Raw genomic sequence first — 50,495 nt, 5'->3', positions numbered from 1 at the left:
TCGATGTGGACGAGCTCGCCGGGGCGGGCCCGTTCGTAGCGGCGGACGGGTTCGCCGGTGGCACGGTCGAGTGCGGCCAGGGGTGGCATACCGTGGCGGGTCAGGATGCGGTGGGCGGTCGAGGCCGCGATGCCGCAGCGGGCGGCCAGGCGCAGGGGTCCGATCCGGTGCTCGCGTCGTAGCCGCAGGACGTGTTCCTCGACTGCGGCCGCGGTCCGCCGTGGCTGGCGGTGGGGGCGGCTGGAGCGGTCACTCATTCCGGCGATGCCGAGCTGCCGGTAGCGGGTGGCCCAGCGGGCGGTGGTGGTGTGGCTGACCTGGAAACGCTCCGCGGCCCGCCGCACGGGCCAGCCGTCGTCCACGACACAGCGGGCCAGCCGAAGTCGTCCGGTCTCGGTCAGCGGGGCATTACGGTGGACCACGAGGGCCTCCTCGGAACGATGTAGATGTCGCAATCCACACCGAACCCGGAGGCCCTCACCCATTTCAAGAACCCAGCACGCGTGTCACCAACGTCCCCGGACAACACACCTAGCCGCGCTTCGGCAGGGGAACCCGTGCGAGGTCCGCGGCGATCGTCAGCTCGCCCTCGAAGCCGGCCGCGCGGGCCTGGCGTCCGAACTCCCCGGGGTCCGAGTAGCGCTGCGAGAAGTGCGTCAGCACCAGGTGCCGCACGCCCGCGCCGCGTGCCACCCGGGCCGCCTGGCCGACGGTGAGGTGGCCGTGGTCGGTGGCGAGCGCCTCGTCCTCGTCGAGGAAGGTGGACTCGATCACCAGCATGTCGGCGCCCGCCGCGAGGGCGTCCACGCCGGGGCACAGCCGGGTGTCCATGACGAAGGCGAAGCTCTGTCCCCGCTTGAACTCGCTGACGTCGTCCAGCGTGACCCCGCCCAGCTGCCCCTCGCGCTGGATCCGGCCCACGTCTGGCCCCTTGATCCCGTGCTGCGCGAGCAGTCCGGGCACCATGCGGCGCCCGTCCGGCTCGGTGAGCCGGTAGCCGAAGGACTCCACCGGGTGCGAGAGCCGGCGGGCCTCCAGGAAGTACGAGGGCCCCTCGGCCAGCGGCCCGTCGGCCGCTACGGGCTCCTCGCGCAGCGCCACGGTCTCCCGGTAGGCGGTGGCGTACCGGAGCCGGTCGAAGAACTTCTGCCCGGAGGCCGGGTAGTGCGCGGTGACGGGGTGCGGGACCCGGTCCAGGTTGATGCGCTGGATCACCCCGGCGAGGCCGAGGCTGTGGTCGCCGTGGAAGTGAGTGACGCAGATCCGGTTGATGTCGTGGGCCGCCACCCCGGCGCGCAGCATCTGGCGCTGGGTGCCCTCGCCCGGGTCGAAGAGGATGCCCTCGCCGTCCCAGCGCAGGAGGTAGCCGTTGTGGTTGCGGTGACGGGTGGGCACCTGGCTGGCGGTGCCCAGCACCACGAACTCTCGTACGGACACGGTGCTATCCGGGGGGCCACTGGAGGCCGCGGCCGCCGAGGACGTGCGCGTGCGCGTGGAAGACGGTCTGGCCGGCGCCGGCACCGGTGTTGAACACCACACGGTAGCCGTGGTCGTCGAGCTTCTCCTCGGCCGCGATCTGCCCGGCCTCGCGCAGCAGGTCCGCGGCGACGGCCGGTTCGGCGGCGGCGAGGGAGGCGGCGTCGGGGTAGTGCACCTTGGGGATCACGAGGACGTGCGTGGGTGCCTGCGGGTTGATGTCCCGGAAGGCGAACGTCGTCTCGGTCTCCCGGACCACGGTCGCCGGGATGTTCCCCGCGACGATCTTGCAGAACAGGCAGTCCGCCTGGGGTTCCCCGGCCATTGCTTCGCCTTCCGAGACAGCGGCACGGGCGGACGGGCCGCCGCGCCGACGATGATCAGCCCCGGCATCGTATCCGGCGCGGCCCGCGCCCTCGAGTGCGTTTCGGCAGGACCGGGACCCGGTGCCGCCGGGGGCCCGGACTCAGGACCAGCGGCCCGTGCGCGCCAGCAGGACCGCCGTCGCCGCGGTGCCGGCGGTGGAGGTGCGCAGGACCGAGGAGCCCAGGCGGAAGGGGTGGGCGCCGGCCTCCGCGAAGACGGCCAGCTCCTCGGGCGACACCCCGCCCTCCGGTCCGACGACCAGGACGAGGGAGCCGCCGGCCGGGAGCTCGGCGGTGGCCAGGGCCTCCGAGGGGGTGTTCCGGTCCTCGTGGAGGACCATCGCGAGGTCCGCCCCGGCCAGCAGCGCCGCGACCTGCTTGGTGGACATGGCCTCGGCCACCTCCGGGAAGCGGACCCGGCGGGACTGCTTGCCCGCTTCCCGGGCCGTGGCCCGCCACTTGGCCAGGGACTTGGCTCCGCGCTCGCCGCGCCACTGGGTGATGCAGCGCGAGGCCTGCCAGGGGACGATCGCGTCCACGCCGGTCTCGGTCATCGTCTCGACGGCGAGCTCACCGCGGTCCCCCTTGGGGAGGGCCTGGACGACGGTGATCCGTACGGCCGGTTCCGGCTCCTCCTCGATCGAGTTCAGGTCCATGACGACCAGGCGGTCCTTGCCCTCGGCGGCCTTGACCACGCCCTCCGTCCAGTGGCCGCGCCCGTCGGTGAGGATCACGTCCTCACCGGGGTTCAGCCGCTTCACGGACACCGCGTGCCGGCCCTCCGGGCCGTCGAGCACGAACTCCGGCCCCGCGGGGACCTTTTCGACCACGAACACGGGGGCGGTCATGACGTACTCCTGTTGTTCATCGACTTCAACGCACTCTGTGCCTCGGCCAGTTCGGCCGCCAGCACCTCCATCAGCTGCCCCGCGGGCAGCGCCCGCGCCAGCCGGTGTCCCTGGCCCGCCCACAGGGCCATGCCCTGCGGGTCCCCGGCCGCGGCGGCCGCCTTGCGCAGTCCGCTGGTCATGTGGTGGATCTGCGGGTACGCGGCCGGGGCGTACGGCCCGTGCTCCCGCATGAACCGGTTCACCAGGCCCCGGGCCGGCCGCCCCGAGAACGCCCTGGTCAGCTCGGTGTGGGGGAACAGGGGGTCCGTGAGGGCCTCCTTGTGCAGCGGGTGCGCGCCCGATTCGGGGCAGGGCAGGAACGCGGTGCCGAGCTGCGCCGCCTCCGCGCCCGCCGCCAGCAGCGCCGCGATCTGCGAGCCCCGCATCAGCCCGCCCGCCGCGATGATCGGCAGCGCCACGGCCTCCCGTACCTGCGCCACCAGCGCGAGCAGGCCCACGCCCGCCGTGCCGTCGGCCTGCGGGTCGTCGCGGTGGGTGCCCTGGTGGCCGCCGGCCTCCACGCCCTGGACGCAGAGCGCGTCGGCGCCCGCGGCCTGCACGGCGCGGGCCTCGTCGACCGAGGTGACGGTGACCACGGAGTGCGTACCGGCCTTGCGCAGGGCGGCGAGCACCACGGGCGCGGGGCAGCCGAAGGTGAACGAGACCACGGGGACCGGGTCTTCGAGGAGGATCGCGAGCTTGGCGTCGTAGCCGTCGTCGCTGGTGCCGATGATGTCCTCGTCGGCCAGGGACAGCTCGTACCAGCTGGCCTCGCCCGCCAGCTGCCCGCGGTACGCCTCCACGGCCGCCGGGTCCACGTACGCGGTCTGCGGCATGAAGAGGTTCACGCCGAACGGGCGGCGGGTGAGCGCGCGCAGCTGCTTGATCTCCTGGTACATGCCGTCGGCGGTCTTGTAGCCGCCGGCCAGGAAGCCCAGGCCGCCCGCCTCGCACACGGCGGCGGCCAGCGGCGGGCAGGAGGCGCCGCCCGCCATGGGAGCCTGCACGATCGGGTAGGGGGAGAGACCGTACGGTGCGGAGGACATGGACTGCATCGTGCCATGTCCCGCTCACCGGGCCGAATCACCGCATTCGCCTGGCATAGTCCGCTTCCGCGGCGGCGTCCGGATCCATGCGGCGAGCCCGGTCCGGGGCGTCCCCGGACCGGGCTCGTACGTCTGCCGACGGGCCGGTCAGCGGCCGTTGAAGGCGTCCTTCAGGCGGCTGAAGAGGCCCTGCTGACCCGGCGCGAACTGGCCCATGGGACGCTCCTCGCCGCGCAGCTTGGCGAGCTGGCGCAGCAGCTCCTCCTGCTGGGCGTCCAGCTTGCCGGGGGTGGTGACCTCGACGTGGACGATCAGGTCGCCGCGGCCGCCGCCGCGCAGGTGCGTGACGCCGCGCCCGTGCAGCGGGATCGACTGGCCGGAGCCGGTGCCGGGGCGGATGTCGATCTCCTCCATGCCGTCCAGGGTCTCCAGAGGGCATTTGGTGCCCAGGGCCGCGGCCGTCATGGGGATGGTCACCGTGCAGTGCAGGTCGTCCCCGCGCCGCTGGAAGGTCGGGTGCGGCAGCTCGTGGATCTCCACGTACAGGTCGCCGGCGGGGCCGCCGCCGGGGCCGACCTCGCCCTCGCCCGCGAGCTGGATCCGGGTGCCGTTCTCGACGCCGGCGGGGATCTTGACCGTCAGGCTGCGGCGGGAGCGGACCCGGCCGTCGCCCGCGCACTCGGGGCACGGGGTCGGGACCACGGTGCCGAAGCCCTGGCACTGGGGGCAGGGGCGCGAGGTCATGACCTGGCCCAGGAAGGACCGGGTGACCTGCGACACCTCACCGCGACCACGGCACATGTCACACGTCTGCGCCGAGGTGCCGGGGGCGGCGCCCTCGCCGGAGCAGGTGGTGCACACGACGGCCGTGTCGACCTGGATGTCCTTGGTCGTGCCGAAGGCGGCCTCGTCCAGCTCCAGGTCGAGGCGGATCATGGCGTCCTGGCCGCGGCGGGTCCGCGAGCGCGGTCCGCGCTGCGAGGCCTGGCCGAAGAAGGCGTCCATGATGTCGGAGAAGTTGCCGAAGCCGCCCGCACCGAAGCCGCCCGCGCCCGCGCCGCCGCCCGAGGAGGACAGCGGGTCGCCGCCGAGGTCGTAGACCTGCTTCTTCTGCGGGTCCGAGAGCACCTCGTAGGCCGCGTTGATCTCCTTGAAGCGCTCCTGCGTCTTCGGGTCCGGATTCACGTCCGGGTGGAGTTCACGCGCGAGGCGGCGGAAGGCCTTCTTGATCTCGTCCTGCGATGCGTCGCGGCGCACGCCGAGAACGGCGTAGTAGTCCGTGGCCACTTACGACTCCGCCAGGATCTGTCCGACGTAACGTGCCACTGCGCGTACCGCTCCCATCGTTCCGGGGTAGTCCATGCGGGTCGGTCCGACCACGCCGAGTTTGGCGACTGTCTCGCCGCCCGAACCGTAGCCGACGGAGACGACGGACGTGGAGTTCAGTCCCTCGTAGGCATTCTCATGCCCGATCCGTACGGCCATTCCCGACTCGTTGGCCTCGCCCAGCAGCTTGAGGAGCACGACCTGCTCCTCCAGCGCTTCGAGCACCGGCCTGATCGTCAGGGGAAAATCATGGCCGAAGCGCGTGAGATTGGCGGTCCCGCCGATCATCAGACGCTCCTCGGCCTCTTCGACCAGCGTCTCCAGCAGCGTGGAGAGCACGGTCGACACCGTGCCGCGGTCCTCCGGTTCGAAGGACTCCGGCAGATCCTGCACGAGCTGCGGCACGTCGGTGAACCGGCGGCCGACGACCCGGCTGTTGAGCCGCGCCCGCAGATCGGCCAGCGAGGTCTCGCCGAACGGCGCCTGGCAGTCGACCAGACGCTGCTCCACCCGCCCGGTGTCGGTGATCAGCACGAGCATCAGCCGGGCCGGGGCCAGCGACAGCAGCTCCACGTGCCGCACCGTCGAACGGGTCAGGCTCGGGTACTGGACCACGGCGACCTGCCGGGTGAGCTGCGCGAGCAGCCGTACGGTGCGGCCGACGACGTCGTCGAGGTCGACGGCGCCGTCGAGGAAGTTCTGGATCGCCCGGCGCTCGGGCGTCGACAGGGGTTTGACCCCCGCCAGTCTGTCGACGAAGAGCCGGTAGCCCTTGTCGGTGGGGATCCGGCCCGCGCTGGTGTGGGGCTGGGCGATGTACCCCTCCTCCTCCAGCACGGCCATGTCGTTGCGCACGGTGGCGGGCGAGACGCCGAGCCGGTGCCGCTCGGTGAGCGCCTTGGAGCCGACCGGCTCCTCCGTCCCGACGTAGTCCTGGACGATGGCGCGCAGCACCTCGAGTCTGCGTTCGCTGAGCATCGCGCACACCTCCAGCTGGTCGTCGTCGCTCGACGTGGTCGGTTTCATCTGCTGCGTTGGCACTCCGGGCGTTCGAGTGCCAGAGATCCCCCGGCCAGTGTACGGCCGGGTGGTCAGCCCCTGGCAAGGGCGGCCCGCCAGGGTAGCGTCGCGGCATGGACGTGCATTGGGAAGAGGCGGGCTGGGAGCGGCTGACCGGACGGACCGGACGGCGACGGCTCCCGGTGTGGGACTGCACGGTGGGACTGGTGGTGGGGGACGAGGCGGTGCTCCTGATCGACCCGGGCTCGTGCGTACGGGAGGGCGCCCTGGTGCGGGCCGAGGCGGAGCGGCTGACCGGCCGGCGCGTGACGCATATCGCATTCACGCACGGTCATTTCGATCACGTACTGGGCGCGGGCGCGTTCGCCGGGGCCGAGGTGTTCGGGGCGGTCGGGCTGGACGCGGAGCTGTCGGCGGGCCGCGAGGAGCTGCGCGCCGACGCGGTCCGGCAGGGGCTGGCGGAGACCGAGGCGGCCGAGGCCGTGGACCTGCTGGTGGTGCCCCGGCATGCGGTGTCGGGCGAATGGACGCTGGAGCTGGGCGGGGTGCAGGCGCTGCTGGCCAACGTCGGGCCCGGGCACACCCCGTACGACCTCGCGGTGTGCGTACCGGGCGAGCGCGAGACGGTCTTCTGCGGGGACCTCGTCGAGGAGTCGGGGCAGCCGCAGGCGGGCAGCGACGCGGTGCCGACGCAGTGGCCGGCGGCGCTGGACCGGCTGCTGTCGCTGGGCGGGGACGACGCGCTGTACGTGCCGGGTCACGGAGCGGTGGTCACGGCGGGCTTCGTGCGTGAGCAACGCGACACACTGGCACGGCGGTTCGGCGTGTCGGGCCCGTGAGGGCGCGCGCTCTCCTACGCTCGGCCGGATGCGCGAGTACTCCCCCGACCTGACCCCGCAGTGGAAGCGCCCCAAGCCGGTGCCCGAGGTGCCCGCGGACACCGATCTGGTGGTCGAGGTGGCGGGTACGGACTTCTGCGGGGCGGTGGTGGCCTGCGAGGCGGGCACCGTGACCCTGGAGGACCGCTTCGGCAAGCGGCGGGTGTTCCCGCTGGAGCCGCGGGGGTTCCTGCTGGAGGGCGCCGTGGTGACCCTGACCCGGCCCTCACGGGCCCCCGCGGCCCCCTTGCGCACGGCCTCGGGCTCGGTGGCGGTCCCGGGGGCGCGTGCGCGCGTGGCGCGGGCCGGGCGGATCTACGTGGAGGGCCGGCACGACGCGGAGCTCGTGGAGCGGGTCTGGGGCGACGACCTGCGGATCGAGGGCGTGGTGGTGGAGTACCTGGAGGGCGTCGACGACCTCCCCGCGGTGGTCGCGGACTTCGGCCCGGCCCGCGACGCCCGCCTGGGCGTCCTGGTGGACCACCTGGTCCCGGGGTCGAAGGAGTCCCGGATCGCGGCGTCGGTGACCTCGCCGGACGTCCTGGTCGTCGGCCACCCGTACGTGGACGTCTGGCAGGCGGTGAAGCCGTCCGCCCTGGGCATCCCCGCGTGGCCGCAGATCCCGCGGGGCCAGGACTGGAAGACGGGCGTCTGCAGGGCGCTGGGCTGGCCGGAGAACACCGGCGCCGCCTGGCAGCACATCCTCTCCCGCGTGCGGTCCTACAAGGACCTGGAGCCGGTCCTGCTGGGCCGCGTGGAGGAACTGATCGACTTCGTCACGGAGCCGGTCTGAACGAAGGCGGCGTGCCGGCCGGGCCAGGCCGCCGACCCGACTGGGAACGGCGCGGGCCGGGCCGCGACCGCCCGCCCGCGCGGCGATGCACTCCGCGCGGTGATCAGTCCACCAGGTCCCGGACCACCGCGTCCGCCAGCAGCCGCCCGCGCAGGGTCAGAACCGCGCGGCCGGCCTCGTACGGGGCGGGGGCCAGCAGGCCGTCGGACAGGGCCCGGCGGGAGGCCGCCAGGCCGGCCGGGGCCAGCAGGGACAGCGGGACGCCGTCCACCAGGCGCAGCTCCAGCAGGATCCGCTCCACCCGGCGGTCCTCCTCGGACAGGAGCTCGCGCCCCGCGCCCGGGGAGCGGCCCTCGGCGAGGGCGGCGGCGTAGGCGCCGGGGTGCTTCACGTTCCACCAGCGGACCCCGCCCACGTGGCTGTGGGCTCCGGGACCGGCGCCCCACCAGTCCGCGCCGCGCCAGTACAGCTCGTTGTGCAGGCAGCGGCCGGCCTGCGAGGTGGCCCAGTTCGAGACCTCGTACCAGGAGTACCCGGCCGCGGCCATCACCTCGTCGGCGATCAGGTACCGGTCGGCGTGCACGTCGTCGTCGGTCATCGGGACCTCGCCGCGGCGGATCCGCCGGGCCAGCTGGGTGCCCTCCTCCACGATCAGCGCGTACGCGCTGATGTGGTCCGGGCCGGCCCCGAGGGCGGCGGCCAGGGAGGCCCGCCAGTCCTCGTCGGTCTCGCCGGGCGTGCCGTAGATCAGGTCCAGGTTGACGTGCTCGAAGCCCGCCGCCCGCGCCTCCGCGACGCAGGCCTCCGGCCGCCCGGGGGTGTGCGTGCGGTCGAGCACCTTCAGGACGTGCTGCCTGGCGCTCTGCATGCCGAAGGAGATCCGGTTGAAGCCCCCGGCCCGCAGCTCCGCCAGGTAGGCGGGGTCCACGGACTCCGGGTTGGCCTCCGTGGTCACCTCGGCGTCCTCGGCCAGCCCGAACTCGTCGCGGATCGCCGCGAGCATCCGTACGAGGTCCGCGGCGGGCAGCAGGGTCGGCGTGCCGCCGCCCACGAACACCGTCCGTACGGCCCGGGGATCGTCGCCGAGCACCTTGCGGGCGAGGCGGACCTCGTCGATCAGGGTGTCGGCGTAGTTCTCCCGGGAGGCGAGCACGCCGCCGGTACCGCGCAGCTCGGTCGCGGTGTACGTGTTGAAGTCGCAGTACCCGCACCGCGTGGCGCAGTACGGGACGTGCAGGTAGAACCCGAGCGGCCGGTCCCCGGCGCCCGTCAGGGCGTGCGACGGCAGCGAGCCGTCTTCGGGCATGGGTTCACCGTCGGGCAGTGCGGAAGGCATGCCCCCATTGTCCCGCACCGCGGCCGGGGGTCCGGCCGCTCACCGCCGCCCCCCGGGCCCCTCGTACCGCTTTCCGCCGCGCTACGCCTCGCGCGAGCCCTCGTACATCTCGTCGATCAGGTGCTTGAACTCACGCTCGACGGCCGGGCGCTTCAGCTTGAGGCTGGGCGTGAGGTCGCCGTGCTCCACGTCGAGGTCGCGGGGCAGGATCCGGAACTTCTTGATGGTCTGCCAGCGCTGGAGGCCCTCGTTCAGGGTCTGGACGTACGTCTCGATCAGCCGGTTCGTCTCGGCCGCCGCCAGGACCTCGCCGTACGTCTTGCCCTCCAGCCCGTTCTCGGCGGCCCAGACCATGATCGACGGCTCGTCGAGCGCGACCAGGGCGGCGCAGAAGTTCCGGTCGGCGCCGTGGACGACGATGCTCGACACGTACGGGCAGATCGCCTTGAACCGGCCCTCGATCTCGGCCGGCGCGACGTACTTGCCGTTCGAGGTCTTGATCAGGTCCTTCTTGCGGTCGGTGATGCGCAGGTAGCCGTCGGGCGACAGCTCGCCGATGTCGCCCGTGTGCAGCCAGCCGTCCTCCTCCAGCACCTCGGCGGTCTTCTCGGGCTGGAGGTGGTAGCCCTGCATGATGCCGGGGCCGCGCAGCAGGATCTCGCCGTCGTCGGCGATGCGGACCTCGGTGCCGGGGAGCGGCTTGCCGACGGTGCCGGTGCGGTAGGCCTCGCCGGGGTTGACGAAGGAGGCCGCGCTGGACTCCGTGAGGCCGTAGCCCTCCAGGATGTTGATGCCGGCGCCGGCGAAGAAGTAGCCGATCTCGGGGGCCAGGGCGGAGGCGCCGGAGACGGCGGCGCGCAGCCGGCCGCCGAAGGCGTCGCGCAGCTTGGAGTAGACGAGCGCGTCGGCGATCTTGTGCTTGGTGGCGAGGGCGAAGGGGACCGCGGGGCTGCCGGTGCGCCGATAGTTGTCCTGGGTGGTCTTGGCGTACTCGCGGGCCACGCCGACCGACCACTGGAAGATCTTGTACTTGGCGCCGCCGCCGGCCCGGGCCTTGGCCGCGACCCCGTTGTAGACCTTCTCGAAGATGCGGGGGACGGCCGCCATGTAGGTGGGCTGGACGACCGGCAGGTTCTCGATGATCTTGTCGATGCGGCCGTCGACGGCGGTGACGTGGCCGACCTCGATCTGGCCGGACGTCAGGACCTTGCCGAAGACGTGCGCCAGCGGCAGCCACAGGTACTGGACGTCGGTGCTGGAGATCATGCCGGTGGCGACGGTGGCCTTGGCCATGTACGACCAGTTGTCGTGCGGCAGGCGTACGCCCTTGGGGCGGCCGGTGGTGCCCGAGGTGTAGATGAGCGTGGCGAGCTGGTCGGCCGTGATGGCGCCGATCCGCTCCTTGACCGCCTCGGGGTGCCGGGCGAGGTAGGCCGTGCCGCGCGCCTCCAGGTCGGCGAGGGAGAGCACCCAGCCTTCCGGATCGCCGGGGGCCGGTACCGCGTCGGCGGCCTCCACGACCACCACGTGGGCGAGCTCGGGCAGCTCGGCGCGGCGCTCGCGGGCCTTGGCGAGCTGCGAGGCGTCCTCGGCGATCAGTACGCGGCTGGCGGAGTCGGAGAGGATGAACGCCGACTCCTCGGCGTTGGTGCTCGGGTAGATCGTGGTGACGGCGCCGCCGGCGCACATGACGCCGAGGTCCGCGAGGATCCACTCGACGCGGGTGTTGGAGGCGAGGGCGACCCGGTCCTCGGGCCGCAGGCCCAGCTCCAGCAGGCCGGCGGCGATGCCGAAGACCCGCTCGGCCGCCTGGCCCCAGCTCAGCGACTTCCAGTCGTCGGGGCCGCTGCCGGCGGCCGCGGGCACCGGGAACCGGTACGCCTCGGCGTTCGGCGTGGCGGCGACACGCTCCAGGAAGAGGGCCGCCACGGTGGGCGGGCGGTTCTCGATCAAGGTCTGTGTGTCGCTCACGGACGTCCTCCGGACCACGCGGCAGGGCCTGTCATTCAGGGGCTTGTAACTGGCGAGTAACCATCGAGCAGTGATCAGACTAGGTGTCCTCCGGCCGGGGCGTAAGGGCCCGCGAGCGGCCGATTCATAACGAAACAGGCCCCCGCGCGTCAGCGTGGGGGCCCGTTGCCTGGGGCAATGCTCTGCGGCGCTCGCCGCGGACTACTTCTTCTTGCCCGCGGACTCGTCGCTGGAGAGGACGGCGATGAAGGCCTCCTGGGGCACCTCCACCGAGCCGACCATCTTCATGCGCTTCTTGCCCTCCTTCTGCTTCTCCAGCAGCTTCCGCTTACGGGAGATGTCACCGCCGTAGCACTTGGCGAGGACGTCCTTGCGGATGGCGCGGATGGTCTCGCGGGCGATGACGCGCGAGCCGACGGCCGCCTGGATCGGGACCTCGAAGGCCTGCCGCGGGATGAGCTCGCGCAGCTTGGCGACGAGCCGCACGCCGTACGCGTACGCCGCGTCCTTGTGGGTGACGGCGGAGAAGGCGTCGACCTTGTCGCCGTGCAGCAGGATGTCGACCTTGACCAGGCTGCCGGACTGCTCGCCGGTGGGCTCGTAGTCGAGGGAGGCGTAACCGCGGGTCTTGGACTTCAGCTGGTCGAAGAAGTCGAAGACGATCTCCGCGAGGGGCAGGGTGTAGCGGATCTCGACGCGGTCCTCGGAGAGGTAGTCCATGCCGAGCAGCGTGCCGCGGCGGGTCTGGCAGAGCTCCATGATCGCGCCGATGAACTCGGTGGGCGCGAGGACGGTGGCCCGGACGACCGGCTCGAACACGTCCGAGATCTTGCCCTCGGGGAACTCGCTCGGGTTGGTGACCTGGACCTCCTTGCCGTCCTCCATGACGACGCGGTAGACCACGTTCGGCGCGGTGGCGATCAGGTCGAGGCCGAACTCGCGCTCCAGGCGCTCGCGGACCACGTCCAGGTGCAGCAGGCCGAGGAAGCCGACGCGGAAGCCGAAGCCGAGCGCCGCCGAGGTCTCCGGCTCGTAGACGAGCGCGGCGTCGTTGAGCTGGAGCTTGTCCAGGGCCTCGCGCAGGTCGGGGTACTCGGAGCCGTCGAGCGGGTAGAGGCCCGAGAAGACCATCGGCTTCGGGTCCTTGTAGCCGCCCAGGGCCTCGGTCGCGCCGTTGTGCAGGCTGGTGATCGTGTCACCGACCTTGGACTGGCGGACGTCCTTCACGCCGGTGATGATGTAGCCCACCTCGCCGACGCCGATGCCGTCGGCCGGGGTCATCTCCGGGGAGGAGACACCGATCTCCAGCAGCTCGTGGGTGGCGCCGGTGGACATCATCCGGATGCGCTCGCGCTTGTTGAGCTGGCCGTCGACCACACGGACGTACGTGACGACGCCGCGGTACGAGTCGTAGACCGAGTCGAAGATCATCGCGCGGGCGGGCGCGTCCTTGACGCCGACCGGGGCCGGGACGGTGGCGACGACCTTGTCGAGCAGGGCGTCGACGCCGAGACCGGTCTTCGCGGAGACGCGCAGGACGTCCTCGGGCTGGCAGCCGACCAGGTTCGCGAGCTCCTCGGCGAACTTCTCCGGCTGGGCGGCCGGCAGGTCGATCTTGTTCAGGACCGGGACGATCGCGAGGTCGTTCTCCATCGCCAGGTACAGGTTGGCGAGGGTCTGGGCCTCGATGCCCTGTGCGGCGTCGACCAGGAGGATCGTGCCCTCACAGGCGGCGAGGGAGCGCGAGACCTCGTACGTGAAGTCGACGTGCCCGGGGGTGTCGATCATGTTGAGGATGTGCGTGTTGCCCACGCCCTCGCCCGTGGTGGGCGCCCAGGGCAGACGCACCGCCTGGGACTTGATCGTGATGCCGCGCTCACGCTCGATGTCCATGCGGTCGAGGTACTGGGCGCGCATCTGCCGCTGGTCGACGACGCCGGTGAGCTGGAGCATCCGGTCGGCGAGCGTCGACTTGCCGTGGTCGATGTGCGCGATGATGCAGAAATTGCGGATCAGCGCCGGGTCGGTACGGCTCGGCTCGGGCACGTGGCTGGGGATCGCGGGCACGCAGTGTCCTGATTCTCGGGTCGCAGTCGGAAGCGTTTCCGGCTCTCGTCGGATCTGTACGCAGGTTCCCATGGTCCCATGGACGGAGCGATGCGCTCGGTTTGGGCCGGTCGGAGCGTGCCTGGTAGCCTGGGCAGCTGTGTCTCGTATGCCCTCTCAGCTGTCGAGGCACAATCCGAAGATCAAACTCTGAACCTGAAAAGGCTCTTTCGTGGCGAACATCAAGTCCCAGATCAAGCGGAACAAGACGAACGAGAAGGCGCGCCTGCGCAACAAGGCCGTCAAGTCTTCGCTCAAGACCGCGATCCGCAAGGCCCGCGAGGCCGTGGCCGCGGGTGACGTCGAGAAGGCCACCGTGGCTTCTCGCGCCGCCGCGCGTGCGCTCGACAAGGCTGTCTCGAAGGGTGTCATCCACAAGAACGCCGCCGCCAACAAGAAGTCGGCGCTGGCCACCAAGGTTGCCACCCTCCAGGGCTGAGCTCTGATGTGATCGCCGGAACGGATCCAGCGGGCCCTCTCTCCCGCTCCTGACCGGCACCCCGCGCCGCACACGAAGCGTTCGCCACGCGGGTGCGGCGCAACAAGAAGTAACGAAGGCCCCGAGAGCCACCCTCCCCCAGGGCGGCCCCCGGGGCCTTCGCCTTTCCCGGGACGCTCAGCGGCGCTGGGGGCGGGCGGCCCGGGCCACCGCCACGACCGCCTTTTCCAGGGCGTACCCCGGATCGTCGCCGCCGCCCTTGACGCCGGCGTCGGCCGCGGCCACGGCGCGCAGGGCGTCCGCGACCCCGTCCGCCGACCAGCCGCGCATCTGCTGGCGGACCCGGTCGATCTTCCAGGGCGGCATGCCGAGGTCCCGGGCGAGGTCGCCGGGGCGGGCGCCGCGCGGCGCCGAGGCCAGCTTGCCGATGGCCCGCACCGCCTGCGCCAGCGCACTGGTGATCAGCACCGGCGCCACCCCCGTGGACAGGGACCAGCGCAGGGCTTCGAGGGCCTCCGCCGCCCGGCCCTCGACCGCCCGGTCGGCGACCGTGAAGCTGGAGGCCTCGGCCCGGCCCGTGTAGTACCGCCCGACCACGGCTTCGTCGATCGTTCCCTCGACGTCGGCGCACAGCTGCGCCGCCGCGCTCGCCAGCTCCCGCAGATCGCTGCCGATGGCGTCGACCAGCGTCTGGCAGGCCTCCGGCGTCGCCGACCGGCCCAGCGTGCGGAACTCGCCCCGCACGAACGCCAGCCGGTCCGCCGCCTTCGTCATCTTCGGGCAGGCGATCTCCCGGGCCCCGGCCTTGCGGGCCGCGTCCAGCAGCCCCTTGCCCTTGACCCCGCCGGCGTGGAGGAGCACGAGGATGATCTCCTCGAACGGCGCCGCGAGGTACGCCTTGACCTCCTTGACCGTGTCGGCGGAGAGGTCCTGCGCATTGCGCACGACCAGCACCTTGCGCTCGGAGAAGAGCGAGGGACTGGTCAGCTCGGCGAGCGTGCCGGGCTGGAGCTGCTCCGGGGCGAGGTCGCGCACGTCGGTATCAGCGTCGGCGGCCCGGGCGGCCGCCACCACCTCCCGAACGACGCGGTCGAGCAGCAGGTCCTCCTGCCCCACCGCGAGGGTGAGCGGGGCGAGCGGATCGTCGGTGGAGTTCTTCCTGGTGGCCATCGCGTCCAGCATCCCATGTCGCACCGACAGCCCCCCGCGCCACCGCCTCCCCCGCCGCATCCCGGAGAATGACCGGGTGAACGTGCGACATGTACTGGTCCTGCCCGACCGCGACGCCGCCGAGGAGGTGGCCCAGGAGGCCGCGGACCGCTTCGGCCTCCCCGAGGAGCCCCAGCTGTTCCGCGACGCCCTCGCCGGCGAGGACGACGCCGAGGACGCCCAGTGGCTGGTGGTCGTCGAGGACCCGCAGGAGCAGCTCGACACCACGGCGCTGGACGCCCTCGCCGCCGAGTACGAGGGCTGGCTGGAAGCCCCGTAACGCTCCCGGCCCCCCGTGGCCTCTGCGGCCTCTGCGGCCCCTGCCTAGGCCTTGTGCACGATCTGTACGTCCAGCACCACTTCCACGCTCGAACCGATCGCCGCTATCCCCTGGGCCAGCACGGACTGCCAGTTGACGCCGAAGTCCTCGCGGTGCAGTTCGGCGGTGGCCCGGCAGGCCGCGCGGGGTTCGCCCTCCAGCCCGGTGCCCAGGCCCAGGTACTCGGTGTCCAGCGTCACCGAGCGGCTGGTCCCGTGCAGGGTCAGGGCTCCCGCGACGGCCCAGCGGCTGCCGCTGCGGTGGATGAACCGCTCGCTGTAGAACTCGACCGTCGGGTGCCGGGCCGCGTCCAGGAAGTCGGCGGAGCGCAGGTGGTCGTCCCGCATCCGCACGCCGGTGTCGATGCTCGCCGCGTCGATGATCACGTGCATGGAGGAGTCCTCCATGCGGTCGGCTATCCGCACCCCGCCGGCGAAGGTGTTGAACCGGCCGCGGATCCTGGCGAAGCCGATGTGCCGGGCCGTGAAGGCGATCGACGAATGCGTCGGGTCGAGCTCCCAGTGGCCGGGCGCCGGCAGCAGCGGCGGCTCCACGGCGTCGAGGACGATCTCCCCCGTGCCGGGCTGACCCGGGTCCCCGATCAGCGTCGCCCCGTGGAACGGCGCGTAGCCCTCGGCGGTGACGGAGAGCCGGTACTCGCCCTCCGGCACGGCCGCGGTGAACCCTCCGTACGGGTCGGTCTCGCCGCTGACGACGCGCCGGCCGATCGGGTCGGTCACCTCGAACTTCGCCTGCCTGACCGGCTGGTGGACGGTGTCGAGGACCCGGCAGCTGAGCAGCCGCGCCGTATGGGGCAGCGTCAGTGTGGCGGACGTGTGCGAACCGGCGCTTCCGGCCGTCTCCATCCCTCTTCGGCGACCGAACATGGTTGAGGCACCCCCGTGCTCTGTGGACTTGTACCGCTCTGGCGAAGACGCATTCGATCATGCTGTCGGGTTGCGGGCAAACGGAAAGGCGGTGTCCGGTATGCCCGTGTCGGCTCCGTCGCCGGCGCGAGGGGAACGCGCGCAGCCCCGGGCCGCTCCCGGCCACCGCGATCGAACCGTCGGTATCGGTGCGCAGCACGGTCGCCCCCATGGCCCGCAGCCGCGCGAGCGTACCCGGCGCGGGGTGCCCGTACCGGTTGCCCTCGCCGACCGGGACGAGCGCGAGCCGGGGCCGGACACGGGCCTGGAGCCCGGGGTCCTGGCGGGCGGAGCCGTGGTGGGCGACCTTGAGGACGTCGACCGGCCCCAGTTCCGGATGGGCCCTCAAAAGGGCTTCCTGTGCGGGCGGTTCGAGATCGCCGAGCAGCAGCAGGGTCAGGCCCGCGCCGCGGACCAGCAGGGCGACACTGGCGTCGTTGGGCCCTTCCGGACGCGGCCCATCGGACGCGGGCCACAGCACCTGCCACTCCAGCGGACCGGCCCGGCGCCGCTCGCCCGCCGAGGCCGCCGCGACGGGTACGCGCGCGGCCGCCGCGGTCCGCCGGACGAACGCGGCCTGGCCCGCCGGCTCTTCCAGCGTGGTGGTCTGAATCACACCCACGGCCCGGCCCCGCAAGACCCCGGACAGACCGCCGACGTGGTCCGCGTGAAAGTGCGTCAGCAGGAGCAAGGGAACCCGGCTCACCTCCAGAGCGCGAAGGCACGCGTCCACCGGTTCCGGCTCCGGGCCGGCGTCCACCACCACGGCCGTGCCCGGGCCGACGGAGAGCACGGCGGCGTCGCCCTGGCCCACCGCGCACTGCACGTAGCTCCAGTCGGGCGGCGGCCAGCGGGTGAGCGTACGGGTCAACTGCGGCGGCCGCAGCACGGCCAAGAGCAGCAGCACGGCCAGGGCGGAGCACACCCACGGCCGGCGTCGGATCCGCGCGCCGATCCCCACGACGGCCAGGGTGGCGCCGGCCAGCAGCACTCCCCCGGCGAACCCGCCCGGCCAGGCCAGCTCCGCGCCCGGCAGCCGGTCCCCGGCCCGGGCCACACCGGCGATCCATCCGGCCGGCACCCCCGCGCAGCGGGCGAGCAGCTCGGCGACGGGCATGCACAGCGGGGCCGCCGCGAGCGCCGCGAAGCCGAGCACGGTCGCCGGGCCCGCCGCCAGCTCGGCCAGCAGATTGCAGGGCACGGCGACCAGGCTCACCCGGGCCGAGAGAACGGCCACCACCGGCGCGCAGACCGCCTGGGCGGCCGCGGCCGCGCCCAGCGCCTCGGCGAGCCGGGGCCGCATCCCGCGCCGGCGCAGGGCCGCGCTCCAGTGCGGGCCGAGCGTGAGCAGGGACCCGGTGGCCAGGACCGAGAGCAGGAACCCGGGGCTGCGGGAGAGCCAGGGATCGTGCAGCACCAGCAGCAGGACAGCGGCGGCCAGGGCGGGGATCAGGGACCTGCGCCGCCCGGTGGCGATGGCCAGCAGGGTGATCGCCCCGCAGGCCGCCGCCCTCAGCACGCTCGGCTCCGGCCGGCACACCACCACGAACGCCAGCGTCAGCGCGGCCCCGCACAGGGCGGTCGCCCGCAGGGACAGCCCCAGACGGGGCGCCAGACCGCCCCGCTCGGCGCGCTGCGCGGCGGCGGGCGCACCGATGAGCAGGAACAGCACCACGGTCAGGTTGGACCCGGAGACGGCCAGCAGGTGCAGCAGGTCGGTGGCCCGGAACGCCTCGTCCAGATCGGGCGGCACCCGGGAGGTGTCCCCGACGACCAGCCCCGGCAGCAGGGCCCGGGCGTCCGGGGCGAGCCCCTCGGTGGCCTCGCGCAGCCCGCCCCGCAGCCGCCCGGCGATCCGCTGGACGGTGTCGGGTCCGCCGGTCACCCGCGGCGGGGTGTCCCCCGCGGGGCGCAGCAGTGCCACGGCCCGCTCCCCGCCCCGGCCCGGGGCCAGCCGGGCGACGACCGCGACCCGGGTGGAGGGCTGCAGCCGGGCCCACTGCGGATGCCCGGCCAGCACCCGTACCGGGGTCTCGACCCGGGTCCGCGTCCCGTCGGGGGCGGTGACCCGGGTCAGCACCGCGTCCAACACCTGCACGGGCGGGCCGCTCCCGCCGCGCGCCGGCCGCGGGTCGGAGCCCACCGTGAGCTCGGCGAGGACCCGGGCGTGCTCCCCTGCGAGCCCCACGACCGGCCCGGCCCGCGCCTCGGCCCGCTGGAGGCCCGCCACACCGGCCCCGGCGGCCGCGCAGAGCAGGACGGCGGCCGCGGCCGGGCCGATCCGCCACAGCCGTTCCGGACGCCGGCAGGCGGCCAGGAGCAGCAGCCCCGCACCGAGGACCCCCGAGGCCGCTCCGGCGGCGGCCCAGGCGGCCGGAACGCCGAGGGCGAGGGCGGCAGCCGCCCAGGCGGCCAGCGCCGGCACGACCAGGCGCAGATCCACCGGCCCCGGGCCCTCGGGGCCCTTCACGGCCGTACCAGCTTGCGCAGATCGGCGAAGCGCCGCTCCCCGATGCCGTCGACCTGCCGGAGCTCCTCCACTGAGCGGAAGCCGCCCCGGGCTGTCCGGAACTCCACGATGTGCTGCGCCAGCACCGGGCCGACCCCGGGCAGGCCGTCGAGCTGCTCCACGGTCGCCGTGCCGAGACTCAGCGGCCCGGCCGCACCACCGGGGCCCCCGCCCGGGCCCGCGCCGGACCCCGGCCCGCCCGGGGCAAGCTGCGCCGGGGCGCCCACCACCACCTGCTCGCCGTCGACCAGCACCCGGGCCCGGTTGAGCCCGCTGACATCCGTCCCCGGCCGCACTCCCCCCGCGGCGGCCAGCGCGTCCTCCACCCGCGCGCCGGCGGGCAGCCGCCGCACCCCCGGCTCACGCACCTTGCCGCTGACATCCACCACGATCCGCGCACCGCCGGCTCCCGCGGCGGCGGCCGGACCGGGGCTCGCCGACGGAGCGGGTGCCGTGGCCGGGGCGACCACCGCGGGCGCGGGCACAGGCTGCGGCCGGGCCGTCCAGTACTGCTGCGCCCCGAAGGCCACGGCCGCGGCGAGCACCACCCCCACGGCGGCCACCGTGCGGGGCTCCACCGCACACCGGGCCTGAAGCCACAGCGGCAGCCGCTCCCGCACCGCGAGCCCCAGCGCGGCTCCCCTCGACAGCGGGGCCTGCCCGGGCGGCGGCTCCCCCAACGGCGTCCGGCCGGGCGGCGGGTCGGCCACGGACCGGATCCCGGCCCCCTGACTCGGCCCCGCCTCCGCAGGGGCAGGCGGCGGCGGCTGCGGGCCGCCGCCCAGCAGGGCTTCGGCCCGGCGCCGCACCACCGCGGGCTCGGAATGAGGAGGCTGCGGCCGCCGCCGGCGGTGGCGCAGCCGACCGTCGGAAAGAGGGGGCCGCCCGGGACCGCTGGTGGCTCCGGAGGAGGGCGAGATACGTGTGCGAAGAGTCATGCCCCGACGGTAGGGGCGAATCCCGACCCCGGTTCGGAGTTATCAATTCCGGTGGAAATCCCGGCCGTTGTGGATAACTCCGCCACTCGTTCCGGTGATCAGCGGGGCGAGACGACCGCGGCCAGCAGCCCCGGACCGGTGTGCGCGCCGATCACCGCGCCCACCTCGCTGACGTGCAGTTCCACCAGGCCGGGGATACGGTCGCGCAGCCGCTGCGCCAGCTTCTCGGCCCGCTCGGGCGCCGCGAGGTGGTGCACGGCCACGTCGACGCTGCCCGCCCCGGCCCGCTCCACGGCCAGCTCCTCCAGGCGGGCGATGGCCTTGGACGCCGTACGCACCTTCTCCAGCATCTCGATCCGTCCGCCTTGCAGGGTGAGCAGCGGCTTGACGGCGAGGGCCGAGCCGAGGAGGGCCTGGGCGGCCCCGATCCGGCCGCCGCGGCGCAGGTAGTCGAGGGTGTCGACGTAGAAGTACGCGGACATGTCGGCGGCCCGCTTCTCGGCGGCGGCCACGGCCTCGTCGACGGAACCGTCCGCTTCGGCCACCTCGGCGGCGGCGAGGGCGCAGAAGCCCAGGGCCATCGCGACCATGCCGGTGTCGACGACGCGGACGGGCACCGGGGCGGTCTTGGCCGCGACGACGGCGGCGTCGTAGGTGCCGGAGAACTCGGCGGACAGGTGCAGGCTGACGATTCCGGTCGCACCGCCGTCCGCGGCCGCCTGGTAGGCCCGTACGAACTCCTCCGGACTGGGCCGGGAGGTCGTGACCGGGCGGCGTTTCTGCAGGGCCAGGGCGAGGCTGCGGGCCGAGATCTCGGTGCCCTCTTCGAGGGCCTCGTCGCCGAGGACCACGGTCAGCGGGACGGAGGTGATTCCGTGCCGCGACATGGCCGGTTGGGGCAGGTAGGCCGTGGAATCGGTGACGATCGCGACATGGCGGGACATGAGCCGGAGGTTACCGCCCGTGGGGGCGCGACGGCAGCCCGGCCCTGGCCAGGGATGGTCGGGAAGGGTGACCCGTGGCGGGCGCTCGGTGCCCGCGGCTCAGGTCGTCGTCTCCGGCCGCGGCGCCTTCTGCCACGGGTACCCGGTCTTCGGAGGTGTCGGGTTCAGGGCCGCCGGCGGCTCGGGAGACCGGCCCGCGGCCCCGGCAGCGGACCCGGTGGAACCGCGCCCCGCCGACGGCTGCTGGGCGTCCCAGGCCGCGGCGGCCGCCGCAAGGTCGTCCACCGACTCGCGGGACCAGTCCCGCAGCGCCCCCGATTCGACCTCGATCTGCGCCGACAGCGAGGACAGGTCGTCCTCGGCGAAGCGCCGCGCCCGGTCGCGGGCGGCCCACCGCAGCGAGTCCGCCGCCTCCGCGATCTTGGCGGTCCGTACCCTGAGCTCGGGGAGCATCGCGCCGATCCGCGCCCGGTCCGGCTCCTGTTCCAGCCGCTTCAGCTCGTCGTCCAGCTCGTAGCCGTGCGCGCTGAGCCGCTCGAACAGCCCGATCGACTCCTTCAGCGAGGCGTCCGCCTGGACGCCCTGGTACAGCGCCTGCTGCGTGGCCCTCATCGACGTCCGCAGATCCAGCCGCAGCTGCGCCAGCGCCCCCGCCACGCCCACCTGACCGAAGCTCTTGGCCTTCAGCGCCGTGTCCTCCACGGTCCGGCGGGCCTGGGTGATCGTGCGGTCCACACCCCGCTTCGCCGCCCCGACCGCCTTCACGGTGGCCCAGGCACCCAGCCCCAGGAAGGCGAACAGCACCAACAGGGCAAAGATGATGATCAACACGCCCGCCTCCATGAGAGGCTCCCTTCCCCTGCCGTCTCCGTCCCCTCCACCGTAAACGCCACGGGCAGGCCGGGGGTTCCCATCGAACCCCCAACCTGCCCGTACGGGACAACCCCTAGACCATGGTCACCGGGGTCAAAGACCATGGTCACCGGGTCATACGCTCCTTCGACCACAAGCCCGGAGCGGCCGGAGTCCCACGTCACACGACGATGTTCACCAGCTTCGGCGCGCGCACGATCACCTTGCGGATCTCGGCCCCGGCCAGCGCTGCCACGACCGCCTCGTCGCCCAGCGCCAGCTGCTCCAGGTCGCCCTCGGAGATCGTCGGCGGCACCTCCAGACGTGCCTTGACCTTGCCCTTGATCTGGACGACACAGGTCACGGTCTCGTCCACCACGTACGCCGGGTCCGCGACCGGGAAGTCCTGGTGCACCACCGAGTTGGTGTGGCCCAGGCGGTGCCACAGCTCCTCCGCGATGTGCGGGGCCAGCGGGGCGACCAGCAGCACCAGCCGCTCCGCGACCGAGCGCTCCAGCGGCCGGCCGGCCTTGGTCAGGAAGTTGTTCAGCTCGGTGATCTTGGCGATGGCGGTGTTGAAGCGCAGCCCCGCCATGTCCGCGCCGGCCCCGTCGATCGCCTTGTGCAGCGCGCGCAGGGTGTCCTCGCCCGGCTCGGAGTCGACGACCGTGACGGCGCCGGTCTCCTCGTCCACGATGTTGCGCCACAGGCGCTGCAGCAGCCGGTACTGGCCCACCACGGCCCGGGTGTCCCACGGACGGGAGACGTCCAGGGGGCCCATCGCCATCTCGTACAGGCGCAGGGTGTCCGCGCCGTACTCCTCGCAGATCTCGTCCGGCGTGACGGCGTTCTTCAGGGACTTGCCCATCTTGCCGTGCTCGCGCTTGACCGGCTCGCCCCGGTAGAAGTAGGCGCCGTCGCGCTCCTCGACCTCGGCCGCCGGGACGTACACGCCGCGCGCGTCGGTGTAGGCGTACGCCTGGATCATGCCCTGGTTGAACAGCTTGTGGAACGGTTCGGCCGAGGAGACGTGACCCAGGTCGAACAGCACCTTCGACCAGAAGCGCGCGTACAGCAGGTGCAGCACCGCGTGCTCGGCGCCGCCCACGTACAGGTCGACGCCGCCGTGCGGCGCGCCCTCGCGCGGACCCATCCAGTACTGCTCGATCTCCGGGTCCACCAGCGCCGAGGCGTTGTGCGGGTCCAGGTAGCGCAGCTCGTACCAGCAGGAACCGGCCCAGTTGGGCATGGTGTTGGTCTCGCGGCGGTACCGGCGCACCCCGCGCCCGTCGCCCAGGTCCAGCTCGACGTTGACCCACTCTTCGTTCCGCGACAGCGGGGTCTCCGGCTTCGAGGCGGCGTCGTCCGGCTCGAAGGTGCGCGGCGAGTAGTCCTCGACCTCGGGCAGTTCCAGCGGCAGCATCGAGGCGGGCAGCGGGTGCGCGACGCCGTCCTCGTCGTAGACGATCGGGAAGGGCTCGCCCCAGTAGCGCTGGCGGCTGAACAGCCAGTCGCGCAGCCGGAAGTTGACGGTCCCCTCGCCGATGCCCTGCTCGGCGAGCCACGCCGTGATGGCGGCCTTCGCCTCGACGACGCCCAGGCCGTCCAGGGAGATGCCCTCGCCGGTCGAGTTCACGATGGTGCCGTCGTACGAGGAGAACGCGTCCTCCCACTCCGCCGGGTCGGCATCGCGGTCGTCCGAGGGCTCCACGACGCAGCGCATCGGCAGCTCGAAGGCGCGCGCGAACTCGAAGTCGCGGCCGTCGTGGGCCGGGACGGCCATGATCGCGCCGGTGCCGTAGCCCATCAGCACGTAGTCCGCGATGAAGACGGGGACCTTGTCGCCGCTGACCGGGTTGACCGCGTACGCGCCGGTGAACACACCGGTCTTGTCCTTGGCCTCGGCCTGCCGCTCGACGTCCGACTTGGCGGCGGCCTGCTTGCGGTACGCGTCCACGGCCTCGCCGGGGGTCGCGGCGCCGCCGGTCCACACCTGGTGCGTGCCCTCGGGCCACTCGGCCGGGACGATCTTCTCGACCAGCGCGTGCTCGGGCGCCAGCACCATGTAGGTGGCGCCGAACAGGGTGTCGGGGCGCGTGGTGAACACCGTGATGGCGTCGTCGCCGACCGCGAAGTCGACGCGGGCGCCCTCGCTGCGGCCGATCCAGTTGCGCTGCTGGAGCTTGATGGCCTCGGGCCAGTCCAGCGCGTCCAGGTCGTCCAGCAGGCGGTCCGCGTAGGCGGTGATCCGCATGTTCCACTGGCTCAGCTTGGCCTTGAAGACCGGGAAGTTGCCGCGCTCGGAGCGGCCGTCCGCGGTGACCTCCTCGTTGGCCAGTACGGTGCCCAGGCCCGGGCACCAGTTGACGGGCGCGTCCGAGGCGTACGCCAGCCGGTACTCGTTCAGCACGCCGGCGCGCTCGCCCGCGCTCAGCGCGGCCCAGGAGCGGCCCCCGGGGACCTCACGGGAGCCGTCCTCGAAGGCGGCCACCAGCTCGGCGATCGGGCGGGCCTTGGCCGCGTCCGTGTCGTACCAGGAGTTGTAGATCTGCAGGAAGATCCACTGGGTCCACTTGTAGTAGTCCGGGTCGATCGTCGCGAACGAGCGGCGCTTGTCGTGGCCCAGGCCCAGCCGGCGCAGCTGGACCTTCATGTTCTCGATGTTCGCCTCGGTGGAGACGCGCGGGTGCGTGCCGGTCTGCACGGCGTACTGCTCGGCCGGCAGGCCGAAGGCGTCGAAGCCCAGGGTGTGCAGGACGTTGTGGCCGCTCATCCGCTGGTGGCGGGCGTAGACGTCGGTGGCGATGTACCCCAGCGGGTGGCCGACGTGCAGGCCCGCGCCGGACGGGTACGGGAACATGTCCATGATGAACTTCTTGGGGCGCGCGACGACCGACGCGTCACCGGCCAGGTCACCGGACGGGTTCGGGGCCTCGTACGTGCCCTGCGCGTCCCATACGTCCTGCCAGCGTGCCTCGATGTCGGCGGCCATGGCAGCCGTGTAACGGTGCGCCTCGGCCGCCTCGGGGGCCGGGGTGTTCGTCTCGCTCATGATTTCTGAAGCTCCATCGATCGTCTCTGCCGTCTCTGCCTGCCCAAACGAAAAAACCCCTCGCACAGGAGGGGACGCCGCGCCGATGCCGACCGTCTCGGGGTCGGTACTGATCAGCGCGGCTCGGTAAGCAGAAGGCGTACGGCACGCATGGCGCCAGGGTACCGCAGCGGGTCCGGCGGCCGCTCGACCGTTCCGCACAACGAGAAGCGGGCCACCCGATCCGGGTGGCCCGCTTCTCTTCTGTGGAGCTAAGGAGAATTGAACTCCTGACCTCCTGCATGCCATGCAGGCGCTCTACCAACTGAGCTATAGCCCCTTGTTTCTCTCTGCCGCCGGGCCCCTGCTCGGTTTCCCTTGCCGGTTCCCCCTGGCGACATCGAGAACATTACACGGTCATGGCCCAGGTCCAAAAATCGGTTTCCGAGCCTTCGGGTTTGCCCGGTTCACACCTTTTGTCCGTTACGGACGCCGCCGAGCTCACGCCCTCGCGAACTGGTAGAACCGCTTGAGCGTGCAGTGCTCGTCGAGCAGGCGCCCATAGATCGGCTCCCCCTCCAGCTCGCGGTACGTCTCGATCGGGTCGCCTTTTATGATCAGCGCCCGCGCGCATTCCTCGCACCAGTACTGGTAGTCGGGGTTGACCGGGTCCATGTCCCGCACGATCGGCGTGCCGTTGTTGCACCAGTCGCACCGCCGCCGGTGTGCACCCATCCGTCAGCGACTCCCTCCCACGTCGGGCCGTCGACTCCCCCTCCGGCGGTCCCGATTCTGCCACGCGGGTACGGGGCGGGTCAGCAGGCACCGGAGGAACAAACGGAAGGATCCCGCCCCCTGTTGGGGACGGGATCCTGATTGTGGAGCTAAGGAGAATTGAACTCCTGACCTCCTGCATGCCATGCAGGCGCTCTACCAACTGAGCTATAGCCCCGCTCTCCGCCGCGCTCCCCCCGTTTCCGGTGTTCCGCGCTGCGAACAAGAAGAACTCTAGCCTGTGACCAGCCGGAAAGTGAAATCCGGGTGGGAGCCGGGTGGGAGCGGCCCTGAGGCCGGCTCAGTCGTCGTCGCCGAGCACCGGTTCCGGCAGCGTGCCGGCGTTGTGCTCCATCAGACGCCAGCCGCGCGCGCCCTCGCCGAGGACGGACCAGCAGCAGTTGGAGAGCCCGCCCAGGCTCTCCCAGTCGCGGGCGTCCAGGCCCAGCAGCCGGCCGATCGTCGTACGGATGGTGCCGCCGTGGCTGACCACGACGAGCGTGCCGCCCTCCGGCAGCCGGCCGGCGTGGTCCAGGACCACCGGCGCGGCGCGGTCGGCGACCTCGGTCTCCAGCTCGCCGCCGCCGCGGCGCACGGGCTCGCCGCGCTTCCACGCCGCGTACTGCTCGCCGTACTTCTCGATGATCTCTTCGTGCGTGAGGCCCTGCCACTCACCGGCGTACGTCTCGCGCAGCCCGGCGTCGTGCGTCACGGACAGGCTCGTGACGGCGACCAGCTCGGCCGCCGTGGCGGAGGCCCGCCGCAGGTCCGAGGCGACGATGGCGGCCGGCTTCATGGAGGCGAGCAGCCGGGCGGCGCGGCGCGCCTGCGCCACACCCGTCTCGGTCAGCTCGATGTCCGTGGAGCCCTGGAAACGGCGCTCCAGGTTCCACGAGGTCTGGCCGTGGCGCCACAGGACGATCTTCCGGCCCCTCTTGCGGGTGGGGGTCGCGCTCAGAACAGATCACCGTCCAGGTCCTCGTCGCCCGCCGCCTCGCGCAGCTTGGCGTGCTCCTCGGCCTTGCCCTTGGTGAGCTTGGCGTCCTCGGGCAGCTCGATCTCGGGGCAGTCCTTCCACAGGCGCTCCAGCGCGTAGAAGACCCGCTCCTCGCTGTGCTGCACGTGGACGACGATGTCGATGTAGTCGAGCAGGATCCAGCGGGCGTCGCGGTCGCCCTCACGGCGCACCGGCTTGGCGCCGAGCTCCTTGAGCAGGCGCTCCTCGATCTCGTCGACGATCGACTTGACCTGGCGGTCGTTGGGCGCCGAGGCGAGCAGGAAGGCGTCGGTGATCGACAGCACGTCGCTGACGTCGTACGCGATGATGTCGTGCGCGAGCCGGTCGGCCGCGGCCTGGGCGGCGGCGGTGATGAGCTCGATGGAGCGGTCCGTGGCGGTCACTGGCCATGCTTTCGGGTTGGCGGGCAGATCCATACAAGGGTCTCATGTACCGCCGACCCCGCCCGCGCGCAGCGGCGCGCACGGACGGGACCACCTGTCCGGGGCCTGGTCAGGACGGTTTGTAGTCCTTGCCCAGGGTCACCACGACGTCGGCGTTCACCGCGTTCTCGCCCTTCTTCAGGACGCTCTCCGGCAGGCCCAGGGTCTTGGCCACCTCGACCGCCTTGGGGCGCTGCGCGTCGTCCTGGTACGTGATCTGCGTGGCGGGCTGGGTCTTGTCGGCCTTGCCGCCGTCCACGAAGGTGTAGCCGCCGTTCAGCAGCGCCGCCTTCGCCGCGACCTGCGTCTTCTCGTCGCCGGTGGCGTCCTTGAGCCCCACGCGGGGCGCGGTGCCGGCCTGGGCGGCGGTGAAGCTGCCGCCGAGCACCTCCTTGACGACGTTCTTGTTGGCGTCGTCGGTGAGCGTGCCGTCCGGCTTCACCGCGAGGACGTCCGTGCGGTACGCGCCCTCCTTGGCGCGCTCGCCGAGCCTGGCCAGCAGTGCGCCGAGGGCCTGGGCGTTCAGGGAGGGGTCGAGGATCTGGCCCATGCTCTCGACCGTGACGGTCGCCGACTTCGCGTCGCCGGGCACCTTGCGCAGCACCGCGTAGAGCACCTTGCCGAACCGGTCCAGCTGCTTGGCCTCGGGCTCGCCCTGGCCGCGGTACGTGGCGTACGCGACGGCCATCGCCCCGCTGAGGTGCTGCTTCGGGCCCTGCCCCACGGCCGGGATCTTGGCGGCGTCGTCGGCCGGGACGGCGACGTCGGTGTCGGCCTCGATTCCGCCGACCAGCTCGACCAGGTTCTCCAGGAAGGGGGTGTCCAGGCGCCAGGTGCCGCCGATGTGGGTGCCGAGCACCGAGTCGAGGGAGTCCTTGACGCCCACGCCGCCCTCCTCGACCGCCTTGCCGAGGGCCGTGCCGGTGCCGTCGTCCTTCGCGACGCCCAGCGCGTTCGGCAGGAGGACGGTGGCGCCCTTCTTGGTGGTGACGTTGTCGACGAGCAGCGCCGTGGAGGTGCCGCCCTTCTTGGTGTTGTGCAAGTGGACGACGATCATGTCGCGCTTCTGCGGTCCGGAGGCGGCCGCGGCGTCCTTCTTCTGCCCGGGGCCGTCGAGGAACGGCAGCTTGCCCGCGTACCAGAGGTAGCCGGCGCCGCCGACGACGAAGAGGGCGAGGACGACGATGAGGGCGACCACCCGGTTGCGGCCGCGCCGGCGGGCCTCCTCGCGGCGCTCGGTCCGGCTCTCGGTGAACTTGAGCCAGTCGATGACGTCCTCGGAGTCCTCGTCCGGCTGGTCGATGAACGCGAACTGCTCGGTGCGGTAGTCGGGGGCGGACTGCCCGTCATCGGGCCGGCGCGGTTCGGGGACCCGGTCGGCGCGCGCCGGCTCGGGCCCGGCCGCGGGGCCCGGGGCGGCGGGAGCGGGGGCCGGCGCTTCGGGGGCGGACTGCTGCGGGATCCACTGCCGGCCCTGCTGCGTGTCGTAGCCGTAGCCGGGGGCCTGCGGGTACTCCTGCTGCCCGGGGTACTCCTGTTGGCCGTAGCCGGGAGCGGCCGGCTGCTGGGGCTGCTGCTGCGGGTAGTAGGCCTGGTGGCCGTAGCCCTGCGAGTCGTAGCCCTGCGGGTCGTAGCCGTACTGCTGCTGCTCGTACCCCTGCTCGTACTGCTGCCCGGGGGCGGGCTGGGCGGGCACCTGGCCGTACACCGGCCTCCCGTACGGGTCGTAGCCGATGAGCTGCTGCTCTTGGGCGTACGGGTCGTACGGATCCTGTCGGTCGTTCACCGCGGGGCCCCTCTCTCCGGAAGCTCAGGCTCCCCGGTACAGCTCACGCTTGTCGATGTAGCGCACCACACCGTCGGGCACCAAATACCAGACAGGATCCCCCTGGGCGACCCGGGTGCGGCAGTCCGTGGAGGAAATCGCCAGCGCGGGCACCTGCACGAGGGAGACGCCGTCCTCGGGGAGCCCGTCGTCGGTGAGCACGTGGCCCGGCCGGGTGACCCCGATGAAGTGGGCGAGCGAGAAGAGCTCGTCGGCGTTGCGCCAGGTCAGGATCTGGGCGAGGGCATCGGCACCGGTGATGAAGAACAGGTCGGCGTCCTCGTTGAGGGCGCTCAGGTCACGCAGGGTGTCGATGGTGTACGTCGGCCCGCCGCGGTCGATGTCGATGCGGCTCACCGAGAACTGCGGGTTCGAGGCCGTCGCGATGACCGTCATCAGATAGCGGTCCTCGGCGGGGGACACGGCGCGCTGCGACTTCTGCCACGGCTGGCCGGTCGGTACGAACACCACCTCGTCGAGGTGGAACAGGGCGGCCACTTCGCTGGCGGCCACCAGGTGTCCGTGGTGGATCGGGTCGAATGTCCCGCCCATCACGCCGAGCCGGCGCTTGACCGGGCCGGTAGGCATCTCCTGCTCTCCCATGAGCGCAGAGCCTACTGGCCCGGCGGAGCGGCGCGGACCCTCGTTCGAGCGCGTGCGCGAGGGGGGCTCAGCGGTCGCGGTTCAGGCGCGTGGTCACCCAGAGCATCAGGAGCAGGATGAACAGCGCGCCGCCGCCGGTCAGGTACGGGTTCAGGCTGTCGTGGTTGCCGCCGTGCTGCTCGGCGCCCTCCGACGCGAGAACGACCAGGTTGTGGGCGGTGGAGGAGAGGCTCATCAGGCAGATACCTATCGAGTCGGGGAGCGAGCGGAGACTTCGCTCACATCGTATGCGGGGGCCTGGGGCACGCTCACGCCGACTCAGGCGTTGGAGAGGATAGACGCAGCAGCACTCAGGCCGATCAAGGGGGAGGGCGTTATGAAGGAGACCGGGTTCGAGAAGGTGCCGGCGCGGGACCGCAGGAGGTTCCCCGGGATTTCCTCGCGCGCGTACGAGCACCCGGCGGACCGCTCGGCGCTGGTGGCGCTGCGCAAGCTGAGCGGGTTCGACACGGTGTTCAAGGCGCTGAGCGGGCTGCTCCCGGAGCGCAGCCTGCGGCTGCTCTTCCTATCGGACTCCGTCCGGGTGGGCGAGACCCAGTTCCCGCACCTGTACGAGATGCTCCGCGACGCCTGTTACATCCTGGACCTGGAGAAGGTCCCCCAGATGTACGTGCAGCAGGACCCGCGGCCGAACGCGATGTGCATCGGGCTGGACGAGCCGATCATCGTCGTGACGACCAGCCTGGTCGAGCTGCTGGACGAGGAGGAGATGCGGGCGGTCGTGGGCCACGAGGTGGGCCACGCGCTGTCGGGGCACGCGGTGTACCGCACGATCCTGCTGTTCCTGACGGGCCTGGCACTGAAGGTGGCCTGGATCCCGCTGGGCAATGTGGCGATCATGACGCTGGTCACCGCGCTGCGGGAGTGGTTCCGCAAGTCGGAGCTGTCGGCGGACCGGGCCGGGCTGCTGGTCGGGCAGGACGTGAACGCGTCGATGCGGGGCCTGATGAAGCTCGCGGGCGGCAACCACCTCCACGAGATGAACGTGGACGCCTTCCTGGCCCAGGCCGAGGAGTACGAGTCCAGCGGCGATCTGCGCGACTCCGTCCTGAAGATCCTCAACGTGCTGCCGCGCACGCACCCCTTCGCCACCGTGCGGGCGGCCGAGCTGAAGAAGTGGTCCCGGCACCGGGACTACCAGCGGATCATGGACGGCCACTACCCGCGGCGCGAGGAGGACAAGGACACCTCGGTGTCGGACTCCTTCCGCGAGTCGGCCTCGCACTACGCGGACGCGGTGCGCAGCAGCAAGGACCCGCTGTTCAAGCTGGTCGGCGACATCGCGGGCGGGGCGGCCGATGTCGGCGGCAAGCTGCGCGACAAGTTCACCGGCGCGGCCGGCGGGGGCTCGGCCGCGGGCGGCGGGGCCAAGGGCGGGGCTACGGAGAAGGGCTGACGGAAGCCGTCCCGGCGGCCGTGGGCGGTGCCAGTACGCCGCACAGCCCGGCGGCGCGCCTGGGGGTGCCACTGGCGTACGGATCGCTCGCGGCCGGGCCGACCGTGGTCGGTCCGGCGCCGGCCAGGACGGGGCGGAAGCTCCCGGCCGGGTCGTTGGAGCAGTCCTGGGGACCTGCCATCACGTAGGCGGTGACGAGCTCCGTCCGGCGGGCCACCAGGTCGTCGCGGTCGAAGCGCAGCTTCAGCTCCCGCCGGACGGTGAAGAGCGAGGCGCCGTCGGCGGCGGCCGGGGATCCGGTGGCGGGGCGCACGGCGTACACGAAGGTGTGGTCGGTGATCACTTCGAGGACGTCCGTGGAGACCTCGTCGATGGCGAGGGTTCCGCTGACCCGGACACGGGTGTCGGCCACGACGGCCGTGCCCGGGTCGAAGCGGACCAGCCAGCCGGTCGCGGCGAGGCGCCCGTCGCCGGCGGGCGAGGCGATGCTGCGGTCGAACTGGTCCAGCTGGTCCGGGTGGAGCAGGACCCGCACGGGACGGGTGGCGGCCCCGGCCAGCACGTCGGGGTCCAGGGAGGACTGCACCAGGTAGTCCTTGGCGATGGACAGGGCGGTGACGACCTGGCCTTCGGTGAAGTGGGCGGTGCGGCGCGCGCCGGGCAGGGTGATGCCGGCCGCCCCGACGCGGTAGTCGGCCGCCGGGCTGTTCGCGTACAGGTCGGCGGGGCGTCCGCCGGGCACCGCCGTGGCGGGCGCGAGCGGCACGATCGTGCTGGTCAGCGCCTCGGTGCGGCCGACGGTCGGGGGGAGGGCCGGGTTGCTCAGGCCCATGTAGACGGCCGTGGCGAAGGCCAGGGCGATGAGCAGCACGAGCAGCATGCCCTGGCGGGCGCCACGGCCGGGCGTGCTGGTGCGGGGCCCGCCGGAGCCCGCGCCGGACCAGATGGACCGGCTGCGTACGGCCCGCGCGTGTTCGCCCATGCGCTCCTGGGCGGAGAACTCCTGGAGCCGGGCAGCCCGGACGAAGTCCTCGTCGAACACCACCGACCGGTACTCGTCCGACCGGAACTCCTCGTCACCCCCGCCGATGCCCTCGGGGGTGCCGTCGGGTGGATCTCCTGGCACGGCCATTGCTTCTCCCCGCTGTCCCCGCTTCAGAGAAGCCCCCGGCTCCGGTAAACGCGAGTGGGGTCGTACCTTCAGGGTTGGCGGGCGACGGGGTACGTAAACGCTCCGGCGCCGGTGACTTCGGTGAGCGGGGTGGTGGCGGGCGCGGGCGCGTGGTCCGCGTCGCTCGACGCACTGCGGTAGACGGCGCTGAAGGCCAGCGCGACCATGCCGAGGCCCATCACGAAGGCGAGCACCCAGGCGACCGGGCGCAGCCAGGGCGAGCGGCCCCGGTAGGGCCGCAGGGAGCCGCCGTAGGCCCCGTACGGGCCGTCCGCGTAGCCGGGGCCGTGTTCCCAGCCCGGTTCGTCGATGCCGTACCCGTCGGGCCGGCCGTAGCCGTAGCCCTCGTAGTCGTCGTCGGAGGTCCAGCCTGCGGCGACGGCGCGGGCGGCTTCCGCCTCCGCGCGTGCCCGGTCGGCGGCCCGCTGGCGCTCCGCGGCGCTCGGTTCATGGATCTCGGCGCTCCGGACGAAGTCCTCGTCGAACACCACGGAGGCGAAGTCCTGATCCGCGCCTCCGCGGTCGTCGTCGTCGGGCTCCCCGTCGTCCGGGAACTTGCCCCCCACGTCGTCCGGCACAGCACCAGCCTAGACCGGGGGCGGTGCTTTGGGCAGGGCATGAGCCGAAATCCGGCCACCCGGTGTGCGGGGTCCGACTACCGGACGTGACCGTCGCCCGTGACGATGTACTTGGTGGAGGTGAGCTCCGGAAGGCCCATGGGGCCCCGGGCGTGCAGCTTCTGGGTGGAGATCCCGATCTCGGCACCGAAGCCGAACTGGCCACCGTCGGTGAACCGGGTGGACGCGTTTACGGCGACCGTGGTCGAGTCGACCAGCTGGGTGAAACGGCGGGCGGCGGCCTGCGAGGTGGTGACGATCGCCTCGGTGTGACCGGAGGTCCAGCGGCGGATGTGGGCGACGGCGGCGTCGAGGGAGTCCACGACCCCGGCGGCGATGTCGTACGACAGGTACTCGGCGGCCCAGTCCTCGTCGGTGGCGGGGAGCGCGGTGGCCTTGGAGTGCTCGGCGGCCGCGAGGACCCGCTCGTCGCCGTGGACGGTCACGCCGGCGTCGGCGAGGGCGTCGAGGGCGCGCGGCAGGAACGCGTCGGCGATGTCGCGGTGGACCAGGAGGGTCTCGGCGGAGTTGCAGACGGAGGGCCGCTGCGCCTTGGAGTTGACGAGGATGTCCACGGCCATGTCGAGGTCGGCCTGGGCGTCCACGTAGACGTGGCAGTTGCCGGTACCGGTCTCGATGACCGGGACGATGGACTCCTCGACGACGGTCTTGATGAGCGAGGCGCCGCCGCGCGGGATGAGGACGTCGACGAGGCCGCGGGCGCGCATCAGCTCGCGGACGGAGTCGCGGGACTCTCCGGGGACGAGCTGGACCGCGTCCGCGGGCAGGCCGGCGCTCTCGACGGCGTCGCGCAGGATCGCGACGAGGGCGGTGTTGGAGGAGTACGCGGAGGAGCTGCCGCGCAGCAGGACCGCGTTGCCGGACTTGAGGCAGAGGGCGGCGGCGTCGACGGTGACGTTGGGGCGGGCCTCGTAGATGATGCCGACGACGCCGAGGGGGACGCGGATCTGGCGCAGGTCGATCCCGTTGGGGAGGGTCGAGCCGCGCACGACCTCGCCGACGGGGTCGGGGAGGGCGGCGACGTCCCGGACGTCGGAGGCGATGGCCGCGACGCGGTCCGGGGTGAGGGTGAGGCGGTCGACGACGGTCTCGCTGGTGCCGGCTTCGCGGGCCTTGGCGATGTCCACGGCGTTGGCCTCGACGATCTCGGCCGTACGGGCCACCAGCGCGTCCGCGATGGCCAGGAGGGCGGCGTCCTTGGCGGAGCGCGGGAGCGGAGCGATGGCCGCGGCGGCGGTACGGGCGGCTTGCGCGGTGGCGATCACGGGCGAGACGGGGGCGTCGAGCGAGGTCATGCCGCCCAGGGTAGTCCCCGGGCCCGCCGGGGCAGCGGGGGTTCCACCCCGCGAGACGGCCGTCTCACGGGGCCCTGCGCGGCACGGCGCCTCCCGGTACGGGTGCGCGACCTGGGACGGGTGCGCGCGCCGGGTACGGATGCACGCCCTAGTACGGGTGCACGCCCACCGGGTGCGCCGGGGGCGGGCCGTAGCCCTCCGCGACTCGGAGGTGGTACGTCGCGCGGTCGATGACCTCCAGGCCGACGATCTCCCAGGGCGGGAGCTGCGCCGAGGAGCGGTGTTCGCCCCACAGCCGCAGGGCGACGGCCGCGGCGTCGTGGAGGTCGCGGGCCTCCTCCCAGTACCGGATCTCCGCGTGGTCGTCGGCGTACCGGCTGGTCAGCAGGAAGGGGTGGTCGTGCGCCAGCTGCTCCAGGCCGCGCCGCACCTCCGACAGCGGCGCCGGCTTGCCGGAGACGCTCAGGGTGACGTGCCAGAGACGGGAGGCCTCGTCCTGCTCGCCGTCCCCGCCGCCGCTGATGCTGGTCAGCGCTCGTCTCACCAGCCCGCCTCCTGTCTGCGCCATCCCTGTCCGCCCTTCACAGTTGACCAGTCCCCGGCCCGCCGCGCGGCGGTTTTACCGAACCTCAGCCCTCCAGCAGGACCAGATCGTCGCGGTGTACGACCTCGCGCTCGTACTCCGGGCCGAGTTCCTTCGCCAGCTCCCGGGTGGAGCGGCCCAGCAGCTGCGGGAGTTCCTTGGCGTCGAAGTTGACCAGCCCGCGGGCCACGGCGCGGCCGTCGGGCCCGCGCAGCTCCACCGGGTCCCCGGCGACGAAATCGCCCTCGACGGCCGCGATCCCGGCGGGCAGCAGGGAGCTGCCGCGCTCGGTGACCGCGCGTACGGCGCCCTCGTCCAGGACCAGGTGCCCCTGCGGGGCCGACGCGTGCTGGAGCCAGAGCAGCCGGTCCGCCGAGCGGCGGCCGGTGGCGTGGAAGTGCGTACCGGTGAGCCGGCCCGCGAGGGCGTCGGCCGCCTGGCTCGCCGAGGTGAGGACGACCGGGATGCCGGCCGCGGCCGCGATCCGCGCCGCCTCGACCTTGGTGACCATGCCGCCGGTGCCGACGCCCGCCTTGCCCGCGCTGCCGATCGAGACGTGCGCGATGTCCTCGGGGCCGCGCACCTCGTCGATGCGGGTGGTGCCGGGCAGCGAGGGGTCGCCGTCGTAGAGCCCGTCCACATCGGACAGGAGAACGAGGAGGTCGGCGCGGACCAGGTGGGCGACGAGGGCGGCGAGCCGGTCGTTGTCGCCGAAGCGGATCTCGTCCGTGGCGACGGTGTCGTTCTCGTTGACCACCGGCAGGGCTCCCATGGCGAGGAGCTGGTCCAGGGTCCGGTACGCGTTGCGGTAGTGGGCACGGCGGCTGGTGTCGTTGCTGGTCAGCAGCACCTGCCCGACGCGGACCCCGTACCGCGCGAAGGAAGCGGTGTAGCGGGCGACCAGCAGACCCTGCCCGACGCTGGCGGCTGCCTGCTGCCGGGCCAGGTCGGTCGGGCGGCGGCGCAGGCCGAGCGGGGAGAGCCCGGCGGCGATGGCTCCGCTGGAGACGAGGACGATCTCCTTCTCGCCGCCGCTGCGCGCCTTGGCCAGTACGTCGACCAGGGCGTCGACCCGGTCCGCGTCGAGTCCGCCCGCCGCGGTGGTCAGGGAGGAGGAGCCGACCTTGACCACGATCCTGCGGGCGTCCACGACACCTTGCCTAGCCGCTGACACGTCTGTCCCCTTGCCCCTTGCCGGTACGTCTGCCACCTCAATCTACGGGGTGGTGCGGCGCGCCCGCGCAGGGGTTTCGGACGGTGGACTCAGGCCCCGGAACCGCTGCGGGCCGGCTCGGGGTCGTCGGCCCCGGCGGCCGCGCCCGGGACGAGGATCTTGCGCGAGAGCAGGAAGGTGAAGGGGATGGCCACCACGGCGGCGACGAGCGGGGCGATCCGGGTGTCGAGCCCGGCCCAGGTCACCAGGGCGTAGAGCCCGGCGGACTGGATCACGTAGTTCGTGATGTTCGTCAGCGGGAAGAGGAGGAATTTCTTCCAGGTGGGCCTGGTCCGGTAGGTGAAGTACGTGTTCATGAAGAACGAGCCGACCATCGCCAGCAGGAAGGCGAGGGTGTAGGCGAGGAAGTACGGCATCCACGGGTGCAGCAGCAGGTAGATGACGAAGAAGGTGCCGGTGTTGACGGCTCCGACGAGGCCGAAGCGGAGGATCTGGCCGAGCTGGCTGCGCATGGTTCAGCGCACCTCGTGCTCGGCCGGGACCGTCCGGCGCGAGGCGGACAGGCCGCCCCGCTCGCGGGCGTCGGCCCGGACCCCGGCGGCGTCGGGGCGGGCCTGCGGGTCCGCGCCGTGCGCCTCCTTCACCAGGAAGTGCGGGCGGCGCTTGGTCTCGTAGTAGATGCGGCCGATGTACTCGCCGATCAGGCCCAGCATGATCATCTGGACGCCGCCGATGCCGGTGATGATCGCGACGAGGGTGACGTAACCGGGGGCGGTGACCCCGTTGGTCATGGCCATGACGGCGATGTACACGGCGTACAGGACGGTGAGCGCGACCAGCGACACGCCCGCCCAGATCCCGATGCGCAGCGGCCGGTTGTTGAAGGAGATCAGCCCGTCCATGGCGTAGTTCAGCAGCGCGCCGAACTTCCACTTCGTCTCGCCGGCCTCGCGCTGCGCGTTGCGGTAGTCGAAGTGGACGGTGTCGAAGCCGATCCAGGAGAAGAGGCCCTTGGAGAAGCGGTTGTACTCCGGCAGCGACAGCAGCGCGTCCACGGCCGGCCGGGACAGCATGCGGAAATCGCCGACGCCGTCGGTGAGCTCCACGTCGACCCAGCGGTTGACCCCGCGGTAGTAGAGGCGGCTGAGGACGGAGCGGACCTTCTTGTCGCCCTCGCGGGTCCGGCGGGCGATGATCTGGTCGTGGCCCTGCCGGTGGTAGTCGAGCATGGTGGCGATGAGCTCCGGCGGGTGCTGGAGGTCGGCGTCCATGATCACGACCGCGTCGCCGGTGGCCTCGCGCAGGCCCGCGAGCATGCCCGCCTCCTTGCCGAAGTTGCGGCTGAAGGAGACGTACCGGGTCCGGTCCCCGTGCTCGGAGGCGATCTTGCGAAGCTTGGCGAGGGTGCCGTCACGGCTGCCGTCGTCGACGTAGCAGACCTCGTACTCGACGGGCAGGGAGTCCAGGACCCTGCGGATCTCCAGGTCGAAGCTGTCGATCACGGCTTCTTCGTTGTAGCAAGGGACTACTACGGACAGCTTCGTCATGAACACTTCCTGCTGGGTCCGAACGGGTGATTGTCGGCGACCGGACCCGCCACACACCTCTTCCTTAGAAGTATGCACGCCGAGGGTCGGCCTGCCGGATCCGAGCGCGGCACACGGTAGCTTTGACGGGTTAAGCGGAATGGAACAAAGGGATCGAGGTGCACGTGCCTGACGTCTCCGTGGTCGTCATCGTCTACAACGACGCAGAGCGTCTGCCGACAGCCGTCCAGTCGGTTTTGGACCAAACCCTGCACGGGGTCGAAGTCGTGATCGTCGACGACTGCAGCAAGGACCGGTCGTACGCGATCGCCCAGGAGCTCGAAGCCGCGCACCCGGGCAGAGTGCGCGCCTTCCGGCTGCCTGAGAACAGCGGCGGCTGCGGCGCCCCGCGCAACCACGGCATCCGGCAGGCCACCGGCACGTACGTCATGTTCCTGGACAGCGACGACGTGCTGGAGCGGAACGCCTGCCGCAACATGCTGGCCGCGGCCGAGCGGACCGGTTCCGACCTGGTCTCCGGGATGTGCGTGCGCGTGCACCTCGACAACCGGTGGGGCAAGACCACCGAGTGGTACCCGTGGATCTACTCGCGCACCCGCACGCTGGAGTCGATCACCGAGGACCCGGACCTGCTGGTCTACGACACCCTCTCCACGAACAAGTGCTACCGGCGCGCGTTCCTCCTGGAGCAGGGCCTGGAGTTCCCGGTCGGCATCCACTACGAGGACCTGCTCTTCTCCGCGCAGGCCTACGTGGCCGCCCGCCGCATCACGCTGATCCCGAACCACGTCTACTACTGGAACGTGGTCGAGAAGGCAGCGGCGAAGTCCATCAGCAACCGGCGCCACGAGATCGCGAACTTCGTCCACCGGATGGAGATCCACCGCCGCGTCGACGAACTGCTGGCCGCCAAGGGCCACACGGACATCAAGTCCGCGAAGGACGCCAAGTTCCTCAAGCACGACCTGGTGCTGCACCTGCGCGACCTGCCCCTGCTGGGCGACGCGTACCGCCAGGAGTTCGCCCGCCTCGCCAACGGCTACCTGGCCGGCATCGACCCGGCCGCGTACGAGAACGTCACGTACCTCCAGGCGATCTGCGCCTACCTGCTCGGCAAGGAGGACTGGGACAACCTGATCCCGGCCGCCGACGCCATGACCAACAAGGGCCGGCTCACCTCCCCGCTCGCCGAGCGCGACGGCCGCGTCTACTGGTGCGCAGCGCACATCGACGACGAGACCGACGGCGCCGAGGCCCGACGGATACTGGACGTCACCGACCAGGGCTTCCACACCGCGCCGCTCTCCTCCCTCGCGCTGGGAAACCGGCTGACCTCGTACGAGGACGACGGGCGCGGCACGGTCACGCTCTCGGGCGCCGTGGTCAACCCGCTGGGCCGGATCAGCCCGGAAGCGGAGCTGAAGGCCACGCTGGAGTTCCGCGCGCGCCGTCAGATCGGCGTGCGGTCGTTCAGCTTCCCGGTGGCAACCGTGCGGCACGCCGGTGACACGATCGAGTGGACCGCCACGGCCGACATCGCCGGCACCGTCCGCCCCCTCGGCATCATCGACGCCGTCTGGGACGTCCGCCTGAAGCTGACCGCCGGCCGCACCCGCCTCACCACCCGCGTCTCCGTCGGCGGGGTCGACATGGAGTCGGCCGCCCGCCTGCGGGTGCGCCCGCGCCTGACCCGGCTGGTCTCCGACCGTTTCGCGCCGGAGGTCACCAAGAAGGGGAACCTCTCCTACGTCCTGACCGCCCAGGGCGCCGCCGCCGTGCGCACGCAGACGCTGATCAGCAGCGCGATGCACGGCAAGGCCGCCGGCGTGGTCAAGCGGGGGCTGCGCAAGGCCCTGCGGGCCCGCCGCAACCTCGGCTCGGGCGAGCAGAAGGTGAAGGTCTACCACGAGGTCTTCTCGAAGCTGCCGGTCAAGAAGGGCACGGTCGTCTTCGAGAGCCACATGGGCAAGCAGTACAGCGACAGCCCGAAGGCGATCTACGAGGAGATGGTCCGCCAAGGCGTCCCGTTCGAGGCGATCTGGTCGTACGCGGGCGGCAAGCCCACCGGCTTCCCCAAGGAGGCCACCCTGGTGCGCCGCTGGAGCTGGCCGTACCTGCGCGCGCTGGCTCAGGCGGAGTTCTGGGTCGACAACCAGGGCTTCCCCCTGGCCCTGGCCAAGCGCGAGGGAACCACGTACATCCAGACCTGGCACGGCTCCGCGCTCAAGCGCATGGGCTTCCACGAGCCCCGGACCAAGGCCCAGGGCAAGGCCGGCCAGGACCGCTTCCAGGCGGCCGTCAACCGCTTCGACCACTTCCTGATCCGCTCCGAGCACGACGCCCGCACCCTCGCCAAGGGCTTCCGGCTGCGCGACGAGGTGCTGCTGCGCACCGGCTACCCGCGCAACGACGCCCTGGTCGAGGCGCACCGCGCCGAGGCCCAGAGCGGGGAGCGGGTGCGCGGGCCGCTCGCGGCCGAGCTCGGCATCGACCCGGAGAAGAAGGTGCTGCTGTACGCGCCGACCTTCCGGGCGACCGCGGACGGGGCGGTGGAGGGCTTCGAGTTCCCCTTCGACGTGGAGGAGTTCGCCGAGCGCCTCGGCGACCGCTTCACGCTGCTCGTGCGCACCCACTACCTCAACAGCGTCTCGCTGCCGCCATCGGTCGCGGGCCGGGTCATCGACGTGTCCCGGCACCACGACATCACCCCGCTGCTGGCACTGGCCGACGGGCTGATCACGGACTACTCGTCCGTGATGTTCGACTACTCGGTCCTGGACCGGCCGATGGTGTTCTTCGCGTACGACTACGAGAAGTACGCGACCGACATCCGCGGCACGTACTTCGACCTGAAGGAGAAGGCCCCCGGCCCGGTGGTCGCCACGGCCGACGAACTCCTCCAGGCGCTGGCCGCCTTCGACGAGGCGGACGCCAAGTACGCCGAGGCCCGGCAGCGTTTCCTCACCGAGTTCGGCGAGTACGACCGCGGGGACGCCGCCCGCCAGATCGTCGAGAAGTTCTTCACCGGGAGCGGCAAGTGAGCCGGGACATCTTCATCGTCTCCAACAGCGTCGACGAGCTCGGCGGCGTGACGACCTGGTCGCACCAGATGGCCAGGCTGTTCACCGACCGCGGGCACCGGGTGCACATCGTCGGCATCGCCCCGGTCGCCGAGGAGATCCGGCAGAAGCTGCCGCAGGACCTGCCGTACGCGATGACCACCCTGTACGACACCCACCCGCCGAAGGCGCGCAGCCTGCGCGGGATCAAGGGCCGGCTCAACGCCCCCGAGCGGCGCCGCCAGGCTGCGCGGCGGGCGCAGATGCGGGCCAAGGCGGAGAAGCTGAACGAGCTGCTGCGCGCGGCCGCCCCCGGGGCCGTCGTGATCGTCACGCAGGTCTGGGCGATGGAGTGGGTGGCACTCGCCGACACCAAGGGGCTCAGCGTCATCGGCATGAGCCACGAGTCGTTCGAGGCCAGCCAGAAGTCCACCCGCGGCGAGCGGGTCCGCCGCCACTACCCCGAGGTCGACCGGCTGCTGGTGCTGACCCCGGAGGACGCGGACCTGTGGATCCGGGCCGGCATGGAGAACGTGGACAGCATGCCGAACCCGCTGCCGTTCATGCCGGACTCCCCCGCGCCCCGCACCGGGAAGGTCGTCGCCAGCGTCGGCCGCCTCGCCTTCGAGAAGGGCATGGACCTGCTGCTCGACGCGTGGGCGGACGCCTCCCCGCACCACCCCGACTGGGTCCTGCGGATCTACGGGGCGGGCGTGGAGGAGCCGGCGCTGCGGGCGCACGCCGCGGCCCTCGGGCTGGGCGACTCCGTGGAGTGGATGGGCAGCACCGACGACGTGCTGGGCGCGCTGCGCGGGGCCTCGGTCTTCGCGCAGGCCTCGCGGGCGGAGGGCTTCCCGATCACGCTGCTGGAGGCGATGGCCGCGGGCGTGCCGGTGGCCGCGTTCGACTGCGCGCCGGGCGTACGGGAGATCGTCGAGCACGGCGAGGACGGGCTGCTGGCCCGGCTGGGCAACACGATGGAGCTCGCCGGGCACCTCGACGTGCTGATGGCGGACCGCGAACTGCGCGACCGGCTGGGCGACAACGCCTTCCGCAACGTGCGGCGGTACTCCAGCACCGAGATCACCGACCGCTGGGAAGAGCTGTTCGCGTTCCTGGAGCGCTGAGCCCCGGAACGCTGAGCCCTGCAGTGCCGAGCCCTGCAGGGCTGAGCAGCCGTACGGCATGAAGCCGCCCGCCCCGGACGCATTCCGGGGCGGGCGGCTTCATGTCGTCCTGCGCGGGGTGCGGGCTCAGCGCGCGACGTGCGGCAGTTCGCCCTTGCGATTGGCCTCCCAGCCCTCCCAGGCCGAGGTGATCATCTCGCGGACGTCGTGCCTGGCCTTCCAGCCCAGCTCCGCGGCGATCTTGTCGGCCGAGGCCACGACCTTCGCCGGGTCACCGGGGCGGCGCGGCACGACGACGGGCTCGTACGTGTGCCCGGTGCCCTCGTTCAGCAGCTGCGCCATCTCCCGAACGGAGACGCCCTCGCCGCGGCCGATGTTGACGGTGAGGTCCCTGTGGTCGCCGGTCGCGCCCCACTCGACGAGCTTGCGGGCCGCCGCCACGTGGGCCTCGGCCAGGTCCTCGACGTGGATGTAGTCGCGGATGCAGGTGCCGTCCGGGGTCGGGTAGTCGTCGCCGAAGATCCGGGCGCCCTCCCCCTTGTCGAAGCGCTCGAAGACCATCGGCACCAGGTTGAAGACACCGGTGTCCGCGAGCTCGGGGGCGGCCGCGCCCGCCACGTTGAAGTAGCGCAGGCAGGCGGTGGAGATTCCGTGCGCCTTGCCCGCCGCCCGGACCAGCCACTCGCCCGCGAGCTTGGTCTCGCCGTACGGGCTCAGCGGCGCGCAGGGGGTCTCCTCGGTGACGAGCTCCACGTCGGGCATGCCGTACACGGAGGCGGAGGAGGAGAACAGGAAGTTGCGCACGCCCGCCGCGGCCACCGCGCCCAGCAGGACCTGAAGGCCCTCCACGTTCTCGTGGTAGTAGTACAGCGGCTTCTCGACGGACTCGCCGACCTGCTTCTTGCCCGCCAGGTGGACCACGCCGGTGATCTTGTAGCGCCGCAGGGTCTCGTCCAGGTTCAGCCGGTCCAGGACCGTGCCGATCACCAGCGGGACGCCCTCCGGGACGCGGTCCTCGTTGCCCGTGGAGAGGTCGTCGTAGACGACGACGCTCTCACCCGCGGCCACCATCGCGCGGACGACGTGGGAGCCGATGTAGCCGGCGCCACCAGTGATCAGAAAAGTCATGCGTATCTCCCTGGGGTCCCCGGAGCGGATCCGGGGTCCTGTCCGAAATCTCGGGCGACCTTTCGGTCGCCGCCTGTCTTCACTCCGATCCGCGGCCGGCCCGGGCCCGGTGGAGACGGTTGCGTACGAGGCTCAGCGCGCCCGCGGCACCCGGCGCGAGCCGCAGGGCCAGCGATCCCCCGCCCGTACGGAACGGCTGCGCCAGCAGAACACCGTACCTGCTGCTCGGCAGGGCGCGGCGGTGCAGGAGCCCGTCGAGGGGGCGCGGGGAGGTGACCAGGGAGCTCCCGTCGGCGAACTCCACGCCCACCTGAACCCCCCACGCCTGCATGCCGCGGCGGCCCTGGCGGCGCCCCGCCGCGGCCACGCCGGTGAGGCGGAACGGCAGTTCGGCGGTCCAGCCGTCGCCGTCGGCGGCCGCGCACAGCTCGACCGGCCGGTCCAGGACCGGCTGCCCGCCCGAGCGCGGCACGAAGCTCAGCCGGACCGTGCGCGGTCCGGCCTCGGCGAGACGCCCGTACAGCTCGCGCACCCGCACCCGCAGCCGGCCGGCGCCGACCGGTTCGGCGTCGACGCTGACGGGCAAGTCGGCCATCGCGAGCCCGGCCAGCCCGTCGAGGACCACCGGGAGCTCCTCGCTCCACACGGGCTGCCCGCCGGGGCCGGTGGCGTACGGGGGCAGCAGCCGGGGCGGCTCGGCGGCGAAGCGGGTGAGCCGCTCGACGTCGGCGGGCGGGGTCGCGGTGGCCCGCAGCAGCCGGACGATCCAGCGGGCGCGCTCCCCGGCGGCCTCCACGGCGGCCTCGTCGAAACCGGTGAGGTAATCGCGGGTCAGCGTCCACCAAGCGGCCTGGTACTCGGGGTCCTTGCCGAGCTCGCGCAGATACATGCGCAGGTCGTACTCCAGGAACTTCACCTGGCAGGCGAGGCCCAGCTCCGGGGAGGATGCGGTGATGATGCGGCGGGCCTCGCGGTGGGCCTCGATCCGGGAGCGCCAGTTGCCGACGTCCTTGCGGTCGAGGGAGATCGACACCTGGGCGGCGTCGCGGCGCACGTGCCAGACGTAGACGAGGTCGCCGATGACGGCGATGCGCGGGGCTGCGGCCAGGACGCGCGCGGTGAAGACGAAGTCCTCGTAGACGAACCGGCCGTCGGGGAAGCGGATCCCGTGCTTGTCGAGGAAGGCCCGCTCGTACAGCTTGTTGACGCAGAGGGTGTCGCGGACCAGCTCGGGCCGGTCGGCGGGCCGCTCGATCACGTCACCCGGGGTGTACAGCCCGGGCATCCAGGGCACGTCGTGATGGAGCGGCAACTCACGCCGTACGCACGCGCCGACGGTCACCGGCGCGCCGTGTTCCCCGGCGGCGCGCACGAGCGCGTCGGCCGCCCCCGGGGGCAGCACGTCGTCGCTGTCGAGGAAGAGGACGTACGGGGAGGTCGCCGCGGCGATCCCGTCGTTGCGCGGGGTGCCGCAGCCCCCGCTGTTCTCCGTGCGGTGCACGACCTTCAGGCGGGGGTGGACGGCGGCCAGCTCGTCCAGCACCTGCGCGGTGCCGTCGGCCGAGGCGTCGTTCACGGCGATCACCTCGGCGACGACCGGGCCCTGGGCGAGGGCCGAGGAAACGGCCTCGCCCACGAGCACGGCATCGTTGTACGCGATCACCACGACGGAAACGCTGGGAGTGTTGCTGCTGCTCACCCGGTGGATCCTAGGCGACCGGGGTAAACATCACTTCAACTCCGCCGTCCACGGAGCCACGGCGGCGGACCGGCAGGTCAGAAGGGCCGGAACTCGTCGTACTCCTTCTGCGCCGAGTCCCCGCGCTGGGCTTCCTTCTCCTTGCGGCGGGTGGTGGCCGGACGCGGGGCGTCCAGACGGTGGTCCTCGCCGCGGCGGCCCAGCATCTCGGCGCCGGCCATCACGGTCGGCTCCCAGTCGAAGACGACCGCGTTCTCGTCGGAGCCGATGGCCACGCCGTCGCCGGCGCGGGCGCCGGCCTTCTTCAGCGCGTCCTCGACACCGAGGCGGTTGAGGCGGTCGGCCAGGTAGCCCACGGCCTCGTCGTTGTTGAAGTCGGTCTGGCGGACCCAGCGCTCCGGCTTCTCGCCGCGCACCCTGTAGACGTCCTCGACCTCGTCGTAGGTGACGGTGAAGCCGGCGTCGTCCACGGCCTTCGGGCGGATGACGATGCGGGTCGCCTCCTGCTTCGGCTTGCGGGCGCGCGCCTTGGCGATGCCCTCGGCCAGGAAGTACGAGAGCTCCTTGAGGCCCGTACGGGCGACCGCGGAGACCTCGAAGACCTTGTAGCCGCGGGCCTCCAGGTCCGGACGGACCATGTCGGCGAGCTCCTGGCCGTCGGGGATGTCGACCTTGTTGAGGACGACGAGGCGCGGACGCTTCTCCAGGCCGCCGCCGTAGAGCTTGAGCTCCTCCTCGATCACGTCGAGGTCGGCGATCGGGTCGCGGTCGGACTCCAGGGTGGCGGTGTCCAGGACGTGCACGAGGACCGAGCAGCGCTCGACGTGGCGCAGGAACTCCAGGCCGAGGCCCTTGCCCTGGCTGGCGCCCGGAATCAGGCCGGGGACGTCGGCGATCGTGTAGACGGTCGAGCCGGCCGTGACGACGCCCAGGTTCGGGACGAGGGTGGTGAAGGGGTAGTCCGCGATCTTCGGCTTGGCGGAGGAGAGCACCGAGATCAGCGAGGACTTGCCGGCGCTCGGGAAGCCGACGAGGGCCACGTCCGCGACGGTCTTGAGCTCAAGGACGATGTCGCCGGTGGCGCCGGGGACGCCGAGGAGGGCGAAGCCGGGGGCCTTGCGGCGGGCGGAGGACAGCGCTGCGTTGCCGAGGCCGCCGCGGCCGCCCTCGGCGGCCACGTACGTGGTGCCCTGGCCGACGAGGTCGGCGAGGACGTTGCCCTCCTTGTCGAGGACGACGGTGCCGTCCGGCACGGGCAGGACCAGGTCCTGGCCGTCCTTGCCGGAGCGGTTGCCGCCCTCTCCGGGCTTGCCGTTGGTGGCCTTGCGGTGGGGGCTGTGGTGGTAGTCCAGCAGGGTCGTGATCGCCTGCTCCACCACCAGGATGACGTCGCCGCCACGGCCGCCGTTGCCGCCGTCGGGGCCGCCGAGCGGCTTGAACTTCTCCCGGTGAACGGAGGCGCAGCCGTGGCCCCCGTTACCCGCGGCGACGTGCAGCTCGACGCGGTCCACGAAGGTGGTCATGGTTGTTCCTCCAGATACATACGGGAATGTCCCGGGCAGGCCTAGCTGCCCATTAAAACGTGGTCTATATGACAACGCGCCGAGGGCGGACCTCTCTTCCTGGCTCGCGCCGGGAAGAGCTGAGATCCGCCCTCGGGAGGTTACGTACCGCTGATCAGCAGGAGCTGGATCAGGCGGCCGGAACGATGTTGACGACCTTGCGGCCACGGTGCGTGCCGAACTCGACGGCACCCGCCTGCAGCGCGAACAGCGTGTCGTCGCCGCCACGGCCCACGCCCGAACCGGGGTGGAAGTGGGTGCCGCGCTGGCGGACGAGGATCTCACCAGCGGAAACGACCTGACCGCCGAAGCGCTTCACGCCGAGCCGCTGAGCATTGGAATCGCGCCCGTTCCGGGTGGACGATGCGCCCTTCTTGTGTGCCATGTGTCAGTCCCTCTTACTTCGCAGCCGCGGGGATACCGGTGACCTTGATCGCCGTGTACTGCTGGCGGTGACCCTGGCGACGGCGGTAGCCGGTCTTGTTCTTGTAGCGCAGGATGTCGATCTTGGCGCCCTTGTGGTGGTCCACGATCTCGGCCGTGACCTTGATACCGGCCAGGACCCACGGGTCGCTGGTCACGGCGTCGCCGTCGACAACGAGCAGGGTCGAGAGCTCGACCGTGTCGCCAACCTTGGCAGTGGAAATCTTGTCAACCTCAACGATGTCGCCGACAGCAACCTTGTGCTGGCGACCACCGCTGCGCACGATGGCGTACACGCGGATCTCTCTCTCACTCGAGTTCGGAACCCCTGAAGCCAGCCGGCCCCGCAGAAACCCGCAGGCCGGCCTCCCCCACACCGCGCGGCGGTACGGGAGGTGAGGTGCTCAGTGGATGGCGTGCACACAGACACGCCGACGTCCCAGGTTACGGGCCGCGCTCCGATGAATCAAACCGGGTCCCGCTTGCCCTCGCCTCAGGAGGTCAAGAGGCCTTCGGGCGTCCGGCCGGGTCGGGCCGCCACACGTCGAGGTCGAGGGTCACCGTGAGGAAGTCCCCTTCCGCGCCCACGTCCAGGTCGGGGTGCTCGATCCCAGCCGCGAAATCCTCGGCACGGACCTCGTCGAGCAGGAAGACGAAGTGCTCGATCACCACCGGCTCGTCCCTGAGGTTGCCGTCCGGATCCACCTCGTTGTTCGCGCGGTCCGCCCCGAGACAGAGCATCGTCATGAACACCCTGAGGTGGTCCGCCCCCAGCAGCGCGTCGGCCCCTCGGACGACCACGACGATCCCGACCCCGCCCGTGAGGGCGTCGCCGAGGTCGTCGAGACGGTCGACCAGGGCATCCCAGTTCCAGCCGAAGGAGCCGGGATACCCGACTGCCCGGGCGAGAGCGTCACACACCGCGGCCCCGTCGACCAGGTCGCGGGCGTCCACCTCGTACACCCGGCCGCCCGTTGCGCTGAAGGCCGCCGCCTGCTCCGTGAATTCAGCCGCGCCGCGGGGCCCGAAGACGACCCAAGGGGCCACGGGGCGAGTGATGTCGAACGGCACCTTACTGCGCATCATTTCTCGTAGTCGCCGACATAGTGGGCGTGAGGGGCCGGTGGAAAAGGGCCATGCCCGGCACCGGGAGTTCGGTGCCGGGCATGGCCGGGTGGAGCGGGTCGTGCGGCGGTGGATCAGTCCTCGGCCGGGGCCGAGACGGAAGGCTGCGACTGCTGTTCGGCCGCCGCGGTCTTCTTCGTCGTCCGCTTCGCCGTGGTCTTCTTGGCGGTCGCCTTCTTGGCCACGGTCTTCTTGGCTGCGGTCGCCTTCTTGGCGGCGGTGGCCTTCTTCGCCGGGGCCTTCTTGGCAGCCGTCTTGCGGACCGCCTTCTTGGCCGGCTTCTCGGCTGCCTCGGCCTCCTCGGGGGCCTCCGTCGCCTCGGCCGGGGCCGGGGCGGCCTCGGGCTCGGCCGAGGCGGCCTCGGGCTCGGCTGCGGCGGTCTCGACGACCAGGACGGCGGCCTCCGCCGCGCCGGCCGGGGAGCCGGCGGGCGCGGTGGCCTTACGGGTGGCACGGCGGCGGGGACGGGCCGGGGCGGCCTCGGCCACGACCGGGGCCTCCTCCTCGACCGGGGCCTCGGCGACCGGGGCCTCCACGGCCTCGGGCTCCGGGGCCGCCTCCACGACCGGCTCCGGCTCGGCGGCGGTCTCGGCCACCGGGGCCGGGGCCGTGGCCTTGCGGGTGGCACGGCGTCGCGTACGGCCCTTGGGCGCGGCCTCGACCGTCTCGGCGGCCTCCACGGCCTCCACGACGACCTCGGCGGCCGGCTCCAGCACCGTGTCGGCGGCCTCGGCCACCGGCTCGGCCTCGACCACCGGCTCGACGACGGCCTCGATCACCGGCTCGGCCACGGGCTCGGCCTCGCGGGCCGGCGCCGGGGCGGCAGTACCGCGCGGGGCGCCCGCCGGGGCGGTCGCCTTGCGGGTGGCGCGGCGGCGGTTGCGGCGGCCGCTCAGACCGCCGGCCGCTGCCTCCGCCTCGGCCGGGCTGCTGTAGAGCTCCTCGTCCGCGACGAACGCCGGCTCGGGCAGCGCCACCGGCGTCGCGAGTTCGGCGGCCACCTCGGCCTCGGTCTCGGTGTCGGCTTCGAGGACCTCGACGGTCTCCACGCCCTCGATCTCGTGGTCGTGCTCGTGGCCGCGGCCGCCGCGCCGCTTGGCGCGCTTGCCGTTGCCACCGCCGCCGACCGCGGTCGGCGTCTCCATGTGCACGATCACACCGCGCCCGTTGCAGTGGACACAGGTCTCGGAGAAGGACTCCAGCAGACCCTGGCCCACCCGCTTGCGGGTCATCTGGACCAGGCCCAGCGAGGTCACCTCGGCGACCTGGTGCTTCGTACGGTCGCGGCCCAGGCACTCCAGCATCCGCCGCAGGACCAGGTCGCGGTTGGACTCCAGGACCATGTCGATGAAGTCGATGACGACGATGCCGCCGAGGTCGCGCAGCCGCAGCTGGCGCACGATCTCCTCGGCCGCCTCCAGGTTGTTCCTGGTGACCGTCTCTTCGAGGTTGCCGCCCTGACCGGTGAACTTGCCGGTGTTGACGTCGATGACGATCATCGCCTCGGTCTTGTCGATCACGAGGGAACCGCCCGAGGGCAGCCACACCTTGCGGTCGAGCGCCTTGGCGAGCTGCTCGTCGATCCGGTACGTCGCGAAGACGTCGACCTCGGAGGTCCAGCGCGACAGCCGGTCGGCCAGGTCCGGGGCCACGTGGTTCACGTAGCCGTGGATGGTCTCCCAGGCAGTGTCACCGCTGACGATGACCTTCGAGAAGTCCTCGTTGAAGATGTCGCGCACGACGCGGACCGTCATGTCCGGCTCGCCGTACAGCAGGCTCGGCGAAGAGGTCGAGATCTGCTTCGCCTTCTTCTGGATGTCCTCCCACTGGGCCTGCAGACGCTCGACGTCGCGGCGCAGCTCGTCCTCGCTCGCGCCCTCGGCGGCGGTGCGCACGATGACGCCCGCGTCCTCGGGGACGATCTTCTTGAGGATGGTCTTCAGGCGCGCGCGCTCGGTGTCGGGCAGCTTGCGGCTGATGCCGGTCATCGAGCCCTCGGGCACGTAGACCAGGTAGCGGCCGGGCAGCGAGACCTGGCTGGTCAGGCGGGCGCCCTTGTGGCCGATCGGGTCCTTGGTGACCTGCACCAGGACCGACTGGCCGGACTTGAGGGCCGACTCGATGCGGCGCGGCCCGTTGGCCATGCCGAGCGCCTCGAAGTTGACCTCGCCGGCGTACAGGACGGCGTTGCGGCCCTTGCCGATGTCGATGAAGGCGGCCTCCATCGACGGCAGCACGTTCTGGACCTTGCCCAGGTAGACGTTGCCGACGTACGAGGTGGCTTCTTCCTTGTTGACGTAGTGCTCGACGAGCACGTTGTCCTCGAGGACGCCGATCTGGGTGCGCTCGCCGGACTGGCGGACCACCATGACGCGCTCGACGGCCTCGCGGCGGGCCAGGAACTCGGCCTCGGTGATGATCGGGACGCGGCGGCGGCCCTGCTCGCGGCCCTCGCGGCGGCGCTGCTTCTTCGCCTCCAGACGGGTCGAGCCCTTGATGGACTGCACCTCGTCGGACGGCTCGGCCTTCTCGCGGGCCGGGCGCGGCTCGCGGACCTTGACGACGGTGCGCACACCGTCCTCCTCGCCCGCCTCGGCGTCCGTACCGGTGTCACCGCTGCGACGGCGGCGGCGACGGCGGCGACGGCTGGAGCTGGAGCCGAGGGCCCCGTTCTCCTCGTCGTCCTCTTCGGCGGAGCCCTCTTCCTCCTCCGCCTCCTGGTCGGCGGTCTCGGCCTCTTCCTCGGCTGACTCGTCGAGGTCGGCGGCCTCACCGCGGCGACGGCGGCGGCCACCGCGACGGCGGCGGCGGGACGGGCGCTCGCCGGTCTCGTCACCCTCGTCGAACTCGGGGCTCTCCTCGTCGAGCTCGGCGGCCTCGGCCTCGTCCTCGACGCGCTCCACGTCGGCCAGCGAGACCGGCGCCGACTCGGCCGGTGCGGCCTCGGCCGCACCGCGGCCGCGGCGACGGCGGCGGCCGGCCGGCTGGGCGGCGGCGGGCGCCTGGACGGCCCCGACCTCGACTTCGAGCTCTTCCTCTTCCTCGACCTCCTCGGCCGGGGCGGCCGCGGCGGCGGCCGCGGCGGCCATGGCGGCGGTCTCCGGGGTCTGGAACATCGGCTCGGCGAAGACCGGCGCCTGGAACACGGCGACGGCGGGACGCACGGCGCGGCGGCCGCGCGCCGGGGCGGCGGACTCCTCCGCGGCGGGCTGCACCGGTGCGGCGGCCGGAGCGGCGGACGCGGTGGAGCGGGTGGCACGGCGGCGGCCGCCGCGCTTCGGGGAGTCCACGGCGTCGGCCACGGTGACGGTGGCCTTCTGCGCGGGCGCCTCGGCAGGGGACTCGGCGACCTCGGCGACGGGCGCCTCGGGGGCCGTGACGGCGCGGGTGGCACGGCGGCGGGCACGCGGCGCCGGAGCGGCGGACTCCTCGACAGCCTCGACAGGCGCGGCGACCGGGGCGGCCGGGGCAACCGGGGCGGCCTCCACGACG

General features: G+C 72.3%; 43 protein-coding genes, 2 tRNA genes and 1 pseudogene. 7 read left to right on the top strand and 39 right to left on the bottom strand.

Annotated elements, in window-relative coordinates:
- The 7 genes from ACS04_RS33310 to hrcA all read right to left on the bottom strand — a co-directional run.
- Positions 1–422 (bottom strand): leucine zipper domain-containing protein (locus tag ACS04_RS33310; protein ID WP_048480602.1); only part of this gene is annotated, 422 nt, incomplete at its 3' end.
- A gap of 109 nt (positions 423–531) precedes the next feature.
- Positions 532–1,437, bottom strand: a complete 906-nt coding sequence (locus tag ACS04_RS33305) for a ribonuclease Z (RefSeq protein ID WP_048480601.1) — start codon at positions 1,435–1,437, stop codon at positions 532–534.
- A 4-nt stretch (positions 1,438–1,441) separates the two neighbouring features.
- Entirely contained in the window at positions 1,442–1,801 is a 360-nt protein-coding gene (locus tag ACS04_RS33300; RefSeq protein ID WP_048480600.1) for a histidine triad nucleotide-binding protein, read from the bottom strand.
- Between the two features lie 141 nt (positions 1,802–1,942).
- Positions 1,943–2,689, bottom strand: a complete 747-nt coding sequence (locus ACS04_RS33295; RefSeq protein WP_048480599.1) for a 16S rRNA (uracil(1498)-N(3))-methyltransferase — start codon at positions 2,687–2,689, stop codon at positions 1,943–1,945.
- Positions 2,686–3,777 (bottom strand): nitronate monooxygenase, encoded by a 1,092-nt coding sequence (locus ACS04_RS33290; RefSeq protein ID WP_048480598.1) that lies wholly within the window; start codon positions 3,775–3,777, stop codon positions 2,686–2,688. The genes ACS04_RS33295 and ACS04_RS33290 overlap by 4 nt, the downstream gene beginning before the upstream one ends.
- 147 nt (positions 3,778–3,924) lie before the next feature.
- Positions 3,925–5,064, bottom strand: coding sequence for a molecular chaperone DnaJ (gene dnaJ, locus ACS04_RS33285; protein WP_048480597.1), 1,140 nt, complete (start codon positions 5,062–5,064; stop codon positions 3,925–3,927).
- Positions 5,065–6,081, bottom strand: coding sequence for a heat-inducible transcriptional repressor HrcA (gene hrcA, locus ACS04_RS33280; RefSeq protein ID WP_048480701.1), 1,017 nt, complete (start codon positions 6,079–6,081; stop codon positions 5,065–5,067).
- Between the two features lie 155 nt (positions 6,082–6,236).
- Here hrcA and ACS04_RS33275 point away from each other — a divergent pair, with 155 nt between their 5' ends.
- The gene (locus ACS04_RS33275; protein ID WP_048480596.1) at positions 6,237–6,962 is read left to right on the top strand and encodes an MBL fold metallo-hydrolase; all 726 of its coding nucleotides are present in this window, start codon (positions 6,237–6,239) and stop codon (positions 6,960–6,962) included.
- 28 nt (positions 6,963–6,990) lie between these two features.
- Positions 6,991–7,794, top strand: a complete 804-nt coding sequence (locus ACS04_RS33270; protein ID WP_048480595.1) for a DUF3097 domain-containing protein — start codon at positions 6,991–6,993, stop codon at positions 7,792–7,794.
- 103 nt (positions 7,795–7,897) lie between these two features.
- On the opposite strand, the gene hemW is transcribed toward ACS04_RS33270, so the two are convergent.
- The 3 genes from hemW to lepA all read right to left on the bottom strand — a co-directional run bounded on the left by hemW (position 7,898) and on the right by lepA (position 13,168).
- Positions 7,898–9,130 (bottom strand): radical SAM family heme chaperone HemW, encoded by a 1,233-nt coding sequence (gene hemW / locus ACS04_RS33265; RefSeq protein ID WP_048480594.1) that lies wholly within the window; start codon positions 9,128–9,130, stop codon positions 7,898–7,900.
- 81 nt (positions 9,131–9,211) lie between these two features.
- On the bottom strand, positions 9,212–11,101 hold the full coding sequence (locus tag ACS04_RS33260) for an AMP-dependent synthetase/ligase (RefSeq protein WP_048480593.1): 1,890 nt from the start codon (positions 11,099–11,101) through the stop codon (positions 9,212–9,214).
- A 201-nt stretch (positions 11,102–11,302) separates the two neighbouring features.
- Entirely contained in the window at positions 11,303–13,168 is a 1,866-nt protein-coding gene (lepA, locus tag ACS04_RS33255; RefSeq protein ID WP_048480592.1) for a translation elongation factor 4, read from the bottom strand.
- Between the two features lie 211 nt (positions 13,169–13,379).
- On the opposite strand from lepA, the gene rpsT reads away from it, so the two are divergent.
- Entirely contained in the window at positions 13,380–13,646 is a 267-nt protein-coding gene (rpsT, locus tag ACS04_RS33250) for a 30S ribosomal protein S20 (protein WP_030159297.1), read from the top strand.
- Between the two features lie 177 nt (positions 13,647–13,823).
- On the opposite strand, the gene holA is transcribed toward rpsT, so the two are convergent.
- Positions 13,824–14,816 carry a DNA polymerase III subunit delta gene (gene holA, locus ACS04_RS33245; protein WP_209441835.1) on the bottom strand — a complete coding sequence of 331 codons (993 nt, stop codon included), beginning with the start codon at positions 14,814–14,816 and terminating at the stop codon, positions 13,824–13,826.
- Positions 14,817–14,892: 76 nt separating this feature from the next.
- Between holA and ACS04_RS33240 the strand changes: the two genes are divergently transcribed.
- On the top strand, positions 14,893–15,135 hold the full coding sequence (locus ACS04_RS33240) for a hypothetical protein (RefSeq protein WP_048480590.1): 243 nt from the start codon (positions 14,893–14,895) through the stop codon (positions 15,133–15,135).
- Positions 15,136–15,179: 44 nt separating this feature from the next.
- On the opposite strand, the gene ACS04_RS33235 is transcribed toward ACS04_RS33240, so the two are convergent.
- The 14 genes and pseudogenes from ACS04_RS33235 to ACS04_RS38800 all read right to left on the bottom strand — a co-directional run bounded on the left by ACS04_RS33235 (position 15,180) and on the right by ACS04_RS38800 (position 29,251).
- The gene (locus ACS04_RS33235) at positions 15,180–16,040 is read right to left on the bottom strand and encodes a YceI family protein (RefSeq protein WP_245236680.1); all 861 of its coding nucleotides are present in this window, start codon (positions 16,038–16,040) and stop codon (positions 15,180–15,182) included.
- Positions 16,041–16,197: 157 nt separating this feature from the next.
- Positions 16,198–18,570, bottom strand: a pseudogene (locus tag ACS04_RS37145) (ComEC/Rec2 family competence protein); the annotation flags it as partial.
- Entirely contained in the window at positions 18,567–19,319 is a 753-nt protein-coding gene (locus ACS04_RS33230; protein ID WP_342449609.1) for a ComEA family DNA-binding protein, read from the bottom strand. The gene ACS04_RS33230 and the pseudogene ACS04_RS37145, both read right to left, overlap by 4 nt.
- A 326-nt stretch (positions 19,320–19,645) precedes the next feature.
- Positions 19,646–20,491 (bottom strand): DegV family protein, encoded by an 846-nt coding sequence (locus tag ACS04_RS33225; RefSeq protein WP_048480588.1) that lies wholly within the window; start codon positions 20,489–20,491, stop codon positions 19,646–19,648.
- Between the two features lie 99 nt (positions 20,492–20,590).
- Positions 20,591–21,334, bottom strand: coding sequence for a hypothetical protein (locus tag ACS04_RS33220; protein ID WP_048480587.1), 744 nt, complete (start codon positions 21,332–21,334; stop codon positions 20,591–20,593).
- A 190-nt stretch (positions 21,335–21,524) separates the two neighbouring features.
- Positions 21,525–24,395 (bottom strand): leucine--tRNA ligase, encoded by a 2,871-nt coding sequence (gene leuS / locus ACS04_RS33215; protein ID WP_048480586.1) that lies wholly within the window; start codon positions 24,393–24,395, stop codon positions 21,525–21,527.
- Between the two features lie 246 nt (positions 24,396–24,641).
- Positions 24,642–24,714: transfer RNA gene (locus tag ACS04_RS33210), tRNA-Ala, on the bottom strand.
- Positions 24,715–24,875: 161 nt separating this feature from the next.
- A complete protein-coding gene (locus ACS04_RS33205) occupies positions 24,876–25,109 on the bottom strand; it encodes a hypothetical protein (RefSeq protein ID WP_008738908.1) in 234 nt (77 codons plus the stop codon).
- A 144-nt stretch (positions 25,110–25,253) separates the two neighbouring features.
- Positions 25,254–25,326, bottom strand: a tRNA-Ala gene (locus ACS04_RS33200).
- A 123-nt stretch (positions 25,327–25,449) separates the two neighbouring features.
- Positions 25,450–26,106 (bottom strand): histidine phosphatase family protein, encoded by a 657-nt coding sequence (locus tag ACS04_RS33195; RefSeq protein WP_048480585.1) that lies wholly within the window; start codon positions 26,104–26,106, stop codon positions 25,450–25,452.
- Positions 26,103–26,549 (bottom strand): ribosome silencing factor, encoded by a 447-nt coding sequence (gene rsfS / locus ACS04_RS33190; protein WP_030159316.1) that lies wholly within the window; start codon positions 26,547–26,549, stop codon positions 26,103–26,105. The genes ACS04_RS33195 and rsfS overlap by 4 nt, the downstream gene beginning before the upstream one ends.
- Before the next feature lie 109 nt (positions 26,550–26,658).
- Positions 26,659–28,374 carry an LCP family protein gene (locus ACS04_RS33185; RefSeq protein WP_048480584.1) on the bottom strand — a complete coding sequence of 572 codons (1,716 nt, stop codon included), beginning with the start codon at positions 28,372–28,374 and terminating at the stop codon, positions 26,659–26,661.
- Between the two features lie 24 nt (positions 28,375–28,398).
- Positions 28,399–29,016, bottom strand: a complete 618-nt coding sequence (gene nadD, locus ACS04_RS33180; protein ID WP_030862415.1) for a nicotinate-nucleotide adenylyltransferase — start codon at positions 29,014–29,016, stop codon at positions 28,399–28,401.
- A gap of 67 nt (positions 29,017–29,083) precedes the next feature.
- Positions 29,084–29,251, bottom strand: a complete 168-nt coding sequence (locus ACS04_RS38800; protein ID WP_037836848.1) for a hypothetical protein — start codon at positions 29,249–29,251, stop codon at positions 29,084–29,086.
- A 141-nt stretch (positions 29,252–29,392) separates the two neighbouring features.
- Between ACS04_RS38800 and ACS04_RS33170 the strand changes: the two genes are divergently transcribed.
- A complete protein-coding gene (locus ACS04_RS33170; protein ID WP_048480583.1) occupies positions 29,393–30,472 on the top strand; it encodes a M48 family metallopeptidase in 1,080 nt (359 codons plus the stop codon).
- Here ACS04_RS33170 and ACS04_RS33165 read toward each other — a convergent pair.
- From ACS04_RS33165 to ACS04_RS33135, 7 genes are all read right to left on the bottom strand, one after another.
- Positions 30,456–31,604, bottom strand: coding sequence for an SCO2583 family membrane protein (locus ACS04_RS33165; RefSeq protein ID WP_048480582.1), 1,149 nt, complete (start codon positions 31,602–31,604; stop codon positions 30,456–30,458). The genes ACS04_RS33170 and ACS04_RS33165 overlap by 17 nt on opposite strands.
- Positions 31,605–31,672: 68 nt before the next feature.
- Positions 31,673–32,221: an SCO2584 family spore wall biosynthesis protein gene (locus ACS04_RS33160; RefSeq protein WP_048480581.1), complete on the bottom strand. Its 549-nt coding sequence runs from the start codon at positions 32,219–32,221 to the stop codon at positions 31,673–31,675.
- A gap of 77 nt (positions 32,222–32,298) precedes the next feature.
- Entirely contained in the window at positions 32,299–33,576 is a 1,278-nt protein-coding gene (locus tag ACS04_RS33155) for a glutamate-5-semialdehyde dehydrogenase (RefSeq protein ID WP_048480580.1), read from the bottom strand.
- A gap of 148 nt (positions 33,577–33,724) precedes the next feature.
- A complete protein-coding gene (locus ACS04_RS33150) occupies positions 33,725–34,144 on the bottom strand; it encodes a hypothetical protein (protein ID WP_078613336.1) in 420 nt (139 codons plus the stop codon).
- Between the two features lie 61 nt (positions 34,145–34,205).
- Positions 34,206–35,333 carry a glutamate 5-kinase gene (gene proB, locus ACS04_RS33145; protein ID WP_078865619.1) on the bottom strand — a complete coding sequence of 376 codons (1,128 nt, stop codon included), beginning with the start codon at positions 35,331–35,333 and terminating at the stop codon, positions 34,206–34,208.
- 89 nt (positions 35,334–35,422) lie between these two features.
- Complete coding sequence (locus ACS04_RS33140) at positions 35,423–35,845, bottom strand: GtrA family protein (RefSeq protein ID WP_048480579.1); 423 nt, start codon at positions 35,843–35,845, stop codon at positions 35,423–35,425.
- A 3-nt stretch (positions 35,846–35,848) separates the two neighbouring features.
- Positions 35,849–36,880, bottom strand: coding sequence for a glycosyltransferase family 2 protein (locus tag ACS04_RS33135; protein ID WP_048480578.1), 1,032 nt, complete (start codon positions 36,878–36,880; stop codon positions 35,849–35,851).
- Positions 36,881–37,038: 158 nt separating this feature from the next.
- On the opposite strand from ACS04_RS33135, the gene ACS04_RS33130 reads away from it, so the two are divergent.
- Both ACS04_RS33130 and ACS04_RS33125 read left to right on the top strand, forming a co-directional pair.
- On the top strand, positions 37,039–39,921 hold the full coding sequence (locus ACS04_RS33130) for a bifunctional glycosyltransferase/CDP-glycerol:glycerophosphate glycerophosphotransferase (protein WP_048480577.1): 2,883 nt from the start codon (positions 37,039–37,041) through the stop codon (positions 39,919–39,921).
- Complete coding sequence (locus ACS04_RS33125; protein ID WP_048480576.1) at positions 39,918–41,066, top strand: glycosyltransferase; 1,149 nt, start codon at positions 39,918–39,920, stop codon at positions 41,064–41,066. Before ACS04_RS33130 ends, ACS04_RS33125 begins: the two co-directional genes overlap by 4 nt.
- A 126-nt stretch (positions 41,067–41,192) precedes the next feature.
- Here ACS04_RS33125 and galE read toward each other — a convergent pair whose 3' ends face one another.
- The 7 genes from galE to ACS04_RS33090 form a co-directional block, all read right to left on the bottom strand.
- On the bottom strand, positions 41,193–42,194 hold the full coding sequence (gene galE, locus ACS04_RS33120; RefSeq protein ID WP_048480575.1) for a UDP-glucose 4-epimerase GalE: 1,002 nt from the start codon (positions 42,192–42,194) through the stop codon (positions 41,193–41,195).
- Positions 42,195–42,273: 79 nt separating this feature from the next.
- Positions 42,274–43,893 (bottom strand): glycosyltransferase family 2 protein, encoded by a 1,620-nt coding sequence (locus ACS04_RS33115; protein WP_048480574.1) that lies wholly within the window; start codon positions 43,891–43,893, stop codon positions 42,274–42,276.
- A gap of 77 nt (positions 43,894–43,970) precedes the next feature.
- Positions 43,971–45,416 carry a GTPase ObgE gene (gene obgE / locus ACS04_RS33110; protein WP_048480573.1) on the bottom strand — a complete coding sequence of 482 codons (1,446 nt, stop codon included), beginning with the start codon at positions 45,414–45,416 and terminating at the stop codon, positions 43,971–43,973.
- A gap of 169 nt (positions 45,417–45,585) precedes the next feature.
- Positions 45,586–45,840, bottom strand: a complete 255-nt coding sequence (rpmA, locus tag ACS04_RS33105; protein ID WP_048480572.1) for a 50S ribosomal protein L27 — start codon at positions 45,838–45,840, stop codon at positions 45,586–45,588.
- 13 nt (positions 45,841–45,853) lie between these two features.
- Positions 45,854–46,174, bottom strand: a complete 321-nt coding sequence (gene rplU / locus ACS04_RS33100; RefSeq protein WP_030715748.1) for a 50S ribosomal protein L21 — start codon at positions 46,172–46,174, stop codon at positions 45,854–45,856.
- Positions 46,175–46,379: 205 nt separating this feature from the next.
- Positions 46,380–46,964, bottom strand: a complete 585-nt coding sequence (locus ACS04_RS35920) for a barstar family protein (protein ID WP_245236679.1) — start codon at positions 46,962–46,964, stop codon at positions 46,380–46,382.
- Between the two features lie 113 nt (positions 46,965–47,077).
- A partial coding sequence (locus ACS04_RS33090) for an Rne/Rng family ribonuclease (protein WP_048480571.1) occupies positions 47,078–50,495 on the bottom strand: 3,418 nt, incomplete at its 5' end.

Origin of the sequence: Streptomyces roseus, from assembly GCF_001044425.1 — a bacterium.
In the GTDB taxonomy this organism is placed as follows: Bacteria; Actinomycetota; Actinomycetes; order Streptomycetales; family Streptomycetaceae; genus Streptomyces; species Streptomyces roseus.
The sequence above is the reverse complement of the archived record's forward strand: the minus strand, read 5'-3'. Positions and strand labels throughout refer to the sequence as shown.

Excerpts from the sequence above, each read along its gene's own strand:
- obgE (WP_048480573.1), bottom strand. The coding sequence starts at position 45,416 with ATGACCACCTTCGTGGACCGCGTCGAGCTGCACGTCGCCGCGGGTAAC.
- rpmA (WP_048480572.1), bottom strand. The coding sequence starts at position 45,840 with ATGGCACACAAGAAGGGCGCATCGTCCACCCGGAACGGGCGCGATTCC.
- galE (WP_048480575.1), bottom strand. The coding sequence starts at position 42,194 with ATGACTTTTCTGATCACTGGTGGCGCCGGCTACATCGGCTCCCACGTC.
- ACS04_RS33135 (WP_048480578.1), bottom strand. The coding sequence starts at position 36,880 with ATGACGAAGCTGTCCGTAGTAGTCCCTTGCTACAACGAAGAAGCCGTG.
- ACS04_RS33235 (WP_245236680.1), bottom strand. The coding sequence starts at position 16,040 with ATGGAGACGGCCGGAAGCGCCGGTTCGCACACGTCCGCCACACTGACG.
- ACS04_RS33150 (WP_078613336.1), bottom strand. The coding sequence starts at position 34,144 with ATGGCGCAGACAGGAGGCGGGCTGGTGAGACGAGCGCTGACCAGCATC.
- ACS04_RS33290 (WP_048480598.1), bottom strand. The coding sequence starts at position 3,777 with ATGTCCTCCGCACCGTACGGTCTCTCCCCCTACCCGATCGTGCAGGCT.
- ACS04_RS38800 (WP_037836848.1), bottom strand. The coding sequence starts at position 29,251 with ATGAGCCTCTCCTCCACCGCCCACAACCTGGTCGTTCTCGCGTCGGAG.
- ACS04_RS33295 (WP_048480599.1), bottom strand. The coding sequence starts at position 2,689 with ATGACCGCCCCCGTGTTCGTGGTCGAAAAGGTCCCCGCGGGGCCGGAG.
- ACS04_RS33155 (WP_048480580.1), bottom strand. The coding sequence starts at position 33,576 with ATGACCTCGCTCGACGCCCCCGTCTCGCCCGTGATCGCCACCGCGCAA.
- ACS04_RS33225 (WP_048480588.1), bottom strand. The coding sequence starts at position 20,491 with ATGTCCCGCCATGTCGCGATCGTCACCGATTCCACGGCCTACCTGCCC.
- leuS (WP_048480586.1), bottom strand. The coding sequence starts at position 24,395 with ATGAGCGAGACGAACACCCCGGCCCCCGAGGCGGCCGAGGCGCACCGT.
- ACS04_RS33205 (WP_008738908.1), bottom strand. The coding sequence starts at position 25,109 with ATGGGTGCACACCGGCGGCGGTGCGACTGGTGCAACAACGGCACGCCG.
- holA (WP_209441835.1), bottom strand. The coding sequence starts at position 14,816 with ATGGCCACCAGGAAGAACTCCACCGACGATCCGCTCGCCCCGCTCACC.
- nadD (WP_030862415.1), bottom strand. The coding sequence starts at position 29,016 with ATGGGAGAGCAGGAGATGCCTACCGGCCCGGTCAAGCGCCGGCTCGGC.
- ACS04_RS33220 (WP_048480587.1), bottom strand. The coding sequence starts at position 21,334 with ATGGAGGCGGGCGTGTTGATCATCATCTTTGCCCTGTTGGTGCTGTTC.
- ACS04_RS33275 (WP_048480596.1), top strand. The coding sequence starts at position 6,237 with ATGGACGTGCATTGGGAAGAGGCGGGCTGGGAGCGGCTGACCGGACGG.
- ACS04_RS33300 (WP_048480600.1), bottom strand. The coding sequence starts at position 1,801 with ATGGCCGGGGAACCCCAGGCGGACTGCCTGTTCTGCAAGATCGTCGCG.
- hemW (WP_048480594.1), bottom strand. The coding sequence starts at position 9,130 with ATGCCTTCCGCACTGCCCGACGGTGAACCCATGCCCGAAGACGGCTCG.
- ACS04_RS35920 (WP_245236679.1), bottom strand. The coding sequence starts at position 46,964 with ATGATGCGCAGTAAGGTGCCGTTCGACATCACTCGCCCCGTGGCCCCT.
- ACS04_RS33170 (WP_048480583.1), top strand. The coding sequence starts at position 29,393 with ATGAAGGAGACCGGGTTCGAGAAGGTGCCGGCGCGGGACCGCAGGAGG.
- ACS04_RS33165 (WP_048480582.1), bottom strand. The coding sequence starts at position 31,604 with ATGGCCGTGCCAGGAGATCCACCCGACGGCACCCCCGAGGGCATCGGC.
- ACS04_RS33140 (WP_048480579.1), bottom strand. The coding sequence starts at position 35,845 with ATGCGCAGCCAGCTCGGCCAGATCCTCCGCTTCGGCCTCGTCGGAGCC.
- hrcA (WP_048480701.1), bottom strand. The coding sequence starts at position 6,081 with ATGCTCAGCGAACGCAGACTCGAGGTGCTGCGCGCCATCGTCCAGGAC.
- ACS04_RS33270 (WP_048480595.1), top strand. The coding sequence starts at position 6,991 with ATGCGCGAGTACTCCCCCGACCTGACCCCGCAGTGGAAGCGCCCCAAG.